At 67.1% G+C, this 56,973-nt stretch carries 52 protein-coding genes and 1 pseudogene (1 of these 53 only partly in view); 15 read left to right on the plus strand and 38 right to left on the minus strand.

The window, feature by feature from the left end; all coding sequences use genetic code 11:
• Both WAQ08_RS08415 and WAQ08_RS08420 read left to right on the plus strand, forming a co-directional pair.
• On the plus strand, window positions 1-194 hold a 194-nt coding region (locus WAQ08_RS08415), incomplete at its 5' end, for a hypothetical protein (RefSeq protein WP_422190876.1).
• A 68-nt stretch (window positions 195-262) separates the two neighbouring features.
• Window positions 263-1,744: an FAD-linked oxidase C-terminal domain-containing protein gene (locus WAQ08_RS08420; protein WP_422190878.1), complete on the plus strand. Its 1,482-nt coding sequence runs from the start codon at window positions 263-265 to the stop codon at window positions 1,742-1,744.
• A 9-nt stretch (window positions 1,745-1,753) separates the two neighbouring features.
• Here the strand turns inward: WAQ08_RS08420 and WAQ08_RS08425 are convergent, their stop codons facing one another.
• The 10 genes from WAQ08_RS08425 to WAQ08_RS08470 all read right to left on the minus strand — a co-directional run bounded on the left by WAQ08_RS08425 (window position 1,754) and on the right by WAQ08_RS08470 (window position 12,430).
• A complete protein-coding gene (locus WAQ08_RS08425; RefSeq protein ID WP_422190880.1) occupies window positions 1,754-2,461 on the minus strand; it encodes a GntR family transcriptional regulator in 708 nt (235 codons plus the stop codon).
• A gap of 33 nt (window positions 2,462-2,494) precedes the next feature.
• Entirely contained in the window at window positions 2,495-2,887 is a 393-nt protein-coding gene (hpxZ, locus tag WAQ08_RS08430; protein ID WP_422190882.1) for an oxalurate catabolism protein HpxZ, read from the minus strand.
• A 1-nt stretch (window position 2,888) separates the two neighbouring features.
• Window positions 2,889-4,793, minus strand: a complete 1,905-nt coding sequence (atzF, locus tag WAQ08_RS08435; RefSeq protein WP_422190884.1) for an allophanate hydrolase — start codon at window positions 4,791-4,793, stop codon at window positions 2,889-2,891.
• A 51-nt stretch (window positions 4,794-4,844) separates the two neighbouring features.
• Entirely contained in the window at window positions 4,845-5,558 is a 714-nt protein-coding gene (locus WAQ08_RS08440) for a cysteine hydrolase family protein (protein WP_422190886.1), read from the minus strand.
• On the minus strand, window positions 5,555-7,294 hold the full coding sequence (locus WAQ08_RS08445; RefSeq protein ID WP_422190889.1) for an ABC transporter ATP-binding protein: 1,740 nt from the start codon (window positions 7,292-7,294) through the stop codon (window positions 5,555-5,557). The genes WAQ08_RS08440 and WAQ08_RS08445 overlap by 4 nt, the downstream gene beginning before the upstream one ends.
• A gap of 24 nt (window positions 7,295-7,318) precedes the next feature.
• On the minus strand, window positions 7,319-8,014 hold the full coding sequence (locus WAQ08_RS08450; protein WP_422190891.1) for a cysteine hydrolase family protein: 696 nt from the start codon (window positions 8,012-8,014) through the stop codon (window positions 7,319-7,321).
• Window positions 8,011-9,087 (minus strand): formamidase, encoded by a 1,077-nt coding sequence (locus WAQ08_RS08455; RefSeq protein WP_422190893.1) that lies wholly within the window; start codon window positions 9,085-9,087, stop codon window positions 8,011-8,013. The genes WAQ08_RS08450 and WAQ08_RS08455 overlap by 4 nt, the downstream gene beginning before the upstream one ends.
• 63 nt (window positions 9,088-9,150) lie before the next feature.
• A complete protein-coding gene (locus WAQ08_RS08460; RefSeq protein WP_422190894.1) occupies window positions 9,151-10,071 on the minus strand; it encodes an ABC transporter permease in 921 nt (306 codons plus the stop codon).
• Window positions 10,072-11,259, minus strand: coding sequence for an ABC transporter permease (locus tag WAQ08_RS08465; protein ID WP_422190896.1), 1,188 nt, complete (start codon window positions 11,257-11,259; stop codon window positions 10,072-10,074).
• Window positions 11,260-11,311: 52 nt separating this feature from the next.
• On the minus strand, window positions 11,312-12,430 hold the full coding sequence (locus tag WAQ08_RS08470; RefSeq protein ID WP_422190898.1) for a BMP family ABC transporter substrate-binding protein: 1,119 nt from the start codon (window positions 12,428-12,430) through the stop codon (window positions 11,312-11,314).
• 385 nt (window positions 12,431-12,815) lie between these two features.
• On the opposite strand from WAQ08_RS08470, the gene WAQ08_RS08475 reads away from it, so the two are divergent.
• Window positions 12,816-14,636 carry an acyl-CoA dehydrogenase C-terminal domain-containing protein gene (locus tag WAQ08_RS08475; protein ID WP_422190900.1) on the plus strand — a complete coding sequence of 607 codons (1,821 nt, stop codon included), beginning with the start codon at window positions 12,816-12,818 and terminating at the stop codon, window positions 14,634-14,636.
• A 111-nt stretch (window positions 14,637-14,747) separates the two neighbouring features.
• Here WAQ08_RS08475 and WAQ08_RS08480 read toward each other — a convergent pair whose 3' ends face one another.
• Together WAQ08_RS08480 and WAQ08_RS08485 are read right to left on the minus strand one after the other, a co-directional pair.
• On the minus strand, window positions 14,748-15,740 hold the full coding sequence (locus tag WAQ08_RS08480; RefSeq protein WP_422190902.1) for an alpha/beta hydrolase: 993 nt from the start codon (window positions 15,738-15,740) through the stop codon (window positions 14,748-14,750).
• Window positions 15,741-15,744: 4 nt separating this feature from the next.
• Window positions 15,745-16,581, minus strand: a complete 837-nt coding sequence (locus WAQ08_RS08485; protein ID WP_422190905.1) for an SDR family NAD(P)-dependent oxidoreductase — start codon at window positions 16,579-16,581, stop codon at window positions 15,745-15,747.
• A gap of 404 nt (window positions 16,582-16,985) precedes the next feature.
• Here WAQ08_RS08485 and WAQ08_RS08490 point away from each other — a divergent pair, with 404 nt between their 5' ends.
• From WAQ08_RS08490 to WAQ08_RS08500, 3 genes are all read left to right on the plus strand, one after another.
• On the plus strand, window positions 16,986-17,717 hold the full coding sequence (locus tag WAQ08_RS08490) for a TetR/AcrR family transcriptional regulator (RefSeq protein WP_422190907.1): 732 nt from the start codon (window positions 16,986-16,988) through the stop codon (window positions 17,715-17,717).
• A 135-nt stretch (window positions 17,718-17,852) separates the two neighbouring features.
• The gene (locus WAQ08_RS08495) at window positions 17,853-18,920 is read left to right on the plus strand and encodes a helix-turn-helix domain-containing protein (RefSeq protein ID WP_422190909.1); all 1,068 of its coding nucleotides are present in this window, start codon (window positions 17,853-17,855) and stop codon (window positions 18,918-18,920) included.
• Window positions 18,921-19,075: 155 nt separating this feature from the next.
• The gene (locus WAQ08_RS08500; RefSeq protein ID WP_422190911.1) at window positions 19,076-19,954 is read left to right on the plus strand and encodes a metal-dependent hydrolase; all 879 of its coding nucleotides are present in this window, start codon (window positions 19,076-19,078) and stop codon (window positions 19,952-19,954) included.
• A 33-nt stretch (window positions 19,955-19,987) separates the two neighbouring features.
• On the opposite strand, the gene WAQ08_RS08505 is transcribed toward WAQ08_RS08500, so the two are convergent.
• Together WAQ08_RS08505 and WAQ08_RS08510 are read right to left on the minus strand one after the other, a co-directional pair.
• Entirely contained in the window at window positions 19,988-20,137 is a 150-nt protein-coding gene (locus tag WAQ08_RS08505) for a hypothetical protein (RefSeq protein WP_422190913.1), read from the minus strand.
• Between the two features lie 124 nt (window positions 20,138-20,261).
• Window positions 20,262-20,645, minus strand: coding sequence for a hypothetical protein (locus WAQ08_RS08510; protein ID WP_422190915.1), 384 nt, complete (start codon window positions 20,643-20,645; stop codon window positions 20,262-20,264).
• 152 nt (window positions 20,646-20,797) lie between these two features.
• On the opposite strand from WAQ08_RS08510, the gene WAQ08_RS08515 reads away from it, so the two are divergent.
• Complete coding sequence (locus WAQ08_RS08515) at window positions 20,798-20,995, plus strand: hypothetical protein (protein ID WP_422190917.1); 198 nt, start codon at window positions 20,798-20,800, stop codon at window positions 20,993-20,995.
• A 10-nt stretch (window positions 20,996-21,005) separates the two neighbouring features.
• On the opposite strand, the gene WAQ08_RS08520 is transcribed toward WAQ08_RS08515, so the two are convergent.
• The 3 genes from WAQ08_RS08520 to WAQ08_RS08530 form a co-directional block, all read right to left on the minus strand.
• Window positions 21,006-21,482: a hypothetical protein gene (locus tag WAQ08_RS08520; protein WP_422190919.1), complete on the minus strand. Its 477-nt coding sequence runs from the start codon at window positions 21,480-21,482 to the stop codon at window positions 21,006-21,008.
• Window positions 21,479-22,816: a hemolysin family protein gene (locus WAQ08_RS08525; RefSeq protein ID WP_422190921.1), complete on the minus strand. Its 1,338-nt coding sequence runs from the start codon at window positions 22,814-22,816 to the stop codon at window positions 21,479-21,481. The genes WAQ08_RS08520 and WAQ08_RS08525 overlap by 4 nt, the downstream gene beginning before the upstream one ends.
• A gap of 190 nt (window positions 22,817-23,006) precedes the next feature.
• Window positions 23,007-23,315 carry a hypothetical protein gene (locus WAQ08_RS08530; protein ID WP_422190923.1) on the minus strand — a complete coding sequence of 103 codons (309 nt, stop codon included), beginning with the start codon at window positions 23,313-23,315 and terminating at the stop codon, window positions 23,007-23,009.
• 136 nt (window positions 23,316-23,451) lie between these two features.
• Here WAQ08_RS08530 and WAQ08_RS08535 point away from each other — a divergent pair, with 136 nt between their 5' ends.
• Window positions 23,452-24,048 carry a DNA-3-methyladenine glycosylase I gene (locus tag WAQ08_RS08535; RefSeq protein ID WP_422190925.1) on the plus strand — a complete coding sequence of 199 codons (597 nt, stop codon included), beginning with the start codon at window positions 23,452-23,454 and terminating at the stop codon, window positions 24,046-24,048.
• Here WAQ08_RS08535 and WAQ08_RS08540 read toward each other — a convergent pair.
• From WAQ08_RS08540 to WAQ08_RS08580, 9 genes and pseudogenes are all read right to left on the minus strand, one after another.
• Window positions 23,984-24,409 carry a LysR substrate-binding domain-containing protein gene (locus WAQ08_RS08540; protein ID WP_422190927.1) on the minus strand — a complete coding sequence of 142 codons (426 nt, stop codon included), beginning with the start codon at window positions 24,407-24,409 and terminating at the stop codon, window positions 23,984-23,986. The genes WAQ08_RS08535 and WAQ08_RS08540 overlap by 65 nt on opposite strands.
• Window positions 24,327-24,620: pseudogene (locus tag WAQ08_RS08545) on the minus strand (LysR substrate-binding domain-containing protein); the annotation flags it as partial. The gene WAQ08_RS08540 and the pseudogene WAQ08_RS08545, both read right to left, overlap by 83 nt.
• A 282-nt stretch (window positions 24,621-24,902) precedes the next feature.
• On the minus strand, window positions 24,903-26,096 hold the full coding sequence (locus WAQ08_RS08550; RefSeq protein WP_422190929.1) for a phosphoglycerate kinase: 1,194 nt from the start codon (window positions 26,094-26,096) through the stop codon (window positions 24,903-24,905).
• A 362-nt stretch (window positions 26,097-26,458) separates the two neighbouring features.
• A complete protein-coding gene (locus WAQ08_RS08555; RefSeq protein ID WP_422190931.1) occupies window positions 26,459-27,307 on the minus strand; it encodes a hypothetical protein in 849 nt (282 codons plus the stop codon).
• A 20-nt stretch (window positions 27,308-27,327) separates the two neighbouring features.
• Window positions 27,328-28,875 carry a methyl-accepting chemotaxis protein gene (locus WAQ08_RS08560; protein WP_422190933.1) on the minus strand — a complete coding sequence of 516 codons (1,548 nt, stop codon included), beginning with the start codon at window positions 28,873-28,875 and terminating at the stop codon, window positions 27,328-27,330.
• 401 nt (window positions 28,876-29,276) lie between these two features.
• Window positions 29,277-30,281 carry a lipoyl synthase gene (gene lipA, locus WAQ08_RS08565; RefSeq protein ID WP_422190935.1) on the minus strand — a complete coding sequence of 335 codons (1,005 nt, stop codon included), beginning with the start codon at window positions 30,279-30,281 and terminating at the stop codon, window positions 29,277-29,279.
• Between the two features lie 185 nt (window positions 30,282-30,466).
• Complete coding sequence (lipB, locus tag WAQ08_RS08570) at window positions 30,467-31,159, minus strand: lipoyl(octanoyl) transferase LipB (RefSeq protein ID WP_422190937.1); 693 nt, start codon at window positions 31,157-31,159, stop codon at window positions 30,467-30,469.
• A gap of 43 nt (window positions 31,160-31,202) precedes the next feature.
• Window positions 31,203-32,396, minus strand: a complete 1,194-nt coding sequence (gene dprA / locus WAQ08_RS08575; protein ID WP_422191001.1) for a DNA-processing protein DprA — start codon at window positions 32,394-32,396, stop codon at window positions 31,203-31,205.
• Window positions 32,397-32,539: 143 nt separating this feature from the next.
• A complete protein-coding gene (locus WAQ08_RS08580; protein ID WP_422190939.1) occupies window positions 32,540-33,682 on the minus strand; it encodes a LysM peptidoglycan-binding domain-containing protein in 1,143 nt (380 codons plus the stop codon).
• Between the two features lie 305 nt (window positions 33,683-33,987).
• Here WAQ08_RS08580 and def point away from each other — a divergent pair, with 305 nt between their 5' ends.
• The 5 genes from def (at window position 33,988) to WAQ08_RS08605 (ending at window position 43,326) form a co-directional block, all read left to right on the plus strand.
• Entirely contained in the window at window positions 33,988-34,506 is a 519-nt protein-coding gene (def, locus tag WAQ08_RS08585) for a peptide deformylase (RefSeq protein WP_422190941.1), read from the plus strand.
• Between the two features lie 8 nt (window positions 34,507-34,514).
• Window positions 34,515-35,462, plus strand: a complete 948-nt coding sequence (fmt, locus tag WAQ08_RS08590) for a methionyl-tRNA formyltransferase (RefSeq protein WP_422190943.1) — start codon at window positions 34,515-34,517, stop codon at window positions 35,460-35,462.
• A 228-nt stretch (window positions 35,463-35,690) separates the two neighbouring features.
• The gene (gene htpX, locus WAQ08_RS08595) at window positions 35,691-36,551 is read left to right on the plus strand and encodes a zinc metalloprotease HtpX (protein ID WP_422190946.1); all 861 of its coding nucleotides are present in this window, start codon (window positions 35,691-35,693) and stop codon (window positions 36,549-36,551) included.
• A 126-nt stretch (window positions 36,552-36,677) separates the two neighbouring features.
• Window positions 36,678-39,950 (plus strand): bifunctional diguanylate cyclase/phosphodiesterase, encoded by a 3,273-nt coding sequence (locus WAQ08_RS08600; RefSeq protein WP_422190948.1) that lies wholly within the window; start codon window positions 36,678-36,680, stop codon window positions 39,948-39,950.
• A gap of 175 nt (window positions 39,951-40,125) precedes the next feature.
• Window positions 40,126-43,326, plus strand: a complete 3,201-nt coding sequence (locus WAQ08_RS08605) for a bifunctional diguanylate cyclase/phosphodiesterase (RefSeq protein ID WP_422190951.1) — start codon at window positions 40,126-40,128, stop codon at window positions 43,324-43,326.
• 66 nt (window positions 43,327-43,392) lie between these two features.
• On the opposite strand, the gene WAQ08_RS08610 is transcribed toward WAQ08_RS08605, so the two are convergent.
• The 11 genes from WAQ08_RS08610 to WAQ08_RS08660 form a co-directional block, all read right to left on the minus strand.
• Window positions 43,393-43,950, minus strand: coding sequence for a TMEM165/GDT1 family protein (locus tag WAQ08_RS08610; protein WP_422190953.1), 558 nt, complete (start codon window positions 43,948-43,950; stop codon window positions 43,393-43,395).
• 230 nt (window positions 43,951-44,180) lie between these two features.
• On the minus strand, window positions 44,181-46,634 hold the full coding sequence (locus WAQ08_RS08615; RefSeq protein WP_422190955.1) for a DUF1631 family protein: 2,454 nt from the start codon (window positions 46,632-46,634) through the stop codon (window positions 44,181-44,183).
• Between the two features lie 63 nt (window positions 46,635-46,697).
• Entirely contained in the window at window positions 46,698-47,714 is a 1,017-nt protein-coding gene (gene secF / locus WAQ08_RS08620) for a protein translocase subunit SecF (RefSeq protein ID WP_422190957.1), read from the minus strand.
• A 21-nt stretch (window positions 47,715-47,735) separates the two neighbouring features.
• Window positions 47,736-49,589 (minus strand): protein translocase subunit SecD, encoded by a 1,854-nt coding sequence (gene secD, locus WAQ08_RS08625; protein WP_422190959.1) that lies wholly within the window; start codon window positions 49,587-49,589, stop codon window positions 47,736-47,738.
• A 36-nt stretch (window positions 49,590-49,625) separates the two neighbouring features.
• The gene (gene yajC / locus WAQ08_RS08630; protein ID WP_422190961.1) at window positions 49,626-49,946 is read right to left on the minus strand and encodes a preprotein translocase subunit YajC; all 321 of its coding nucleotides are present in this window, start codon (window positions 49,944-49,946) and stop codon (window positions 49,626-49,628) included.
• A 136-nt stretch (window positions 49,947-50,082) separates the two neighbouring features.
• Window positions 50,083-50,376: a DUF493 family protein gene (locus WAQ08_RS08635; protein ID WP_422190963.1), complete on the minus strand. Its 294-nt coding sequence runs from the start codon at window positions 50,374-50,376 to the stop codon at window positions 50,083-50,085.
• Between the two features lie 23 nt (window positions 50,377-50,399).
• Window positions 50,400-51,494, minus strand: coding sequence for a D-alanyl-D-alanine carboxypeptidase family protein (locus tag WAQ08_RS08640; protein WP_422191003.1), 1,095 nt, complete (start codon window positions 51,492-51,494; stop codon window positions 50,400-50,402).
• A gap of 293 nt (window positions 51,495-51,787) precedes the next feature.
• On the minus strand, window positions 51,788-52,438 hold the full coding sequence (locus tag WAQ08_RS08645; protein WP_422190965.1) for an alpha/beta hydrolase: 651 nt from the start codon (window positions 52,436-52,438) through the stop codon (window positions 51,788-51,790).
• A gap of 1 nt (window position 52,439) precedes the next feature.
• Window positions 52,440-52,766 (minus strand): (2Fe-2S) ferredoxin domain-containing protein, encoded by a 327-nt coding sequence (locus tag WAQ08_RS08650; RefSeq protein ID WP_422190967.1) that lies wholly within the window; start codon window positions 52,764-52,766, stop codon window positions 52,440-52,442.
• Window positions 52,767-52,775: 9 nt separating this feature from the next.
• Window positions 52,776-53,915 (minus strand): VanZ family protein, encoded by a 1,140-nt coding sequence (locus WAQ08_RS08655; protein ID WP_422190969.1) that lies wholly within the window; start codon window positions 53,913-53,915, stop codon window positions 52,776-52,778.
• A gap of 11 nt (window positions 53,916-53,926) precedes the next feature.
• Complete coding sequence (locus tag WAQ08_RS08660; protein WP_422191005.1) at window positions 53,927-54,355, minus strand: CopD family protein; 429 nt, start codon at window positions 54,353-54,355, stop codon at window positions 53,927-53,929.
• A gap of 330 nt (window positions 54,356-54,685) precedes the next feature.
• Here WAQ08_RS08660 and hemB point away from each other — a divergent pair, with 330 nt between their 5' ends.
• Both hemB and WAQ08_RS08670 read left to right on the plus strand, forming a co-directional pair.
• Complete coding sequence (hemB, locus tag WAQ08_RS08665; RefSeq protein WP_422190971.1) at window positions 54,686-55,690, plus strand: porphobilinogen synthase; 1,005 nt, start codon at window positions 54,686-54,688, stop codon at window positions 55,688-55,690.
• Between the two features lie 106 nt (window positions 55,691-55,796).
• Window positions 55,797-56,906, plus strand: coding sequence for a magnesium transporter CorA family protein (locus WAQ08_RS08670; protein ID WP_422190973.1), 1,110 nt, complete (start codon window positions 55,797-55,799; stop codon window positions 56,904-56,906).
• A gap of 50 nt (window positions 56,907-56,956) precedes the next feature.
• Here the strand turns inward: WAQ08_RS08670 and WAQ08_RS08675 are convergent, their stop codons facing one another.
• A protein-coding gene (locus WAQ08_RS08675) for a uracil-DNA glycosylase (protein WP_422190975.1) crosses the window boundary here: on the minus strand, window positions 56,957-56,973 show its 3' end. 874 nt of this gene lie beyond the right edge of the window; only the last 17 of its 891 coding nucleotides appear in the window; its start codon lies off the right edge, out of view; its stop codon occupies window positions 56,957-56,959.

A 56,973-nucleotide genomic window follows, 5' to 3' on the forward strand; every position in this document is an offset into this window, starting at 1 on the left:
CATCCGCAGGGCGCACGCCGTCCACCCCGGTGCTGCGCCAGGCCCTGGCGCGCTACGACGGCCCGCATTCACTCAGCGTGCGCTCGTCGGCCACCGGCCGCCACTACCGCTTCCCCGAGCAGGGCGCCACCCAGGTGATCGACGCAGCCGACATCGCCCTGATGCGCCGCATCGAGGACATCACCCTGCTGTGAGCTTCCTGCGGTGATCCCCGTGTGACCCGGCCACCACACCGGTCGCCCCATGCCGCTACAGTGTCGTCATGGACATCAACGTGGTTCGAGTACAACGCCAGAAGGACGTGCTGGCGGCCTTGCGGCACGTGCTGCCCGACCGCAGCCTGCTGTGGCACGACGAGGCCGTCACCCCGTTCGAGTGCGATGGCCTGAGCGCCTACCGGCAGCGCCCCCTGGTGGTGGCCCTGCCCGAAACCCATGAACAGGTCGGTAGCGTGCTCAAGGCCTGCCATGCGCTGGGCGTGCCCGTGGTGGCGCGTGGTGCGGGCACGGGCCTCTCTGGCGGCGCCCTGCCCCATGCCGATGGCGTGACGCTGTCGCTGGCGCGACTGGACAAGGTCGTTCACATCGACCCGCTGGCGCGCACAGCCATCGTGCAGTGCGGCGTGCGCAACCTGGCCATCAGCGAAGCGGCCAGCCCTCATAAGCTCTACTACGCGCCGGATCCGAGCAGCCAGATCGCCTGCACCATCGGCGGCAACGTGGCCGAGAACGCTGGCGGCGTGCATTGCCTGAAATACGGCCTGACGGTGCACAACGTGCTGCGCGTGCGCGGCTTCACCGTCGAGGGCGAGCCCGTGGCCCTGGGCAGCGAGGCCATGGACGCGCCAGGCCTGGACCTGCTGGCCGCCTTCATTGGCAGCGAGGGGCTGCTGGGCGTGGTCACCGAGGTGACGGTGCGCCTGTTGCCCAAGCCGCAGATGGCGCGTTGCCTGCTGGCCAGCTTCGACGATGTGCGCAAGGCCGGTGATGCGGTGGCCGCCATCATCGGCGCCGGCCTGATCCCCGCCGGGCTGGAGATGATGGACGGCCCGATGACGCAGGCCGTAGAAGCCTTCGTCAAGGCGGGGTACGACCTGGAGGCCGCCGCCATCTTGCTGGTGGAAAGCGACGGCACACCGGAGGAAGTGGAAGAAGAGATCGCCCGCCTGCGCGAGGTGCTGATCCAGGCCGGCGCCACGCGCTGCGACCTGAGCCAGGACGAGGCCCAGCGCCTGCGCTTCTGGAGCGGCCGCAAGAACGCCTTTCCGGCCACGGGCCGCATCAGCGCGGATTACCTGTGCATGGATGCGTCGATCCCGCGCAAGGCGCTGGCCACCATGCTCGAAGCCATCGAAGCGATGCAGGCCTCGCACGGCTTGCGCTGCGTGAACGTGTTCCACGCGGGCGACGGCAATCTGCACCCGTTGATCCTGTTCGATGCGAACCAGACGGGGCAGCTGCAGCGCGCCGAAGCCTTCGGCAACGACATCCTACGCACGGCGGTGGACCTGGGCGGCACGATCACGGGCGAACACGGCGTGGGCATCGAAAAGCTCGACGCGATGTGTGTGCAGTTCAGCGACGACGAGCGCGAACAGATGCTGGCCTTCAAGGCTGCCTTCGACCCCAAGGGGCTGCTGAACCCGGGCAAGACGGTGCCGATGCTGGCGCGTTGCGGCGAGTTGCGTGGGGTGCGGCGCACGGCCACCCTGGACAAGGCGCTGGCGGATCTGCCGCGGTTCTGAGCCAGCGGTTCAAGCCTCGCGCCGTGCGCGGTAGAGCATGTCCAGCGTGATGTGCCGCACTTCCAGCTTGCTCTGCTCGATGTGGGCACGCAGCAGGCGCTGAGCCTCGTCGGTGCGGCGGCGGCTGATGGCGCGGATGATGCGCGCGTGCTCGTCATACGTCACCTGCACGCGCGCGAGCTTGGTGAAGTCCAGCCGGCGGATGATGCGGATGCGCTCGGTGATGTCATCGTGCACGCGGGCCATCTCTTCATTGCCGGTGGCGCGCACCAGGGCGCTGTGGAACTCTTCGTCCATGCGGTCGACCATGGCCCGCACCGGGTGGCGCTCGGCCTCGGCCACCAGCCAGGTGTCGGCCAGGGCCTTGAGCACGGGGCGCTCCTCGGCCTCGCACAGCTTGGCGATGGCATGGGTTTCGAGCAGCACGCGCAGGTCATACAGCTGATCGAAGACCTCGAAGTTGAGCGGCGCGACCTGCCAGCCGCTTTTCGGGAACACCAGCAGAAAGCCCTCGCGCTGCAGGCGCTGCAGGGCCTGACGCAGCGGTGTGCGGCTGACCTGCAGGCGATCGACCAGATCGCTCTCGCTGAAGCGGTCGCCCGGCAGCAGCACGAAATCGAAGATCATCTGCTTGATCTGGCCATAGGCCCGGTCGGCCAGCGAGGGCGCGCCGGTGGCCAGGCCGGAGAACGGTGCCGAGGGAGCGATGATCCTCATGCGGGCATCAAGATGGTGGCGGGTGAAGCGGGGTCATGAAGGCATGGGGATCATGCTCACATGGGCGGACACGATTTTCCACTGCGAACCCAGGCGAACCCAGGTCTGCGTCTGAAAGCCGTGCAAGGCGGTGTCGCTGCGCTTGAACTCGCACATCGCCACGGCCATGTCGGGGCCGAAGGCGGTGATGCGCACATCGTGCAGCGTGCGGGTGAAGTTGGGTGCGGGCACGCCCTTGCGGTAAGCCACCAGCGCTGCGTGGCCGAGCTGCTTGTCGGCGATGCCGTAGCGCGTGGTGGCGGCGCTGTCCCAGAAGAAATTGTTGAGCGCCTCGACGTCGTTGTCCATCAGGGCCGATTCGTAGTCCAGGAAGATGGCCGTGACTTCGCTGACGACCTCGGTGTGGTTGATGTCCTTGATGTCCATGTCAGGCCGCCTTGGGCTGGTTGTTCTTGAGGCGATCGGCCATGTAGGCGCGCCAGCCGCCGAAGTGGCTGATGTCGTCGGCGCCCTGCAGGGCGGCCGGCTCGCAGATGAAGCCCTTGACCCAACTGCCATCGGCCAGCTCGACCGAGCCCAGGCCCAGCGGAGGCGGGATCAGCGCGAGGAAGGAGCCGATGGTGGAGATGGGCAAGGCATAGACCTCCAGCGCGATGGCGTGGCCAGGATCGGCATCGGGCGCCACGCGGGCCAGGCCGGGCTTGGGCGGCACGGTGCCGGGCAGCGCGTGCAGCGTGTAGTGCGGCGAGGTGGTGGAGGCCTGCACCAAGCGCGCGCGGCGCTCGGTGAGCTGGGTGTGCAACGGCATGCCTTGCAGGTGCGCGCCGACCACGGCCAGCAGCAGCTCGGGCTCGGCGGCGGGCGTTTTCACGGGCGCCTGCAGATCAGCCTCGGTGGCAGTGGTGAGGTGATGGCCCAGCGGCAAGGCGGTGAGCAGGCGCTGCCAGCAGGCACCGACATCGGCCAGCGCAGCATCGCGGCCACCCGGGGCGATCAGGGTGATGCCGAAAGGCATGCCCGAGGGTAGCAGGCTGGCCGGCAGCGACAGCGCGGCCAGGCCCAGCAGGTTGACGAAGTTGGTGTAGATACCCAGTTGAGCGTTACGGCCGACCGGGTCGGCGGCCACGGCCTCGTGCGTGGGATGCGTGGGCGCGGTGGGCACCAGCAGCAGGTCGATGGTCTGCCAGACAGGCGCGGTCTGCGCGGCCAGCGTCTTCATGCGGTAGAGCGCATCGAAGGCATGGGCCGCATCGTGCTTGCGGGCCTGTTCTACGATGCCGCGGACCACGGGGTTCATGGCATCGGCCTGCTGTTCGATGAAGCCACGGATGGCGGCGTAGCGCTCGGCCACCCAGGGGCCTTCGTACAGCAGGCGGGCAATCGCCAGGAAGGGCGTCAGGTCCACCGGCACGAACTCGACGCGCCAGGGGCGACCTTCGGCATCCTTCAGGTCGGCCCACTCGGCCTTGGCCTGCTCGAAAGCGTGGGCATAAGCCTCGTCGCCGAAGAACTCGGGCGTGGTGGGCACGCCCACGCGCAGGGCCTGCTGGCTGGGCCAGCGCGGCGGCTGCAAGGTGAAGGTGTTGAACACGGGGGCGCCGGCCTCGGGGCCTTCCATCACGGCCAGCACGCGAGCCGCGTCCGTCGCGGTCAGCGCGAAGATGGACACGCAGTCGAGCGTGAGGCACGCCGGCAGCACGCCGGTAGTGGGCGCCAGGGCGGGCGTGGGCTTGAGGCCCACCAGGTTGTTGAAACCAGCGGGCACGCGGCCCGAACCAGCGGTGTCAGTGCCCAGCGCGAAGCAGACCTCGCCGCGCGCCACGGCCACGGCCGAGCCGGAGCTGGAGCCGCCGCTGACATGCTTGTCGCTGAAGGTGCTCGATGGCGCGCCGTAAGGCGAGCGGACGCCGACCAGGCCGGTGGCGAACTGGTCCAGGTTGGTCTTGCCGACGACGATGGCACCCGCGTCCACCAGGCGCTGCACCACGGTGGCCGAGCGCTCGGGCGCGAAGGCGAAGGCCGGGCAGGCGGCCGTGGTGGTCATGCCGGCCACATCGATGTTGTCCTTGACCGCGAAGGGGATGCCGAACAGCGGCAAGGTGTCGGGCGACTGGCCTTCGAGGCGCTTGAGTTGTTCGAGCAACTGCGCTTCGGTGGCGCGGCTGATGAAGGTGGGATCCGCCGGTGCGATGGCTTCGGGCTGGCCGGCCAGCGCGATGAAGGGGGCCAGCACTTCGGCCGGCGTGGTGCGGCCTTCACGGTAGGCGGCCAGCAGCGCCGCGATGGTGAACGGTGTGGCGGAGGACTTGGTGGCGTCGGCTTGGGAAGACATCGTCATCAGCGTCTGTGGTGTTGTGGGAAGCGTCGTCGGGGTCGCGCTGCGTCAATCGGCCAGGGATGCGATCAGCGCATCGGCCGGGGCCGTCCAGCCCACGATGGCGCCTTGCGCGCGGATCATGGCCAGCGTGGCTTCCTTGAAGGCGGGGAAGTAGCTCTCGGTGCCGTCCTCGACCAGCAGACAGTCGTAGCCGCGGTCGTTGGCCTCGCGCATGGTGGTCTGCACGCAGACCTCGGTGGTCACGCCCATCACGATCAGGTGCGTGATGCCGCGCGCGGTGATCTCATCCGTCAGGCCCGTGGCGTAGAAGGCGCCCTTGCCCGGCTTGTCGATGACGAGTTCGCCGTCGATGGGGGCCAGTTCGTCGATGATGGCGTTGCCGGGCTCGCCCGCGATCAGGATGCGGCCCATGGGGCCCTCATCGCCGATGCGCAAGGTGGGCGCGCCGCGCAGGCGCTTGGCGGGCGGGCAGTCGGACAGGTCGGCCGCGTGCGATTCACGCGTGTGCACGACGAAGCCGCCGACGGAACGCCAGGCTTCGAGCACACGGCGCACCGTGGGCACGATGGCCTGCAGCAGCGACACATCGTTGCCCAGCGTTTCGCCGAAGCCGCCGGGCTCGACGAAATCACGCTGCATGTCGATGATGACGAGTGCGGTCTTGCCGATGGCGAAGGGGTAGTCGAAGGGCTGCGCGACTACAGCGCGTGGCTTGAGCAGCGATTGGGTACTGACAATGTCGGCGAGTTCGGCGTTCATGCGGCGGCCTCGACAGGGGCACCGGGCATGGCCGGCGGGGTGGTGGCCGCAGGCACGCGGCGCGTGGGTTGATCGGGTGGCCCACCTTCGGACGCTTCATCGTGGTCATGGTGGTGACCACCGGCCATGTAGGCGCCCAGCACGCGGCGGTCGGCGCCCTTGGCCTGGCATTCGTGCACCAGGCGGCCTTCGCTCATCACCACGATGCGGTCGGCCAGCTTGAGCAGCTCGTCCAGGTCTTCGCTGACCAGCAGCACAGCGCCACCGGCATCGCGCACCTTGCGGATGCGGGCGTGGATCTCGGCCACGGCGGCGAAGTCCAGGCCGAACACGGGGTTGGACACCAGCAGCACATCGACTTGGCCTTCGAGTTCGCGGGCCAGCACGGCGCGCTGCACGTTGCCGCCGGAAAGCGACTTGATCGGCGCGTTCTCGCCCTGCGTCTTCACGCGGTACTCGGCGATCAGGCGGCGGGCACTTTCGCGCAGCACGCTGGGGCTCATCCAGCCCAGGCGCGACACGGGCGCCTGGTCGAAGCGGCGCAGGCCCATGTTGAGCGCCACGCTGAGCTCGCCCACGCAGGCATTGCGCAGCGGCTCTTCCGGCAAGCTGCGCACGTTCAGGCGCTGGTTCTGGGCGCGCTTGGCCAGGTAGCGTTCGGTGCCGATGTGCACCTCGCCGGCCTCGCGTTCGCGCTGGCCGACGAGCGATTCCATCAGCTCACGCTGACCGTTGCCGGAGACACCTGCGATGCCCAGGATCTCGCCACGGCGCACTTCCAGGCTCAGGTCATGCACAGCGCGTTCGCCGCGGTCACCGCCGACGCACAGTTTGTTCACGCGCAGCACGGCGGGGCCTGCGGGCACGTCATGTGCGGGCGTGGCTTCGGCATGCTCGGCACCGCTGTCGTCCAGCACCTCGGCCATCGCGGGGGATTCATGAGCCGCGGCTTGCGGCACCGTGTCGGCCTTGGCGGCACTGGCCTCGCCCACCATGGCGGCGGCCAGTTCGGCCGGCGTGGTGTCGGCCACGCGCACGCTGGTCATCAGCGCGCCACGGCGCAGCACGCTCACGTCGTCGGCCACGTCCATCACTTCACGGAACTTGTGCGTGATCATGATGATGGAGGTCTCGCCCGCATGCGCGCGATCACGCAGCAGGCCCAGCACCTCGTCGGCCTCCTGCGGGGTCAGCACCGAGGTGGGCTCGTCCAGGATCAGCAGGCGCGGCTTGAGGTAGAGCTGCTTGAGGATTTCGAGCTTCTGCTTCTCGCCAGCGGACAGGTCCATCGGGCGGGCATCCAGGTCGAGCTTGAAGGGCGTGGTCGCCATGAACTGCGTCAGCTCTTCACGCACCTGGTGCCAGGGCACGATGGCCGGCAGGGTGCCGCGCGCCAGCAGCAGGTTCTCCGCCACCGTCATGCCGGGCACCACGGTGAAGTGCTGGTAGACCATGCCGATGCCCAGGTTGCGCGCCACCACCGGCGAGGTGATGGCGTGCTCGCGGCCGTCGATCAGCACCGAGCCTTCCTCGGCCTGGTGGTAGCCCACCACGGCCTTGACCAGCGTGCTCTTGCCCGCGCCGTTCTCGCCCAGCAGCGCGTGCACGGTGCCAGGGCGCACGTCGATGGAGACGGCATCCAGCGCGGTGAAACTGCCGAAGCGCTTGGTGAGCTGGTAGGTGGACAGGGCCAGGGCGCCTGTTTTCGGGGGGACTGGATCGAGCGGGACGGTCATGCTGGGCTCCTTGTCAACGTGGTATCACAGACCGTCGAGCGCCTTGATCACGGCCTTGGAATCGGACACCGCGCCGAACACACCGCCCTGCATCTTGACCATCGAGAAGGCTTGCGCATGGTTGACCGGGTCGGTGGCGCCGGTGCAGTCGGTCAGCATCACGCACTCGAAGCCGCGGTCATTGGCCTCGCGCATGGTGGTGTGCACGCACACATCCGTGGTGATGCCGGTGAGGATCAGGTTGCGGATGCCCTTGGTGTTGAGGATCAGCTCCAGGTCCGTCGCGCAGAAAGAGCCCTTGCCCGGCTTGTCGATGATGGGTTCGCCATCGACGGGGTAGAGCTCGGGGATGATGTCCCAGCCCGGCTCGCCACGCACCAGGATGCGGCCGCACGGCCCCATGTCGCCGATGCCCACGCCATCGGTACCGATCTGGCGCGAGCGCCAGCGCTTGTTGGCCGGCAGGTCGCTCAGGTCGGGGCGGTGGCCTTCACGCGTGTGGATCACCAGCATGCCCACCTTACGGGCGGCGGCCAGCAGCGTCTTGATAGGCTCGATGGGCGCGCGGGTCAGCGACAGGTCGTAGCCCATCTTGTCGACGTAGCCGCCCACGCCGCAGAAGTCGGTCTGCATGTCGATGATGATCAGCGCCGTGTTCGAGGGCTGCAGATCGCCGTTGTAGGGCCAGGCGTAAGGCTGGGATTCGATGAAGGTGGTCATGCGGCCTCCTTGATGCCGTTGGCGTTGGTGCTGGCGTTGACCAGGGACGCCTGGGCAGGCGTGTCCATCAGGTTGGTCACGTTACCCTGGAAGGCACGCGTGGGCGATGCAAAGCCGCAGGACTGGCCGTCGGTGTGCTCGACCTTGGCTTCCCATGGCAGCTCGAAGCTGCCGTCCACCATGTCCTGCATGAAGGTGTAGGGGCAGTCCTGCGCGCCGCCCTTCACCGCCACGTAGCCGCGGTGGTAGAGCTGGTAGATGTTGTTCTCGACGCCCCAGTGCACTCGGGCCTCGCGGATCAGGTCGGCGCGGATCTCGGCGCACACGATCTCGTCGGGGCGGCCGCCGCCCTGCGCCATCACGGTGCCGTCGAAGCTGCACACCATGGCCTCTCCCATCGAATCGAAGGTGCCGTCGCTGCCGCACAGGCACACGCTGGCCGTGGCCATCAGGTTCTGGAAGGCGTTGGCCTGGTTGGTGATCTGCCAGGCGTGGCGGATGGGCGCTGTGTAGCCGGCCGTGCGGATCATCAGCTCGGCGCCCTTGTAGGCGCACTCGCGCGCCATCTCCGGGAACATGCCGTCGTGGCAGATGATCAGGCCGAGCTTGAGGCCCTTGGGGCCGTCAATCACGGGGATGCCCATGTTGCCGGGCTCCCAGGGCTCCACCGGCACCCAGGGGTGGAACTTGCGGTAGTACAGCTTGATCACGCCCTGGTCGTCGATGATCAGGCCCGTGTTGTACGGGTTGCCTTGCGGGTTCTTCTCCATGATGGAGAAGCAGCCCCAGATGCGGTGCTCGATGCAGGCCTCGCGGAAGGCCGCCACCTCGGGGCCGTCCAGGCTCACCATCAGTTCGTCGGCCGTGCTCATCGACAGGCCGTGCAGCGAGTATTCAGGGAACACTACCAGGTCCATGCCCGGGTAGCTGCGGCGGGCCTTGCCCACCATGGCCACGATGCGGTCCTTCTGGGATGCCAGTTGCGCGGGCGTGTCCACCACGGGCAACTGCAACTGCACCATGCCGACCACCACGCCGTTCGGGGTCTTGTTCAATCCACTCAAGCCGCTCATCGCGTGCTCCTTTTCGTCATGTGTCGCTCAAGCCAACAGGCCGCTGCACGCCCTGGCCATCGATCAGCGCGACACGTTCAGTTCCATCGGCGCGCCCTGCAGCGAGCGCTTGGGGCTGCAGGTCCAGATCAGGATCAGCAGCGTCAGCGCATAGGGCACCGCGTTGAAGAGGTGGTAGCCGGCGCTGATGCCCACCGACTGCAAAGCCGGGCCCAGGGCACCCGCGCCACCGAAGAGCAAGGCCGCGCCCAGGCAGGCCACCGGCCGCCACCGCGCGAAGATCACCAGCGCCACGGCGATCAGGCCCTGCCCGCTGGACAGGCCCTCGTTCCAGCTGCCTGGGTAGTACAGCGACAGCGACGCACCGCCCATGCCCGCGATGAAGCCGCCCACCGTGGTGGCCAGCACGCGCACCGTGTTGACCGAGTAGCCCAGCGCACGCGCCGCATCGCTGCTGTCGCCGGCCATGCGCACGATCAAACCCCAGCGCGTGTTGGCGAAGGCCCAGGCCATCAGCACGGCCAACAGCACACCGATCGGGAACAGCGCGTTGATGCGCAGCGCTGCCTGCACCTGCGCCGAATCGCTCCACATGCCCAGATCGATGGACGGGATCTGCGGCGCCTGCGGCTGGATCAGCGGCTTGCCCAGGTAGAAGGCCAGGCCCGTGCCCAGCAGCATCAGCGCGATGCCGGTGGCGATGTCGTTCACACGCGGCAACAAACACAGCAGCCCGTGCAGCATGGCCAGCATCGCACCGACCACGCCGGCCAGCAGCACGCCCAACCACACATTGCCCGTGAGGTAGCTGCCGCCGAAGCCCGCCATGGCCGACAGCACCAGCACACCCTCGAGCCCCAGGTTGATGCGACCGGATTTTTCGGTCAGGCACTCGCCCAGGCTCACGAACAGGAAGGGCGTGCCCACACGGATCGCGCCACCCAGCACCGCCAGGGCCACATCGCCCCACATGTCGAAGCTCATTTACGCGGCCTCCTGCTGGGCCACCACGGGGGCGGCGTTGTTGACGGTCGGGGAAGAAGGCGTGGGCGATGCACTCGGCGGCGTGGTGGCCGCAGGCGCTGGCGAACGGCCACGCCACAGCTCGCCAATACGACCACGCAAGGCCTCGCTGGCCAGGATCAGCACGAAGGCAAAGCCCTGCAGCACCAGCACGGAGGCATCAGGCAGATCAAGCCGGCGCTGCAGCAGACTGCCCGCCGCACCGAAGCCACCGAACAGGATCGCCACCGGGATCACCGCGAACGGGTTGTGCCGCGCCACGAAGGACACCAGGATGCCCGTGTAGCCCAGGCCCGCCATCAGCGAGGCGTTGGCGTTGGTGTGCACCGCCGCCACCTCGATGGCACCGGCCAGGCCGGCACTGCCGCCGCCCACGGCGCAGGCCGTGATCACCAGGGCCGGCACGGGCAGGCCCACCAACCGTGCAGCGCGGGCATTGCCGCCCACCACGCGGGTCGAGAATCCATGCGTGCTGCCATAGAGCCACACGCCCGCCAGCACACATGCCAGCACGCCCCACACCAGGCCCCAATGCACCTCGTAGCCGGGGATCAGGCCCAGCAGATTGCTCTCGGGCAGAGGCAGGGTGGAGGGTTTGTTCAGGCTGGCCGGATCCCGCATGGGCCCTTCCACGAAGTGCTTGAACAGGCCGATGGCCAGATAGCCCATCAGCAGCGAGCTGATGGTCTCGTTCACGCCGCGGTACTGCCGCAGCACGCCCACCAGGGCGATCCACGCCGCGCCGCACAGGGCGCCCGCGGCCAGCACCATCACGGTGCCGGCCACACCCTGCGGCGGCGCGAACAAATAAGGCAGCCCCGCGCAGCCCAGGCCGCCCAGCACCAACGCGCCCTCGCCGCCGATCACCATCAGGCCCGCGCGCTGAGGGATGGCCACGCACAGCGCGGTCAGCATCAGCGGCGCGGCGCGCTGCAGGGTGTTCTGCCACGAGAAGGCATCGCCGAACGCCCCCTTGAACAGCAGCACCCAGGTCTCCACCGGCGAGGTGCCGCCCAGCCACACGAAGAAGCCGAACAGCAGCACCGCGCCGGCCAGCGCCAGCAGGGGTAAGCCGATGGACTCCAAGGCCGGGCCCCAGGCCGACGGCCCTTTAGGCCCGGCAGCGGGCGGTGTGGTTGCGGTGCTCATGGCGAGGCAGCCTTTCGATCTGGGGTGCGATCAAGCGGGGGGCTTGCAAGGATCAGACCTTGCCGATGACGCCTTCGACCAGGTAGTTCATGCCTTCCAGCACCGGATCGATCTGCTTGACGGTGGTGCCCTTGGGGATCACGACCTTGCCGGTGTTGTCCTTGAGCTCGCCCGTGAAGATCTCGAACTCGTCCTTGAGCATCTTGGCCTTGATGGCATCAGCGGCCTTGCGCGCGCCTTCGGGCACCATCGGGCCGTAGGCCGAGGTCTTCACGAAGCCCTCCTTCAGGCCGCCACGCAGGAAGTTGGGATGCGGCTTGCCGGTGCGCGCGGCCTCGACGATCTGCTTGTAGGGCGTGATCCAGTTCCACTCGGCGCCGGTGAGGTAGGCGTTGGGCGCGAGCTTGGCCTGGCTGGCGTGGTAGCCGCAGACGAACTTGCCGCGCTTGGCGGCCGTCTCCACCACCACCTTGGGGCCGTCCACGTGCATGGTGAACACGTCCACGCCCTGGTCGGCCAGGCTGTTGGTGGCCTCGGCTTCTTTCACCGGCATGGACCAGTCACCCGTGAAGATCACCGAGCAGGTGATCTCGGGGTGCACCGACTTGGCGCCCAGCGTGAAGGCGTTGATGTTGCGCAGCACCTGCGGAATGGGCTTGGCCGCCACGAAGCCGATCTTCTTCGACTTGGTCATGTGGCCGGCGATCACGCCGTTGAGGTACTGGCACTCGTCGATGTAGCCGAAGAAGCTGGCCACGTTCTTCGGGTGCTTGGCCGCGTCCCAAAGGCCGCCGCAGTGGGCGAAGCGCACGTCGGGGTTCTTTTTGGCGACTTCAAGGATGTGCGGGCTGAAGTAGCCGAACGAGGTCGGGAACAGCAAGGTGGCGCCGTCCTGCGAGATCATGCCCTGCATGGTCTTCTGCACGGCCTGGGTCTCGGGCACGTTCTCTTCCGACACCATCTTGATGCCGGCCATCTTGCGGATCTCGGAGGCCGCCTCGAAGTGCGATTGGTTGTAGCCGAAATCGTCCTTGGGGCCGACATAGATCATGCCGATGGTGAGCGGCTTCTGCGCACGCGCCAGCAGCGGCAGGCCGCCCAGCGAGGCCATGGCACCCGCGGCACCCAAGTTCTTGATCCACGACCGACGATTCCAGTGATCCATTGACATGCTTGCTCCTTGCACCAAGGGGGTGCGACCAGTGATGTACACACTGGTATACAAGCATGACCCGTGCCAACGGACGACATCTCCACCCAAGGTCGAGGCGTCCGGAATCACCGGGCCGCCCCGGCGCGCCACCGTGAGCCGGCAGACGACACCAGCCCCTTCACTCGTGGGGGGAGCGCTGCAATCCCTGCCAAATCCCCCACACCCGCTCGGAAATCCTCCCCACAAGCGCTCAACGCTAAGGTATAAATGCGGCCAATTCGAACACCCGTTTGAAAACGAACGAGCGTTCGAAACCGAACCGATCCCTGCCGGCGGGCTGCCGGATGCGTTTTCACATGATGGTGGAGCCTGGCTGGCCCCACCCGCTGACCCGAGGTGACATATGCCGCAGTACAAGGCCCCTTTGCGTGACGTCAAGTTCCTGCTGAACGAGGTGTTCGACTACCCCGCGCACTACGCCAGCCTGTCCAACGGCGGCGAGGCCACGCCCGACATGGTGGACGCCATCCTGGAAGGCTGCGCCACGTTCTGCGAAGAGATCCTGTCGCCCATCAACCATTCCGGTGACCTGGAAGGCTGCCACTTCGAGAACGGCAACGTGACCACGCCCAAGGGCTTCAAGGAAGCCTATGCCGAGTACGTGGCCGGTGGCTGGCAAGGCCTGTCGCACCCCACCGAATACGGCGGCCAGGGCCTGCCCATGTCGCTCAACCTGATGAAGTCGGAAATGATGGGCACGGCCAACTGGTCGTTCACCATGTACCCCGGCCTGAGCCTGGGCTGCATGAACACCGTCATGCAGTACGGCAACGACACCCAGAAGAACACCTACCTGCCCAAGCTGGTCTCCGGCGAGTGGACAGGCACCATGTGCCTGACCGAGCCCCAGTGCGGCACCGACCTGGGCCAGGTCAAGACCAAGGCCGAGCCCGTGGGCGACGGCAGCTACAAGATCACCGGCACCAAGATCTTCATCTCCGCCGGCGAGCACGACCTGTCCGAGAACATCATCCACATCGTGCTGGCCCGCCTGCCCGATGCACCCAAAGGCACGCGCGGCATCTCGCTGTTCATCGTGCCGAAGTTCATGGTCAACGCCGACGGCTCGGCCGGTACGCGCAACCCCGTGGTCTGCGGCTCGATCGAGCACAAGATGGGCATCCGCGCCTCGGCCACCGCCGTGTTGAACTTCGACGAAGCCATCGGCTACCTGATTGCCGAGCCCAACAAGGGCCTGGAAGCGATGTTCACCTTCATGAACACGGCCCGCATCGGCACCGCCGTACAGGGCGTGGCCCATGCTGAGCTGTCCTACCAAGGCGCCCTGCCCTACGCCAAGGAGCGCCGCTCCATGCGCGCCCTGTCGGGCAAGAAGGACGCGGACCAAGTGGCCGACGCGCTGATCTGGCACGCCGACGTGCGCCGCATGCTGCTAACGCAAAAGGCCGTGGCCGAAGGCGGCCGCTCGATGATCTACCACGCTGCCAAGCTGGCCGACAACATGGTCAACGGCATCCTGGAAGGCAACCAGGCCAAGTACGAGGACTACGACAACCAGTTGGGCTTCTACACCCCGATCCTGAAGGGCTTCCTGACGGAAATGGGCCTGGAGTCGGCCAACCTGGGCATGCAGGTCTTCGGCGGCCACGGCTACATCAAAGAGCACGGCATGGAGCAGATCGCCCGTGACGCGCGCATCTCCACGCTGTACGAAGGCACGACCGGCATCCAGGCGCTGGACCTGCTGGGCCGCAAGGTGCTGCTGCAGACGCGCGGCAAGTGCATCAAGGAGTTCACCAACGAGATCATCGGCTTCGCCAAGGCGCATGCCTTCAGCGGCGGCCCGCTGGGCTCGATGGCCCGTGCACTGATCCGCCGCTCGCTGCGATGGAAGTGGTCGACACTGCGCATCATGCTGCGCGCCGCCAAGGACCGCGACACCGTCAGCAGTTCCAGCTACGACTTCCTGATGTTCTCGGGCTTCGTGATGCTGGGCTACTTCTGGCTGCAGCAGGCTGTGGTCGCTTCCGAGAAGTTGGCCAAGGGCGGCAAGGAAACGCCGGAGTTCTACAAGTCCAAGGTGCAGACGGCCGAGTTTTACTTCGAGCGCATGCTTCCCCGCGCCGATGGCCACCGCAAGGCGATGCTGGCCACCAGCGCCTCGACGATGGCGATGGACAACGAGCATTTCGTGATGGGGTGATCACGGCGCGCTGCCGGCGGGCTTGCACCGACCGGCAGCAGGAAGCAATAGGGCTTCCCACGGGAAGCCCTTCTTCATTGGCAACGCCAGTAGATGCCAGTCAATGGCGCATCAAGCCGCCCAGTGCTGCTTCATGAAATCAGCCTGGCGCTGCAAGGCCTGATCCGAGCTCGGCAACAGCCCCGCATGCGACTGGAACACGTGCCAGCGCTTGAGGTAGATCTCCAACTCGGCATGGCGCCCCGCGCGCGTGGCCGCCTCGACGATCCACTTCGAATCATCGAACAACACCTCGTCCTCGCCCACCTGGATCAGCGACGGAGGCATCTCCGACAGGTCCACCGCCTTGGGCGTGCCCAGCGGGTGATCATGAGGCGCGTTGTACCAGCCCGTCACCTGATGGCCCCAGGCCGGACGGATCATCGGATCACGGTGCACGCGCGTGCGGGCGCTCTCCAGCGACGCCAGATCCGTGCTCACCACCGGCGACATCATCACCAGCACACCCGGTTGCGGCAGCCCCTGCAGGCGCAACGCAGCCGACAGGATGTAGGTCAGGTTGCCACCGGCCGAATCACCGGCAATGGCGATGCGGCCAGGCTCGAAGCCATCGGCCAGCAACTGCTTGTAGGCCACCACGCCATCGTCGATCTGTGCCGGGAACTGGTGCTCGGGCGTGCGGCGGTAGTGCGGCACCAGCACCAGCGCGCCGGTCAATGCGGCCAGCCGGGTGGTGATGCTGCGGTGCGTGCGCGGGCTGCCCACGCAGAAGGCGCCACCGTGCATGTACAGGATGGCATGGCGCGGCTGCGGCACCAGCTTGGAAGTGACACGCTCGATCTCCATCGCGCCGATGCGGCCCTTGCTCACGCGGGCACGGCGGTCCTGCGGCATCGCCACAGAGCCCGCATGCAAGGCCACGCGCTGCGTGCCCACACGCCAGGGCGGGCCCAGGAAGGGCTTGAGGCCGGCCACCAGCGCACCGCGCAACAGCGGGCCCATGACACGCTCCTTAGCGCTCTTGGGCGGCAGGTACTGGCGGATGATCGGCGTCTTGGTCTCGGTCACAGGCGTGTTCTTCACGGCATACAGCGCGGCTGACATGGCATCACCCCATCATCTTCTTGAAGAAGTAGGTCACAAAGGGTTGGTAACCCGCACCCACCAGGCGCACGAACTTGTCCAGGAACACGGCGTCGGGCCCGATCAGCAGGCGGCGCTGGTTCTTCTCGACGGCGCGGATCATCTTGCGCGCGGCGCTGTTGGCCGTGGTGGTGTTGAGCAGCTTGTCAAACTTCTGGCGGGCGCGCTCGGCCGCAGCGGCATCGACGGCCACGGAGGCATCGAGCTTGGCCGCACGGGCGATGTTGGTGCGGATGCCACCCGGGTGCACGCAGGTGGCGCTCACGCCGCAGTTCTCGACATCGAGCTCCTGGCGCAGCGATTCGGTGAAGCCGCGCACCGCGAACTTGCTGGCGTTGTAGGTGCCCTGCGTGGGCTGCGACATCAGGCCGAACAGGCTGGAGGTGTTGACCACGTGGCCGTCACCCGACTTCTTGAGGTGCGGCAGGAAGGCCTGCGTGCCCCACACCACGCCCCAGAAGTTGATGCCCATGATCCATTCGAAATCCTCGGGCTTGACCTTGTCGAGCGTGGCGCCCAGGGCCACGCCGGCGTTGTTGAACACCAGGTTGACCTGGCCGAACTCGGTGGCGACCTGGTTGGCCCAGGCGTTCACGGCCTCGCGGTTGGACACGTCCAGCTTGAGGGTGGACACCTTCACGCCATGCTTGCGGGCCAGCGCGGCGGTTTCCGCCAGGCCGGCCTCGTTCACGTCGGACAACGCCACGTGGCAGCCACGCTGCGCCAGCTCGACGGCCAGCTCACGCCCCATGCCCGATGCGGCACCGGTGATGGCCGCGACCTTGTTCTTGAAGTTCTTCATGCTGCTTGTCTCCGGCAGGCATCACGGCCTGCATCCTCATCCATCAATCCGTTCTCAACTGTCCGATCCCCAAACATGTGCGGCCCAAGGGACCACCCAGGTGAAGGTACTTTCGCTCAAGCGGGCGTTCACCACATTGGCGTTGTTCACAATGTGGGGCAATATGGTGCTCCGACCGGGGCAGCGCGTGAGCCCCAGCCCTCATCAGTCCGGTCGCCTGTCTGCGCAGGGATGACAAAATCACCCACGCTCCACCAAGGCGCCCGACGGATGCCCAGGCCATCAGCCGCTGCATCCGCGATCAGGACATCGATTCGCTCACCCATGCACGCCACTCCAGACTCATTCCTCGCACCCGGCCACGGCCATTGTGACAACAGCGAGTTTCAAAACTGTATTTGACAATGGAGATTTCCAAAAACAGGGTTAACCCCAGCAATACACCTGAATCAGGGGCGGCGCCAACCCGAGGCCGTCGCTATGGCGGGGTCGACAAGGACGAGCGTCAGCGCCAGCGGCGTGACCGGCTGGTCGCGGCCGCGCTGGCGGTGTTCGGCGAGCAGGGCTACCACGAGTCCACCGTGCGGGATGTGTGCCGCCACGCGGAACTCACCTCGCGCTACTTCTATGAATCCTTCGAGAGCATGGAAGCGCTGTTCGAGGCGGTGTACGTGAGCGTGAGCAGCGAACTGCTGGCCCAGACCATGGCCGTGCTGCAACGCACGCCGCTGCAGCCCGATCAACTGGCCGAAGCCGCGCTGCGCACCTTCCTGGAGTTCATCCGCGAGGATCCCCGCCGTGCGCGGGTCATGCTGATCGACGCCTTCACCGTGGGGCCGGGCATCCAGCGCATCAGCGCCGCCTCCAGCAGCGATTTCGCCTCGGTGATCAGCAGCTTCATCGAGATGCTGTTTCCGGATCTGCACAAGGTGGGCCTGAACCCGGTGCTGATCGGCAACGGCCTGGTGGGCTCGAACGTGCGGCTGGCCACCATGTGGGTAGAAGAGAAGTGCGCCACCCCGCTGGAAGACATGCTGCGCAACATGCTGGCCATCTTCACGGCCTCGACCGAGCACGCCCGCCGGCTGATGGCGCAACTGCCGCCCGACACGGCATCTCCGTCGGCCGCCGCCTAGGCCGTACGTCCGGCCGGGTGGAATTTGTCGCGCGCGGTTCCCTTTCTGTCATCGAGAGCCCTGGTCAAGTCGCCTTCGGCCCCCTAGATTGGTGGCCATGCCGGCCCGCATCAGGGCCTGTTCAGGAAGCGACCCGTGCTGCAGACCTCTCCCGCCCTTCTCGCCAGAACGCCCGCGGCACTGCCGCGCGCCACGGTCGATACCCTGCCCTTCGTGGGCACGACCACCTGGGTGAAGGCCGCGATGCACTGCCGCTTCAACATCGCGCCGCTGTTCAAGGCCGCCGGGCTGGACACCGCCGGCCCCGCGCCCCAGATCCGCACCGAGGCCCTGGTGGGCCTGATGCGCGACTGCGTGGCCGCCGCGGCCCCCACGATGCACTTCCCGCTGGTGGTGGGCGAGCTGTTCGCCTTCGACCGCCTGCCCGAACTGGACACCTTCGTCGCCACCAGCCCCACCCTGCGCCATGCCCTGCCCGCGCTGGACTGGGTACGCCTGCTGGTGCCCACCCTGCACCTGCACATCGAGGAAGACGGCGCACAGACCGCGCTGATCGTCGAGGTGAGCCTGCCCACGGACGACGAGTTGCTCAAGGGCTACTTCGTGGAGTGCGTGTTCGCCACCATCAACCGCATCTCGCGCCTGGCGCTGGGTGATGCGGCCCAGGCCGACGGCGTCTACCTGCGCCACGACCCAGGCGCGGCGCTTGCGGCCTGCGAGCGGCAGTTCAGGGTGCCGGTGCTGGTCAGGCAGCCACGCAACGCGCTGATCTTCCCGACGCGCCTGCTGGACATGCCCCTGCCCGGCGCCATGCCCGGCCTGCACGAGCAGGCGCAAAGCGTCATCGCGCAGCAGTTGCCCGCCTCGAACAGCGAGAGCCTGGTCGGCGCCATCGAGCATGCGCTGATGACCACGCCCGCCCTGCTGGGCCAGGGCATCGAGCGCATGGCCGAGCGCTTCAAGCTGCACCCGCGCACCTTGCAGCGCCGCCTGCGCGACGAGGGCCAGGTCTTCGCCGACATCCAGTCACGCTGCCGCTTCCAGCTGGCCGTGAACGCGCTCAAGGCCGAAGCCACCGACATCGAGACCCTGAGCGAACGCCTGGGCTTTGCCGACCGGCACAGCTTCACGCGCGCATTCAAGCGCTGGACGGGGCTCACGCCCAGCGAGTTCCGCCAGCGCGAACACGGCACCGCGCGCTGAGGGCTGGCGTCCGCCGCTGACCTGTCGGCGATGGCCCCCTGTCTGTCACGCCAGGATCTGGACCCACCAGCAGGGCCTTGCCTACAGTGCCAGCATGTTGAACAACAGGCGGCCAACCCGACATGGGCCTATGCATGCCGCACGAGGAGAACACCATGAGCCAACACAGCGATCACGCCCCCATCGTGCCCCGTGAGAACCTGGACTTCGGCCTGGACGGCGACATCCCCAAGTACTGGATGGGCGGCGATCCGTTCAAGACGCGCTTCTTCGACGCGATGTCCACGCTGTTCCCGCAGGGCGAGAAGTTCTTCATCACCAGCGTGCGCGAGTACCGCGACCAGATCACCGCCCCCAAGCTGCTGCAGGAGGTCAAGGACTTCACGCGGCAGGAGGCGCAGCACAGCATGGTGCACCGCCACTACAACGACCGGCTCAAGCGCCAGGGCATCGACATCGACGCCATCGAGGCCGAGCTGCAGCAGCGCTTCTTCGTCGATGCGCCCAAGGTGACGACGTCGCGCCAGCGCGTGGGCATCACCGCCGCGCTGGAGCACCTGACGGCCATGATGTGCACCTGCTTCTTCGAACGGCGCGAACTGCTGGACGCCAGCGACCCGCGCGTGCGCGCCATGTACGCCTGGCACGCCATCGAAGAGGTGGAGCACAAGGCCGTGGCCTTCGACGTGCTGACCAAGGTGGCCAAGGCGGGCTACCTGGCCCGTGTGCTGCCGATGCTGACGGTGACCTTCGGCTTCCCGTTGACGGTGGCCGGCATCCTGAACCACATGCTCAAGGTCGACGGCTTCAGCTTCCGCCAGCGCATGGGCCTGTGGGCGCGCGGCCTGTGGTGGTTCTACAAGCCGGGCGGGCTGTTCATCCCCACGTTGGGCTACTACTTCGCGTACTACAAGCCGGGCTTCCATCCCTGGAAGCTCGAAGAGATGCCCAGCTACGGCACGTGGCTGGACACCTTCACGCGCACGGGCGATGCCGTGGCAGCGGGCAACGCGCTGCACGCTGCGGGACAGTGAGCGAGCACGCCAGCGCCCGTCCCTGCCGCGCCGTCAACGCTCAGTGCTGATGCGCGTGAGGCTGCGCCTGGGGCTTGGCCTGCGGATGGGCATGCTGGTGCTTGCCCGCAGGCGGGCGCGGTAGGCCGACACATCCCACTGCAGCTCGGCATGGCCGGCCACGTTGCGCAGGCGCCCTCGCAAGCCCAGCTCCAGCGTGACGGCGCGCTGCGTCGCATTGAGCGTGGGGGTGGCGCCGCCGGCCAGTTCGCTGAAGCTGGGCGGCTCGGACGCAACGGCCCACGCGCCGCAGGGACGACATGGGGCATCAGGCCCTCAGGTGTGTTCGTTTCAGGCGATCAGGAGAGGCCCGCGCGACAGGGGCCCATGCCATTCGGCGTCGAGCCAGCCCGGGCGGTGCGCATCCACGGGGGATGCGGTGGCGCTGGGCCATGGCCGGCAGCGGCTCAATGTGCGGCACCAGAGCGTCGATGGGCCCGCTTGTGCAGCAGTCATGCCCCACGTGGGACATCTGGCCCTGCTCGTCGACGAAGCGCGCGCCCTCGGCGGTACAGACCTCGATGCCGGTGACCATGCCCACGGCCCGCCAGGTCGACCACCACGACTGGCCCAGCATCACCATGGCCAGACACGCCACCACCAGGGTGTGGCGCGCAAGGCGGCGCGGTAACAAAAGGCCAGACAAGGTCATGCGGCGCTTTCTAAGCTGAACCTGAACAGAAGCAAGCATGAGAAAAATGGCGTCAACGCGCCCTTCACACCGGCCGTTGAATCCACAAGCCCGGCCAACGGGCCGGCTCCAGGGGCCCCAGCGTTCGGGCCTCATCCCTGAAGGAAACCGCCATGTCCACCAAGACGATCATCGCTGCCTCGGCCCTCTCCGTGTTCGCTGCCGCCTCGTTCGCCGCCGTGCCGACGCCTGCCGACACCAAGGCACCGCCCGCCAAGCATGTGACCAAGCAGCATGCCAAGAAGCACGCCAAGACCGCGCACAAGAACGCCCATCAGCACAGCGCTGCAGGCACCTCCGTCGCCAAGTAAGCCTGGCGCCTCAGGCGCAATCCTGCTGCAGGTGCCACAGCACGCTGTTGGCGAAGACGGCATCGGCCCAGTCGGCCGTCTTGAGCACCGGCCGTTCCGCAGGGGTTTGCGCCCCGGGCGGCACGGCCTGCACCTCGTAGGCCGACAAGGCCTTGTCGTAGCCCAGCTGGAAGCGCGTCCCTTTGAGCAGGACCACGGTCTCTCCGCGGTCCGCGCCTGATTCGACCACCACCACCAGCTCACATGCGCCCGTCAGCCGGTAGGTCCAGGTGCTGCGGTCGGCCGCGCGCCGGCCCATGGTGTTGAGCGATTTGAGCAACTGCCCCGTGCTCATCAGCTGGGGCTCGACCGGCTCGCGCTGCGGCGGCGGGTAGCCGTCCGTGCATCCGCCCAGCAGCAGCATCGCCAGCAAGGCTGTGGCGCCCACGGCACGGCGCAGCCCTTCCGCCACGCGCCCCGAGCCGCCAGAACATCCCGGAAGGCTCATGGCCGCGGCTCCTGCTCGTCGGCATCGGCATTGGCCTGCACATCAGACTCGGCCGCCACACAGCGCGCGGCCAGCACCTTGTCGATCTTCTTGCCGTCCATGTCCATCACCTCGAAGCGCCAGGCTTCCCAGGTGACGACATCGCCTTCGCTGGGCAGGCGGCCGGTGAGCAACATCATCATCCCGCTGAGGGTGTGGTAGCGGCCCTTCTCCTCTTCGGGCACCTCGTCCAGGCCCAGCCGCTCCTTCAGATCCTGCACGGGGATGTGGCCGTCCAGCAGCCACGAGCCGTCCTCGCGCTGGCGCGCCCAGGCCGAAGCCGGGTCACTCGGCTGGAACTCGCCTGTGATCACCTCCACCAGGTCATGCAGGGTGACGATGCCCAGCACCTCGCCGTACTCGTCGATGACGAAGGCGATGTGCACATCCGAGGCGCGGAAGTTCTCCAGCAGCTCCATGCCGGTCAGTGTCTCGGGCACGTACAGGGCGGGCTGCACATGGGGCAGCAGCTCATGGCCGCCACCGCGCACCACCGAGGCCAGCAACTGGCGCGCATCGACCAGGCCGACGATGTTGTCCAGGCTGCCCTGCACCAGCGGGAAGCGGGCATGCGCGCTCGATTCGATGCGGCGCAGGTTCTGCTCGAAGGGCAGTGACTGGTCCAGCACCACCACCTGGCTGCGCGGCACCATCAGCGAGGCAATCTGGCGGTCATCGAGCCGGAACACGTTGCGCAGCATGGTGTGTTCGGACGATTCGATCACGCCGGCACTCGTGCCTTCGGCCAGCACGGCGTGGATCTCTTCTTCCGTGACGTTGAAGCTGGCGCGCTCCTTGGCCCCCAGCAAGCGCAGCAAGGTGTTGGTGGACACGGTGAGCAGCCGCACGAAAGGCTTGGTGGCCACGGCCAGCATCGCGATGGGGCGCGCCACCAGGCGGGCCACGGCCTCGGGGTTGTTCTGCCCCAGGCGCTTGGGCACCAGCTCGCCCAGCACGATGGAGAAGTAGGTGATGAGCACCACCACCAACGCCGTGGCGGATACATGTGCGTACTCGGCGGGCACGCCAAGCTCCAGCAGCCACTGGCCCAGCGGGCCGGCCAGTGCCGCCTCGCCGACGATGCCGTTGAGCACGCCGATCGAGGTGATGCCGATCTGGATGGTGGACAGGAAGCGGGTGGGATCCTCACCGAGCTTGATGGCGGCCCCGGCGGCGCTGTCGCCTTCGTCGAGGTACTTCTGCAGGCGTGCCTTGCGGGCCGTGACCAGCCCGATCTCGGACATGGCGAACAGACCGTTGAGCACGATGAGGAACAGTAAAAGGGTGATTTCCATGAAAGAAGGAGGCGTCGGACAGAAACTGCCGCCCGGAAGGTGCGTGATCAGATCAGCGCGGATGAGCCGGCTGCGCCAGGGGCTGGCGCGCGAGCCTCGAGCGGCGGTAGCAGCGATCCGGCGTGGCCAAAGGTGCGGGCACAGGGGCTTGAAAGCCCCGCCGCCCCATGCGCGCGGATCGCGGAGAAGATCAGGCGGACGAAGGGGGCCGCATCAAGCCGCCCAGGTAGGGCCAAGCGGGCAGGCGCTCGGCCTGCGGGCGCGCCCAGGTGCGGGCCCTGTCCGCCAGATCCCAGGCCAGCCACACGGGCTGGGGCAGCTGGTCGGTGAACAGGGCGCTCGACGGCGCATCCTGCAGCGCACTGGGGCGCAGGTCGTCGATGACGCTTTCTTCCAGGGAGATGCCGTCGGCCGTGTCAATGACGGCCACCAGCGGGGCATCGGCCAGCAGGCCGCGAAGTGGTGCGGCGGCGCTGACCAAGGCAGCACACAACAGCATCAGACTCGCCAGGGCGGCGATGATTCTTCGACCCATGATGGGTGAAAGTATACCGAGGCCGGCCAGGACGGGCAGGCCCCACAATGCAAAACGGCCTGCGTGCCGATCTTCAATAATCCTTCCACACGGTCACCCCATGAACCATGCAGCCCCCGGCCCCGACGGCATCCTGCGTTGCCACTGGTGCCTGAGCACGCCAGAATACATCGCGTACCACGACCACGAATGGGGCTTCCCGGTGGTAAACGACACCCGCCTGTTCGAGAAGATCTGCCTGGAGGGTTTCCAGTCGGGCCTGAGCTGGCGCACGATCCTGGCCAAGCGGGAGAACTTCCGCAAGGCGTTCAAAGGCTTCGATGTCGACAAGGTGGCTCGCTTCACCGAACGCGATGTCGAGCGCCTGTTGCAGGACACCGGCATCGTGCGCCACCGGGGCAAGATCGAAGCCACCATCCACAACGCGCGCTGCGCCCAGGCCCTGGTGCGCGAGGCCGGGTCACTGTCCGCGTACTTCTGGCGCCATCAAGGGCTCGACCCGTCGGATACAGAACCGCAGACGCGCTCCACCTCCCCCACCGCCATCGCCTTGTCCAAGGACCTCAAAAAGCGCGGCTGGAAGTTCGTGGGGCCGACGACGGTCTATGCCTTCATGCAGGCCATGGGGCTGATCAACGACCACGCCACCGATTGCGCCGCACGGGTCGAGGCGGCACGCGCCCGCCCGGGCTCCTGACACCGCAACAGGCCAGCCAGGCCCGCACCGCGTGGCCCAGGTAGCGGTCGGTGGCCCACACATGCGCCACCACCCAGGACAGCTCGCGCGCCGGCAGGGCCCGCACCACCAGGTGCGGCGGCAGGGTCAAGCGCTGCAGCAGCGGCTGGGGCAGCACCGCCGTGCCCATGCCCGATTCCGCCATCGACAGCAGGAAATCCCACTGGCTGCTCTGCGCCACCACCTTGGGGTGGGGGCCACGCCCGCCTGCCGCCAGGCCTCGCGCAGGTGGCGCCCCAGCGCGAAGCCTTCGGCGGGCACCACCACGGGCAGGCCATCCAGGTGGGCCAGGCCCGGGCGCTTGAGCCTCGCCCAGGGGCATCGGCCGTGGCCACCAGGCAGATGGGAAAGCGCCCCAACTCGGCCGTGGCCAGCTTGCTGACCGCCACGGCTGATTCGGGCGCATGCAGGGGCAGCACACTCACGCCTACCTCCAGCTCACCGGCTGCCACACGCGCCTCGATCCCATCACCGCCGGCCTCTTCCACGTTCAGCGCCACGCCAGGGTGCCGCGCCCGAAAACGCTGGATCAGTGGCGCTTCAGCCCGGCATCAGCCTTGAACTCGTCGCTGTGCTTGCGGCGCCGCTGGCGAGCGCCCGCTTGTTGATCGGGAGTAATATTCACGTGTCCACCAGGAGTTGAGGTGGACACGAGGCTCCTATGCGCCTAGCCGATCTTCAAGATGGCCGGACTGGACGCTCACCCTGATCCTGCTTCGGTTGTTGATGGGTTGAGGGCGCCGCCTGACTGCGAACACGGATGGGGTGCTGCCACTCGGCCTGCATTAGCAGCCATCAAGGCCCCCCACGCCACCTCAACCCGCAGCGCGCTTGCTCAGGATCTCGAAGGCCGGCAGTGTCTTGCCTTCCAGCACTTCCAGGAAGGCACCGCCGCCCGTCGAGATGTAGCTCACATCCTTCTCGATGCCGTACTTGGCGATTGCAGCCAGCGTGTCACCACCACCCGCGATGCTGAAAGCGCTCGATTCGGCGATCGCGCGCGCGATCGTCTCCGTGCCATGGGCAAAGGCATCGAACTCGAACACGCCGACTGGACCATTCCACACCACCGTACCAGCCTGCTTGAGCTGCGCAGCCAGTTTGGCCGCCGTCTTCGGGCCGATGTCCAGGATCAGATCGTCATCGTCCACCTCGGTCGAGGCCTTCACCGTCGCCGGCGCATCGGCCGCGAAGGTCTTGGCCACCACCACGTCCTCAGGGATGGGCACCTCGGCGCCACGCGCCTTCATGGCGTCGATCACCGCCTTGGCCTCGCCCAGCAGGTCCGGCTCGGCCAGCGACTTGCCGATCTTCAGGCCCGCAGCCAGCAGGAAGGTGTTGGCAATGCCGCCACCCACGATCAGCCCGTCCACGTTCTTGGCCAGCGATTGCAGGATGGTCAGCTTGGTCGACACCTTGGAGCCAGCCACGATCGCCACCAGCGGGCGCTTGGGCGCTTCCAGGGCCTTGTTGATCGCATCGATCTCGGCGGCCAGCAGCGGGCCCGCACAAGCCACCTTGGCGAACTGGGCGATGCCGTAGGTCGTGCCCTCGGCGCGGTGAGCCGTGCCGAACGCATCGTGCACGAACACATCGCACAGCGCGGCCAGCTTGCGGGCCAGCTCTTCGTTGTTCTTCTTCTCGCCCTTGTTCAGGCGGCAGTTTTCCAGCAGCACCACCTGGCCGGGCTTCACGTCCACGCCGTCCACCCAATTGCTCACCAGCGGCACATCGCGGCCCAACAGTTCGCCCAGGCGCTTGGCCACCGGGGCCAGCGAATCTTCCGGTTTGAACTCACCCTCGGTCGGGCGCCCAAGATGGGACGTCACCATCACCGCGGCACCGCCCTTGAGTGCCAGCTCGATCGCCGGCACCGAGGCGCGCACACGCGTGTCTTCCGTGATGTTGCCCGCATCGTCCTGCGGCACGTTGAGGTCGGCGCGGATGAACACACGCTGATTGGCCACTTTGCCCTGGGCCACGAGATCTTCTAGTCGGAGAATGTTCATAGAGGCGGATGAGCAGAAACAGTTTGTCCCTGAATGGGAAACCCGCATTGTAGGCAGTCCGCCCTGAACAATTGCCTCACGGGCTAAAACGGTTCGGTTGCGGGAAGGTGGAGCAGAGTTGGTTGACTCGGCGGCCCAGTTCACCGATGGCCCAGGTCATCAGGGCGCGCTTTACGGCAGACGCCACCAACTCCATTTAGAACTATGGGACCCTGGACATACTCCAGGGCCCCATATTCCTTTACGACACGTAGCAAGAGGACGGCTTGCCAGATTGCTCGGATTCAATGAGCAAGCAAATGCTATCCCCGCCGTTCGACGGAGCGGTGACTGGCGGTGGTCCGTTTGGAGTTGGGGGGCTTCTATCCGACGGTAAACGCGGCTTTTAGAGGTAGTCCGTTCTTGCTGAGCCATCTACCAAGGAAGGTACCAAGGATGGTGCTGCCTGGCTCCTGCACTGGAACTTCTGCCGATCGGCGAAAGGTGATGACGCCGGACAGCGCATCAAAGGTTGCTGCGCCCGCATTCACCAAATCGCGCACGGCAGCAATACTCTCCCTGCTTTCGCGCACGAAGAGCTGGCTCCCCTCAAGAATCTCCACGGTCCGTTTGATCGTTGAAGCGATTCGCAAGCTAGCCACGTAGCCAGGCCGCCCAGCCAAGCTTTCCTGCTTGTGGGTGTAGACAGCCGCGGGGTTGGGCTGAAACACATCCACGCCTGCAAAGCGCAGAACCTCACGAACTGGTGCCAGATAGGCTTCCACAAAGTGCTCGTCGTGGCCACCAAGTGGTCCATACGCACCACCAACCGCAGGCTCCAAGTCATAGCGATTGGCCGCCAATGCCCACTCGCGGAATCTCTGTTCAATGCGGCGAGCATGTGCCAGGTTCATCCAATCACCCGCTGAGGTGAACACAAGTGCAAGCGCCCACCCATTCGCCCCAAATTCACGGGATGCATCATGCGTGGAAAGTGCTTCGATGTGCGCAATGCCAAGAGTTCGATGTTCCGGCTGCTGTCGCTCGAAGTCGTCAGCGTGTAGCAGGCACACACAGGAGGTCCGAATGCTCTCGGCACCTTCTTCACGCTGCACCGCCAGCCAATCGGTATAGGCTTCCCGGGACATCTTCAGGATACGGCCATCCCATCCCGCAGCCGTAATTTCCAGCTTGCCGGGATGGTCCGTTGCTCCGATGAGGACGTGCTTCATAACCATGGTCAGCACATCGCCTATGCGGCTAATCGGAATCGGCCCATCATCTCGTTGAGCGTCACGGCCTGCTGCTTGAGCGCATCTGCCGCCGCAGAAGACTGCTCTACCAGCGCAGCATTCTCCTGGGTCCACGCATCCAGCTCACCAATACCAGCGGCGACTTCCTGGACATCCTGCGCCTGTTCGGTTGACCGTGCGTTAAGCCCCTTCATCATCGCAGCCACCTGGTGAGCGCCTGTCAACACCTCATCCATCTCCGCTCGCGCTGCGCCAACCAGCTTGCTGCCATGCTCGACTTGTGCCACAGCGCCCTTGATGACGCTCGCTATGTCCTTTGCGGCCATCGCGGAGCGCTGAGACAGCTGCCGCACTTCGGCCGCAACCACGGCAAAACCTCTTCCCTGCTCTCCGGCACGCGCCGCTTCGACAGCAGCATTCAAGGCCAGCAGGTTCGTCTGGAAGGCGATGGCATCGACCACGCCAATCATTTCAGAGATCTGTTCAGAGCAAGCCTTGACCTTGGACATGTTGGTCACGACGTCTTGAACGATTGCTCCGCCCCGTTGAGTAGCCTGCAGCGACGCCAGGCCGAGATCAGCAACCTTTTCAGCCTCCGTACGAGACTGAGCCACGATGACGGAGAGTTCTTGCATGGTCGAGGCCGTCCGCTGAAGTTCAGCGGCTGCTCGCTCTGTTCGCTGTGACAGATGCAGGCTTCCCTGGGCGACTTCAGAGCTTGCACCCAAGATGGCATCACCAGCGCTTTTAACTCCGGCAACCACGTCTCTCAGGCTGGCTTGCATCTTGGCCAGGGAGCGCAGCAGCGCGCCCAGTTCTCCGTCGCCAGATGTGTCAATGCGGTGAGCAAGGTCTCCGGCCGCAACCTGGTCAGCTATAGCGACGGCATCCATGAGTGGCCTGCTGATGGAGCGGATCACAAACCAAATGGCCGGAATGAAGATGGCCAGACATGCCCCAGCAACGGCGAGCAGCAGTACAAGCCGACTGGAAGCCACTGCGGACACATCATGTGCACGCGCCGTGGCCTGCTGCTGCAACTGGCTGGCCAAGGCTTCAACCAGCGGGTCAGCCTTGTGCATAAGCGCCTTGGCTGGAGCCATCTGCTCATTGCCCTCAGAAGCCATCACGATTTGTCCATTGATGGTCTTCTGGAGCACTTCCCCTGCGTGCACCTCATATCTGCCCATAAGGTCCAGGATTTCGCTGGTCGCACCTGGGGCAGACAGCTCTTGGAGCCTTTGAAGGTCGCTCTTCGTCGCCTTCACCGACACCTTCCACTTATCCTGGTACCGCTTGGCTTCATCGACGTTGTCGATGTTGAGCAGCACATCCTTCTCATATCGCCGGATGTCCCCCATGCCCTGCCTGAGCTGCACAAGGTGAGCGAGTTGCTCGAACTCGCCTGTGCGGAAGGTATCGAACTGATTGCTTAGCTGCTTCACGCTGGTCGCGCCAGCCAAGCAGACAATAGCAAGCGCTATGACGACGAGCCCGGAAAGAGTGGCGAGACGGGCACGGATGGAACTACGCGAGAACAACAGCACAGGAGACAACCTACGAGGATACAACCCTAGGGTTATCGGCAATGCTGTTTTCGGACTTGATGTTCTCGCACAGTGAATTTCGCTTCTGCCGCGTCATTGCTGCCTTTTGCGTGGAAGACGACTCCGAAGCGGCAAATCGCCACCGAACTGCCACATTCTCGTCACGAAGCAAACACGGTCTTGTGAGCGCTGTGGAACACCTTCCAGACGGCAGAGTCGCCTCAGTCGGCAATGCGTGCGATAAGCCCACCCCTCTCCAGCTCACAGACAACACTATCCGGAGAAGATTGCTCGATGGACAGAAGGTTTACCAACCAGTCGGCGGTCGTTAACCATTAACCACCCGAAGCAGCTTGGTGTGCCTTAAGAGCGCAAGTCTTTCTCAAAACTCCTGACTTTTCTCACTCACTCTTGACGCTGACATCCACACCTGCATGCGCCGCCTGCTGGTCGGCGTGGTAGCTGGAGCGCACCATCGCGCCCACGGCCGCGTGCGTGAAGCCCATGGCTTCGGCCTCGCGCTCGAACATCTTGAAGGTGTCCGGGTGCACATAGCGGCGCACCGGCAGGTGGTGGCCGCTGGGGGCCAGGTACTGGCCGATGGTGATCATGTCGATGCCATGCTCGCGCATGTCGCGCATCACCTGCAGGATCTCTTCGTCCGTCTCGCCCAGGCCCAGCATCAGGCCGCTCTTGGTGGGCACGTGCGGCGCGAATTCCTTGAAGCGCTTGAGCAGGTTCAGGCTGTATTGGTAGTCAGAGCCTGGGCGGGCTTCCTTGTACAGGCGCGGCACCGTCTCCAGGTTGTGGTTCATCACATCGGGCGGCGCGGCCTTGAGGATCTCCAGCGCGCGGTCCATGCGGCCACGGAAATCGGGCGTCAGGATCTCGATGCGGGTGTTGGGCGATTGCTCTCGCACCTGGCGGATGCACTCCACGAAGTGGCCGGCACCGCCGTCGCGCAGATCGTCGCGGTCCACGCTGGTGATCACCACGTAGCTCAGCTTGAGCGCGCCAATGGTCTTGGCCAAGTTGGCGGGCTCGTCCACGTCGAGCGGATCGGGGCGACCATGGCCCACGTCGCAGAAGGGGCAGCGGCGGGTGCACTTGTCACCCATGATCATGAAGGTGGCCGTGCCCTTGCCGAAGCATTCGCCGATATTGGGGCACGAGGCCTCTTCGCAGACCGTGTGCAGTTTGTGCTCACGCAGGATCTGCTTGATCTCGTAATAGCGGGTGTTGGGCGAGCCAGCCTTGACGCGGATCCAGTCGGGCTTTTTCAGCACCTCGCCAGCGGGCACGATCTTGATGGGGATGCGTGCGGTCTTGGCCTGGGCCTTCTGCTTGGCGGCGGGGTCGTACGTGGCGGCGGGCGCCGGCACGGGATCGTTCAGGTTCGTGGACATGGGCTGCAGGCGGCCCTGACCGCGGGGACGACGCGGAAACCAAAGAGCCGAGCCGTCACTGTAGCCGATCAGGCTTTCGGACGGGGGAATGCCCGAGCCTGCCGGAGGTGTGGACTTCCACAATGCGCCCTGTCGCACGGGGCTCATTCAGCCGGTTGCCCGCGCCCCTGGCCGAAAAGATCAGTTCAAGGCGCCAGCCAGGCCTCCAGCTTGGCGGCCAGCAGGCGGGCCACCTCGTCCGGGTCGGCCTGGATGCCCAGGGTGGCCAGGTCCACCGTGCGCAGCCCGGCATAGCCGCAGGGGTTGATGCGCTGGTAGGGCGACAGGTCCATCGCCACGTTGAGCGACACGCCGTGATAGGTGCAGTGCCGGGTCACCTTGATGCCCAGGGCCGCGATCTTGCCCAGACCCTTGAAGGGATCGCGCGGATCGGGTGGATCGCTCAGGGCCGCGTGAGCACCGGGATCATCCAGCCTCACATAGATGCCGGGGGCGCCCGCCAGCCGGTGCCCGGTCACGCCCAACGGGGCCAGGGTGCGGATCACGGCCTCCTCGATGCGGTACACGTATTCCTTCACGAAGTAGCCGCGCCGGCGCAGGTCCAGCAGGGGGTAGCCCACCACTTGGCCGGGGCCGTGGTAGGTGACCTGGCCGCCGCGGTTGCTCTGCACCACGGGGATGTGGCCAGGCCCCTCGGGGTTGAGCAGCACATGGCCGGCCTGGCCCGCCAGGCCCTGGGTAAACACCGGCGGGTGCTGGCAGATCCACAAGCGATCAGGCATGTCCGGGCTGCGCGATTCGGTGAACTCGCGCATGGCGCCGTAGGTGGACTCGTAGGGAACCACCCCCAGGAATTCGGTGAGCAAGGACGTGGACATGCGCCGGTTGTACCACCGACCGCACGGGCTTGCCGGGGTGGGCTCAGGCGCCAGCGCGACGCTGGAAGAGTTGCCCCGGCAGCCGGGCCACCTGGCCCGCCAGTTCCAGTTCGAGCAAGCGCACGCCCAGATCGGCCGGGCCGAAGCCGGTGCGGGCGGCCAGCGAGTCCAGACCGACCGGGTCGTAGCCCATGGCGCTCAGCAGCGTGTCTTCGATGCTGGTGTCATCGTCGGCCTGGCCAGGCAACTCGCCTGCGCCTGCGCTGGCAACAGGCGCTACGGGATTGGCCGACTGGCCCCAGTGCAACTCGTCCATCACGTCCTGCGCCGTTTCCACCAGCTTGGCGCCCTGCTTGATCAGCGCATGGCAACCGCGTGACTGCGGTGCGTGGATCGAGCCGGGAATGGCGAACACCTCACGCCCCATCTCGGCCGCCAGGCGGGCGGTGATCAGCGAGCCAGACTGCACCGCGGCCTCCACCACCAGGGTGCCGCGCGTGAGCCCCGCCACGATGCGGTTGCGCCGAGGGAAGTTGGGGGCCAGCGGGGGCGTGCCCAGCAGGCATTCACCCAGCAGCAGCCCCTGGTTGGCGATGCGGTGCGCCAGTGCGTGGTGCTTGCGGGGGTAGACGCGGTCCAGGCCGGTGCCTACCACCGCAATGGTGCTGCCCGCCGATCCGGCGGCATCCGGTGCATCACTCGGTACATCACCCATCGCCGCCAAGGCGCCTTCGTGGGCGGCGCCGTCAATGCCATCGGCCAGGCCTGACACCACCGTCAGGCCCGCCGCACTGAAAGCCTGCGCGAACGCCTTGGCGTTGTCGCGCCCTTGCTCGGTCGGGTGGCGGCTGCCCACGATGGCGATGGCCGATGCGTGCAGCAACGCCAGCCGGCCTTGCGCGAACAGCACCAGCGGCGGATCAGCAGCCTCCAGCAAGGCGCTAGGGTAACGGGGATCGGCCAGGGTCAGCGCCGCGCGCTCGGCAGTGTCGCCAGCGTCCTCCGGCGCCGCGTGCAGCCAGTCCCAGGTGGCCTGGACATGCGCCTCCAGCCCCTCGGGCTCATCAGCCAGGCCCTTGCGCTCACGCGAGGGCAGCAATTCGGCCCAGGCTGCCGGCCCAGCCTCGAACACGGCCTGGGGCGAGCCCAGCGCAGCCAGCAAAGTCCGGGCAGACGCCGGGCCCAGTTTGGGCGTGAGGATCAGGCGCAGCCACGCCCGCAGTTCATCAAGGGTCAGGGTCAAGGGCAGCCGCCCCAGCGGGCGCCAGCGTCAAGAGGTACTGCGATGGATGAAAAAGGCCTTTGCCCCCGCCCCATCAGGCAGGCATAGCAAAGGCCCGTATACACCCCGGAAGGCCCCGGAAAGCTCAGGGCGGCAACTCAGGGCTGAGTGAAGCGGTCGCCAGGCTTGACCGGCTCCTGCACCTGCAGGATCAGGGCGTAGGACACACGCTCGAAAGTACGGAACACATAGAGCAGTCCGTGACGCTCATCAGGCAGCTTCAAGGTGGCCTTGTCCGCATCGGTCGAGTCCTTGATCACGCGGCCATCGCGCCACAGCGCCAGCACGTGGCCGCGTTCGATGCCATCGGCCTTGCCACGGTTGATCGACACGATCTGGTTCTGCCCCGCCGTGAGCGCCTCACCATACAAGGAGACGATCTGCCCGGCGATCTCGGTTTGCGGCGCATGTGGCACCGCAGTGTCGAAATCACGGGGGGGCACGGGTGCCAGGCGGTCACCCATCATGGCTTCCTGGCGGGTGCTGGTGATGGTGATGGTGGAGGGGATCACCAGCGGCTTGCCATCGGCGCCGGTACCTTCGGCGCCCAGGCGCACCAGATCGGCCGCCCCCACATAAACGGCCTCGTAGCCCAGCACCTGCTGGGTGGTCGGGTCACGCAGCGGCTTGGGCTCGCGGAACAGGCGGAACTCGCGGCGCCCTTGGGTGTCACCACGGATGTAGGCAGTTTCACCACGGGAGACAATCACGCGGCCTTCCTGGGTGGCCACCACACGTGGAGCGGTCAGCAACTCGTTGCCGTCATTGAAGATAACGGCTTCGTTGAAGAAGGGCTCCAGCAAATGCAGCGGCACCGTGGTGATCGCATCGTTGGGATCGGTCTCACGCACACGGGGCGACAGACGCACATCCCCGTTGGGGCTCAGCGGCTGGCCCAGGCGCAGACGCGCCCGACCGTTGGACTTGTCCAGGTAGAGCACCTGCCCCGGGAAGATCAGGTGGGGGTTGCGGATCTGCTGCAGGTTCATGCCCCACAGTTCCGGCCAGCGCCAGGGGCGCTTGAGGAACAGGCCCGAGATGGCCCACAGTGTGTCGCCGCGCTTGACGGTGTAGGAATCCGGCGCGTTGGGCGCCAGTTCGGACAGCGGCACCCCGGCCTCGGCCACCTGGCTGGCGGTGGCTTTCTGCTGCGCGGTGATCGGAAAGTTGGGCGCCGTCTGGGCCTGCACGGCTTGCGCCACGCCCCCCATCAGCATCAGCACTCCGATCGCCTTGGCCATGGACAGGGCATTGCGTGTCTTCAAAACAGTCTCCAAGTCGTCCTCCCGACCCCTTGTTTCGCACCCGGCTTGACGGCCAGACCGCCCAGACAGGACGACCACGCGGGGAAGCACTGTTTTCAGCGCGGATCCGGGAGATTCGGCACAATCCGGTCAATGATCGTTGGATTCTGCCCGGAAATTGCAAGCTGCGGCAACGCGGGTTGCCCTGTGTTACCGTGGCGCCCCTCCGCTGTGGCAGCTTCGCCCATGCCCGGCGTTGCATCGATTCCACACCGAACCCGTCCGTTTTCAGTCTGCGCACCATGGCCCTGCTGACCATCCTCCGCTACCCCGACCCGCGCCTGCACAAGGTGGCCAAGCCCGTGGCGCAGGTGGACGACCGCATCCGCCAGTTGGTCGACGACATGCTCGAGACCATGTACGACGCCAAGGGCGTGGGCCTGGCCGCCACCCAGGTGGATGTGCACGAGCGCGTGGTCGTGATCGACACCAGCGAGGAGCGCAACGACCCGCGCGTGCTGATCAACCCCGAGATCATCGGGCGCAGCGACGAGATGATCGTCTGGGAAGAAGGCTGCCTGTCGGTGCCCACCATCTATGACAAGGTGGAGCGCCACGCCCGCGTGCGCGTGCGGGCCCTGGGCCGCGACGGCCAGCCCTACGAATTCGACGCCGACGACGACCTGCTCTCGGTGTGCGTGCAGCACGAGCTGGACCACCTGATGGGCAAAGTGTTCGTGGAATACCTCTCCGCGCTCAAGCGCAACCGCATCAAGACCAAGCTGCAAAAGCGCTCCAAAGAAGACGACGAAGCCGCATGAAAGCAGGCATGAAGCTCGTCTTTGCCGGCACGCCGGAGTTCGCCCGCGAAGCCCTGGCCGCCCTGCACGCCGCCGGTTTCCAGATCGCCCTGATGCTGACCCAGCCCGACCGGCCCGCCGGCCGCGGCATGAAGCTGCAGGCCTCACCCGTGAAACAGTTCGCGCTGGAGCACGGAATCCAGGTGGCCCAGCCGCACAGCCTCAAGCTCGACGGCAAGTACCCGGATGAGGCCGCCGCCGCCAAGGCCCTGCTCGAATCCGTGGGCGCCGACGTGATGGTCGTGGCTGCCTACGGCCTGATCCTGCCCAAGTGGACGCTGCAACTGCCCCGCCTAGGCTGCCTGAACATCCACGCCTCGCTGCTGCCGCGCTGGCGCGGCGCCGCGCCCATCCACCGCGCCATCGAGGCGGGCGATGAGGCCACCGGCATCACCATCATGCAGATGGACGAAGGCCTGGACACGGGCGACATGCTGCTGATCGAGCGCGAGCCCATCCGCCCCGACGACACCACCGCCGTGCTGCACGACCGCCTGGCCACGCTGGGCGGCCGCCTGATCGTCGAGGCACTGGAACTGGCCGCCTGCGGCGGCTTCACGCCCCAGCCCCAGCCCGCCGAAGGCGTCACCTACGCGCACAAGATCGAGAAGGCCGAGGCCGCCATCGACTGGCACCAACCCGCCGCCGAGATCGAACGCCGCGTGCGCGCCTTCGACCCCTTCCCCGGCAGCACCTTCGCCCTGGGCAGCGACACCATCAAGCTGTGGCGCACCAGCGTGGTGCAGGCCAGCGGCACCCCGGGCGAGGTGCTGCACGCCCAGGGCGACACCCTGGTGGTGGCCTGCGGCGAACAGGCCCTGGCCCTGCACACCTTGCAGCGCCCCGGCGGCAAGCGCATGCCCGCCAAGGATTTCCTGCAGAACGCTCCGGCCGGCCCGCCCCCGCACCTGGCCTGAAAGCCCCTGCCTACCTGGCGTGCCTCCTGCATGCCGTTCAAGGAAACGCCGGGCCGCCCCAAGTTTCCTTGTCCCCCGCGGGGGGCGGGTCGGGCTCAGCCCGGCCCTGGGGGCACTTAGAAGAACTGAACAAAACCTGAACCGGGCTTGAACTTCCGGAATTCGCCCGTATCTACCCCGGTGCCGCCATGTGGCGGTTCACCGGCTTCGCCAGAAGGAGCCCGCCTTATGTTCAACATGATGAAAACCGCCATCCTGATGGCGGCGATCACGGCCCTGTTCATGGCCATCGGCGCCATGATTGGCGGCCGTACCGGCATGGTGCTCGCGCTCGTCGTGGCGCTGGGCATGAACTTCTTCAGTTACTGGTTTTCGGACAAGATGGTGCTGAAGATGTACAACGCCCGCGAGGTGGACGCCACCACCGCGCCGCGTTTCTACGCCATGGTGCAGGAGTTGGCCGCCAAGGCCGAGCTGCCCATGCCCAAGGTCTACCTGATCAACGAGAACGCCCCCAACGCCTTCGCCACCGGCCGCAACCCCGAGAACGCGGCCGTGGCCGCCACCACCGGCATCATGCAGGTGCTCAGCGAGCGTGAACTGCGCGGCGTGATGGCACACGAGCTGGCCCACGTCAAGCACCGCGACATCCTGATCAGCACCATCAGCGCCACCATGGCCGGTGCCATCTCGATGCTGGCCAACTTCGCCATGTTCTTCGGCGGGCGTGATTCGGAAGGCCGCCCGGCCAACCCCATCGCCGGCATCGCCGTGGCCATCCTGGCCCCGCTGGCCGCCAGCCTGATCCAGATGGCCATCAGCCGTGCCCGCGAGTTCGAGGCCGACCGAGGCGGCGCCGAGATCAGCGGCGATCCGCAGGCCCTGGCCAGTGCGCTCGAGAAGATCCACCGCTACGCCCAGGGCATCCCGTTGGAAGCCGCCGAGCGTCACCCCGAAACGGCCCAGATGATGATCATGAACCCGCTGTCCGGCGGCGGGCTGCGCGGCCTGTTCTCCACCCACCCGGCCACCGAGGAGCGCGTGGCGCGCCTGATGGCCATGGCCCAGGGTGGTGCGCGCGGGGGCTGACGCTGCCCGGAAAAGCGTGATGTATTGACGGTTTATTCCCGTCAGAATTTGGTCAAAGCATCCGATAACTCGTAAGGCCCCGGCCGTCGGCATCACCGACGCCGCCGGGACTTACAAGGGCGCTGGATGCTGTCAAAGATCAACAAGGCCAAAACCGAATCCGCGTGGCTGAAACGAGGTGCGTGGGGCGTGCTGCTGCTGGGCATGGCCGGCAGCGTGCTGCTGTGGCAACGCACAGCGGCAGAACTGCGCACGCAATCGGACGCGGCCTTCGCCAGCAGCACCCGGCAACAGGCCGATGCCCTCCAGCGCCAGCTTGACCGCTACACCGATCTGCTCAGCAGCTTCCAGGCGATGTACCTGGTGGACGGCGACGTCAGCCGCGCCGTCTTTCACAACCGCTACCTCACCCTGCGCAAGAGCACCGACTACAAGGCCCTGATGGCCGTGCAGTTCGCGGAACTGGTGCCCCACGAGCGCAAGCAGGCCTTCGAAGACAGCGTGCGGGCCGACCGCAGCGTCGACCCCAAGGGCTACCCGGGCTACACCATCTACCCGGCCGGCCAGCGCCCCACCTATGTGGCCGTGAAGTACAGCGAGCCCATGGCCGGCAATGAAAAGGCCATGGGTTTCGACATCGCCGGCGAGGCCCCGCGCCGCGCCAACCTCGAGGCCGCGCGCGACAGCGGCAAGGTGATGGTGTCCCCCCCGATGGCACTGGTGCAACTGGCACAGGACCGCACGGGCTTCGTGATCCGCCTGCCGGTGTACCGCGCCGGCATCACGCTGGACACCCAGGCCGCCCGGCGCAAGGCCTACATCGGGCAGATCACCGGGGTGTTCCGCGCCTCCGACCTGATGCGCCAGGTGCTGCCCGCCGCCCAGTGGCAGCAGATGCAATGGCGTGTGAGCGACCTGGGGCCCGTCGACGCCGTGGCCCAGCCCGGCCCAGGCGCGCCCCTGTTCGACAGCGCCAGCCAAGGACAGACCAACTTCGACGCCAAGGCCAGCACCGCCGCGCTCGAAGCCAACCACTACCGGATCGATGTGGGCGGGCGCCACTGGCAAGTCAGCTTCGTGCGCCCCACCGTCAACCAGTCGCAGCAGCCTTACCCGCTGGCCCTGCTGATGGCCGGCGTGCTGGCCTCGCTGGGCCTGTGGTGGGCCGTGCGCAGCGCCGCCAGCCGGCACGAGCTGGCCGCGCAGATGGCGCAGGAGATCAGCCGCAAGGCCCGCGAGAGCGAGCAACAACTGCGCTCCGTGGTGGACCACACCGTCGACGGCATCATCGCCATCGGCGAAGACGGCCGCATCCACAGCGTCAACCAGGCGCTGTGCCGCATGTTCGGGCGGGGCGAGATCGCCATGGTGGGCCAGCACCTGAGCCTGCTGCTGCCCGCCGCTGCGGACGGCGCCCTGCAGCAAGGCGGCGTGGAGGCTTTCCTCAAGGCGCAGCACGTGGGCTTGATCGGCCTGGGCCGCCGCGCCGAGGGCCTGCGCGCCAATGGCCAACACTTCCCCGTGGACCTGGCCATCAGCACGATGGAACAGGACGGCGAGACCCAGTACATCGGCATCGTGCGTGACCTGAGCGACCAGGCCGCCGCCGAGCTGGCCGTGCTGGAAGCCCAGCGCCAGCTCAACGAGGTCGACGAGATGCGCCGCGTGATCGTGCACCACGCGCCCTACGCCATCCTGATGCTCAACCGCCATGGCGTGATCCAGACGGTAAACCCTGCGGGCGAGGCACTGCTGGGCTACCGCCTGAACGAGCTGATCGGGCAAAGCACCGCGCAACGCTTCTTCGATGCGGACGAGGTGGCCGACCGCGCGCGCATGCTCGCGCTGCGCCTGAACCAGCCCGTGCCCGAACTGAACGTGCTGACCCACCTGGCCGAGGAATCACCCGGCCTGCCCAGCGAATGGACCCTGGTGCGCGCCGACGGCCGCCACCTGGTGGCCGAGATCACGGTGACCGAGCTCAACGACGAGATGGGCAACCTGACGGGCTACCTGGCCATGGCGCAGGACGTGACCCTGCGCCGCGAGGCCGAGCGCCAGCTGCAGCACATGGCCATGCACGACGCGCTGACGGCCCTGCCCAACCGCAACATGCTGCAGGACCACCTCAAGGCCGCCATGGCCGCGGCCGACCGCGAAAACCATGCGATGGCCCTGATGTTCCTGGACCTGGACCGTTTCAAGAAGATCAACGACAGCCTGGGCCACCACATCGGCGACAGCGTGCTGATCGAGGTGGCGCGCCGCCTGCGCACCGCCATGCGCACCAGCGACATCGTGGCCCGCTTGGGCGGTGATGAATTTGTGGTGCTGCTGCCGCAGATCGCCGAGGAAGCCGATGGCGAGCGCGTGGCGCAGAAGGTGCTGGACCTGTTCACCGAGCCGCTGCGCGTGGGCCCGCACGAACTGCGCGTCACGCCCAGCGTGGGCCTGGTGATCTACCCGCAGCACGGCGTCGATGCCATCACGCTGATGCGCCATGCCGACCTGGCCATGTACCGCGCCAAGAACAACGGCCGCAACCGCATCCAGGTCTACAGCGACAAGATGGAGTCGCCCACCGCCGACACCCTGGTGCTGGAAAACGACCTCTACAAGGCACTGGAGCGCAACGAGCTGCGCCTGCACTACCAGCCGCAGTTCGACTGCGCCAGCGGCCAGATCACCGGCGCCGAGGCGCTGCTGCGCTGGGAGCACAAGGGCAAGCTGGTCTCGCCCGCCGAGTTCATCCCGCTGGCCGAAGAATCCGGCCTCATCGTCGAGATGGGCGCCTGGGTGCTGCGCGAGGCCTGCGCCAAGGCCCAGGCCTGGCGCAGCAAGACCGGCTGGCCGCTGCGCATCGCCGTGAACCTGTCGGCCGTGCAGCTCGACCAGCACGGCATCGCCGCCACCGTGGCCCAGGCCCTGGCGGAGACCAGCCTGCCGGCCACCGCGCTGGAGCTGGAGATCACCGAAAGCGTGGTGGTGCGTGAATCACTGCGCGCCGCCGACATCCTGGCCGAACTGCGCGCCCTGGGCGTGAGCATCGCCATCGACGACTTCGGCGTGGGCTACTCCAGCTTCGCCTACCTGCGCGAGCTGCCGGTGGACCGCTTCAAGCTGGACCGCAGCTTCCTGAGCTCGGTGCCGCAATCCGAGGGCGACAGCCGCCTGGCCGCTGCCCTGATTGCCATGGCGCACCGCCTGGAAGTGGGCATCGTGGCCGAAGGCGTCGAAACCGAAGCACAGAAGGATTTCCTGCGCGACCACGGCTGCGACGAAGCCCAGGGTTACCACCTGGGCCGCCCGATGAAAGAAGACGACTTCGAAGCCTTGCTGGTGCGCCATGCACGCGAATGCAGCACCTTCGATGCGGACAATCTTCACGCTCGCGCCTGAAATCATGCCCACATAAGGGCATTGCCTCCCCAGGCTGCTCAAGACCGTTCTACGCTGCACCGATATGGCTTCAGTGGATTCAAGACCCTGAATCCGAGCCATTTCGCCGTGTGGAAAACTGGGCATGCATCAAACACCCGGGCGTTTAGCCCGATGGTCTCGCCGCTGGATCGCCTTGTCCTGGATCACCATGATCGGGGGACTGGTGTTGAGCGTACTCGCCTGGGCCTACGCCGCACACCAGGTCCAGCACGGCGCCGACGAGCTGTTTGAAAGCACCGCCCGCGACAAGGTCGAGCGCCTGCAGGCCTCGGTCAAGAAACACCTGGACCTGCTGCACAGTTTCCAATCGGCCTTCATCGCCTCGGACCAGGTCGACCGCGCCGCCTTCCAGCGCCTGCACCAGCTCTCTTACACCAAGGAAGGCTACCCAGCCCTCGTGGCCGTGCAGTTCGCCCGGCTGATCAGCGAGGCCGACAAGCCACGCTTCGAGCAGGAGCACGCCATCCACCCGCCCGGCCAGCGCGCCGTGTACCTGCCCGTGGTGTACGTGGAGCCCCGCGCGGGCAACGAGCAGTTGCTGGGCTACGACCAGATCTTCGAAGCCACCCGGCGCACCGTGATGGAACGCGCCCGCGACACGGCACACCCGCAGGGCTCCGGCCCGGTGCGGCTGGTCTCGGGTGGCCAGCAGGCCTCGGGCTTCGTGGTGCGCCTGCCCGTCTACCGCGCCAACATGCCCATCGACACGGTCGAGCATCGCCGCCAGGCCCACCTGGGCCAGGTCGGCGGCGCCTTCCAGACCGACAAGCTGGTGGCCACCGTGCTGCCGCCGGCCGCCTGGCCCGACTGGCACCTGCGCATCCAGGATCTGGGCCCGGCCGAGGCCCCCGTCGGCACCGCCGCCGTGCCCGCCCTGCTGTTCGACAGCGCGCGCCAATCCAGCGCGGCCTTCCAGCCCGGCACCAGCCCCGCCCCAGAAGACCGCCGTCACATGGTCAGCGACATCGCCGGACGCCACTGGGAGATCACCCTGACGCGCCCCGCCGTGACACCCTGGCGCCAGGCCTACCCGCTGTCCGTGCTGGCCGCGGGCGTGCTGGGCACCATCGGACTGTGGTGGGCCGTGCGCGGCATCGGCACGCAACAGCGCCAGGCCGCCGAGATGACGGAAGATCTCAGCCGCCGCGCCCGTGCCAACGAACGGCGCCTGAGCAAGGTGATGGACAGCACCATCGACGCCATCCTCACCGTGGACCCGCGCGGTACGGTGCTGTCGGCCAACCATGCGGCACAAGCCATCTTCAATGGCGAGGCCTCGCTGGACACCGAGCTGTGCCCCTGCCCCATCGCCGAGCTGATTCCCGCGCCCAAGAGCTGCCCGCCCGGCGCCGACATGCCGCGCTACCTGCAGGCCCAGGGCCTGGGCGTGATGGACGTGAGCCGCCGCCTGCAGGGCCAGCGCCGCGATGGCGAGAGCTTCCCGCTGGAGCTGAGCGTGAGCCCCATGGTGCTCGACGGCCAGACACAGTACGTGATGGTGCTGCGCGACCTGACCGAGCAGCACGCCGCGGAGCAGGCCGCGCTGGCCGCCCAGCGCCAGCTCGACGAGGTCGACGAGATGCGCCGCGTGATCGTGCACCACGCGCCCTATGCCATCCTGGTGCTCAACCGCCAGGGCATCGTGCAGGCCATCAACCCGGCCGGCGAGACTCTGCTGGGCGTGAGCGCGCAGGAGCTGATCGGCCGCAGTTCCACCGAGCGCTTCTTCGACCACGATCAGGTGCGCGACCGCGCCCACCTGCTGGGCATGCGCCTGAACCGCGAGATCAAGGACCTGGAGGTGCTGGCCCACCTGGCCCGCGATTCGGCCGGCGTGCCCAAGGAATGGGCCCTTCAGCGCCCCGATGGCCAGCAGATCATGGCCGAGCTGTCCGTCACCGCGCTGCGCGACGAGCGTGGCCGCATGACGGGCTTCCTGGCCATGGCCCAGGACATCACCGCCCGCACCGAGGCCGAGCAGCAACTGCAGCACCAGGCCCAGCACGACGCGCTGACCGGCCTGCCCAACCGCAACATGCTGCAGGAACAGCTCAAGAACGCCGTGCTGCACGCGGAACGCCAGCAGCAGCCCCTAGCGCTGATGCTCCTGGACCTGGACCGCTTCAAGAAAATCAACGACACGCTGGGCCACCACATCGGCGACAACGTGATCCTGGAAGTGGGCCGGCGCCTGCGCACCGCCATGCGCACCAGTGACATCGTGGCCCGCCTGGGCGGCGACGAGTTCGTCGTGCTGCTGCCGCAGATCTCGCAGATGGACGATGGCGTGGTCGTGGCGCACAAGGTGCTCGAACTCTTCTCCGAGCCGCTGCGCGTGGGACCGCACGAGCTGCGCCTGACACCCAGCATCGGGCTGGTCGTCTACCCCACGCACGGCACGGACGCCGCCACCTTGATGCGCCACGCCGACCTGGCCATGTACCAGGCCAAGAACCATGGCCGCAACCGCGTGCAGGTCTACACGGAGCAGCTCAACGCGCTCACGGCCGACACCCTGGTGCTGGAAAACGACCTCTACAAGGCGCAGGAGCGCAATGAACTGCGCCTGCACTTCCAGCCGCAGTTCGATTGCGCCAGCGGCCAGATCATCGGCGCCGAAGCGCTGCTGCGCTGGGAGCACGATGGCAAGCTGGTGCCGCCGATGGACTTCATCCCCTTCGCGGAAGAGACCGGCCTGATCGTGCCCATGGGCGAATGGGTGCTGCGCGAAGCCTGCACCAAGGCCCAGGCCTGGCACCAGCGCACCGGCTGGCCGCTGCGCATCGCGGTGAACCTCTCGGCCGTGCAGCTCGAACACACCGACATCGCCAACACCGTGGCGCGCGTGCTGACCGAAACCGGCCTGCCACCCACGCTGCTGGAGCTGGAGATCACCGAAACCGTGGTGGTGCGCGAATCCCTGCGCGCCGCCGACATCCTCACGCAGCTGCGCGCACTGGGCGTGAGCATCGCCATCGACGATTTCGGCGTGGGCTACTCCAGCTTCGGCTACCTGCGCGAACTGCCGGTGGACCGCTTCAAGCTGGACCGCAGTTTCCTGATGGCCGTGCCGCAATCCGAAGGCGATTGCCGCCTGGCCGCCGCGTTGATCGCGATGGCTCACCGACTGAACGTGGGCATCGTCGCCGAGGGCGTGGAGAACGAAGAGCAGCTCGCCTTCCTGAAGGACCACGGCTGCGACGAGGCCCAGGGCTACTACCTGGGCCGCCCGATGAGGGAATGCGCCTTCGAGACCCTGCTGGTGGCGCACAGCCGCCAGCACGCCGAAGCGCTCAGGCCCATCACGCGCACGGTGAACCCCGCATCGGCCTGAGGCCCACGGCGCTGACGGCGGCGGCAGCGTGCGACGCACCCATGCACCGCATGCGCGCCGCCCGTGTCACCACAGCAGCGTGACCACACCCAGCACTGCGAACAGCACGGCTGCCCCACGGTTGATCCACACCAGCGGCAGCTTGCGCGTGAGCTTGTCGCCCATGAACACCACCGGCGCGTTGGCCAGCAGCATGCCGGCCGTGGTGCCGACCACCACCTGCCACAGCGCATCAAAACGCGCGGCCAGCACCACCGTGGCCACCTGGGTCTTGTCACCCATCTCGGCCACGAAGAAGGCCACCACGGTGGCGATGAACACACCGCCCGGCGGCAGCTTGATCTCACCATCGTCCAGCTTGTCGGGGATCAGCATCCACGCGGCCACAGCCAGGAAGGAGCCGCCCACGATCCAGCGCAAGGCATCTTGCCCCAGCCATTGCGTGAGCCAGGCGCCAAGGGCGCCGGCCAGGGCGTGGTTCACCACGGTGGCGGCGGCAATGCCGGCCACGATGGGCCAGGGCTTGCGCCAGCGAGCGGCCAGCATCAGGGCCAAAAGTTGAGTCTTGTCTCCCATTTCCGCCAGGGCAACGGCGGTGGTGGACACCCACAGAGCATCGAACATATAGCTACAAGGTGGGCTGGGCGGAGCGGCGGGCAAAGGCCGAGTCACACAAGGGCAAAGCCGCGCCGCCCAACCCATGAGCCGCGAGCCATGCCCAAGGTCTCGCCAAGCTGTTGCCCCATGCACCATGGCCGCGTGGGGACGCGATCCAAGTCTGTTGATGCACGGGCGCCTGACCACGAAGGCCGGCGCAGGCTACTCCCCAAGGGATGAGGCGATTATACAGCTGCTCAATTGAGCAGGCGCTGCGGATCGGCGTCCAGTTTGGCCAATGCGTCACGCGTGGCCCGCACCGTGAGGGATTCGTCCTCCATCGGCACCAGCAGGCCCGCCTGCAGGAAGGCGCCCAGGCGGTGCAGCTGGAACAGCACGCCCCGGCCCTGCGGTGTCACGAACAGCGCCAACTGCTTCTGCAGGCCTCGCCAGGCCAGTTGCACCGGCTCCTGACGGGCGCGGTAATCCAGCTGGAACCAGGCGCCCAGCTTGAGTTCGAACGCCCAGGACATCATCGCAGGCGTGGGCATGGTGCCGCCTTCGGCCACCACTTCCAGATCGGCGCTTTCGTAGCCGGACAGATCCCGCAGGGTGTCGGCGTCGAGGTCGACATCGCCCAGCTCGGGCAGGATCTCGTCGAGCGCCTCGAGCTTCTCGGTGATCTCGCCCAGGCGCTCGCTGGAGATCGCCGCCGACTTGGCCGCGAAGGCCGCCGCCAGCGCGGCGTTGAGGTCGCGCACGTGCTCGTCCTGGCGCTCGGTGGTGACACCCGCCTTGGCCATGCCCTCGCGCAGCAGCTTGAGCAGCGGCGGCAGGCGCTGCAGCACCTCGGTGCGCTCCTCGCGCGTGGTCTTGGCGCTGGCCGACCAGATCAGGTCACCCGCCAGGCGCTTGAGCATGCGCGTGTCCTCAGAGGCGGGGCCGGACAGCACCGCGCTTTGCGCCAGCACATCGGCCCAGACCTTGAACAGGAACTCGCGCACACCCTCGTGCACAGGCACGGCCTCGAGCATCTTGCGCAGCTCGATGGTGTACTGGATGGCGTAGGCCTCGCGCTGCTCGAGCTGCTGGGCCAGCGAAACGCCTTTGCGGCTGGCCTCATTGCCCTCGCGGAAGTAGTTGACCAGGAAGCGCTCGAACTCCACCAGCACCGTCTGGAAGACGCGCCGGCCGGTGTCCGGGTAGGCCTCGATGGTCTGCACGATGCGCTTGATCTCCTTGTGCAACTGGTCGCTGGCGCCATCCTGCGCAGCACCGGCAAAGCCCATCACGCAACCGCCCATGCGGTCGATCAGCAGGCGCGCCGGGTGGTCCAGCGTGGCGAAGAAATCGGGCTCGGCCACGGCCACGCGCAGTACCGGCATCTGCAGCCGCGCGAACCACACGCGCACGGTGGCGGGCAGACGCTCTTCGGTCAGGATGCTCTGGAACAGCAGGGCCACGATCTCGATGATGGCGCGCTCGCTGTCGCTGCTGGCGGCCTTCTTGAGCGATTGCTTGCGGGTCTGGAAATCACGCGCCAGCGCGCCTGGATCCGGCGCCATGCCGCCGGCGGTATCGGCCTGCTGCTGCACGGCGTGCTGGGCCGAGGCCATGGCCTGGCTGAGCGCGCCGCCCACGGGCACGCGCTGCGAATCGCCCAGCGGCGCGGTGGGGTCGAAGCCCGGTACCTGGCGCGCCACCAGCTGGTTGAGCTTGCCCAGGGCGGCCTGGCCTTGGCCGGAAGTGCGCAGGCCCGGCGTCTGGGTCATCAGGCGGGTTTCGTCGTACGAGCCGCCAGCGCCACGCGCCAGATGGCCCGGGCCGGTGACACGGTTGCTCTGGCCGGTGAGGGCCGAGGCTGCGCTGTTGCCGGTGGACAAGCCACCTGCCCCAGAAGCACCTGCGGCATTGCCACTCGCACCGGCGCCACCGCCGCCTGGGCTACCTACACCTGATCCGCCCCCCGCGCCCCGCCCTGCGGCAGCGCCCATGGGCACCACGCCGGGCGACGGCGCCAGTTGCCGCACCACGCCCGTGTCCTGGGCGCGGCGGATGAAGGGCCGCAGATCGATCTCCGGGCGCACACCGTGCTCCAGCAGCACGCGGTTGGCATCGTGGTAGGCGCTTTCGGTCAGGCCGGCCACCTCGTCGTGCAGCACGTTCTGCAGCGTGCGCCAGTGGTCCACGCTCAGGGTGGCGTGCATCCAGGCGTCCAGCACCCAGCGGGCCAGGGCGGCGGGCTTGAGCACCTCGCCGCTGCGGTCCAGCGCGACCTGCTCACGGTCTTCGAGCACGCTCAGGCGCGAGCACAGGTCGGTGTATTCCCAACCGGCCTTGTCGGCCACGGCCTGCCCGAGGCGCGAGACCATCATGTCCAGCTCGATCACGGCATCGTCGACCAGGCTGAAGGAGCCGGTGGGATCACCCAGGCCCGCAGGCCGCGTGACCACGGCGCGCCCCTGGTTGAGCGAGGCCAGGGCCTCGTCCAGGTGGTCGAGCAGGGACTCGTTCCACAGGCCCGACAGGCGGGGCAGGTCCAGGACCAGGTCGCGGCGGCGGGCATACAGGGCGGGTTCGGCCGATTGGCCGGCCAGCAGGCGGGCCCCTGCCACGCACGATGCCACCAAGTCTCCGACGCCCAGGCGCAGAGACTCCAGGTAGGTACGACGGGCCAGGACAGCGAGGTCCTTGGGCGAACCAACGGGCATAGACCGGGCGGGAGGCGACTCAGCCCTCGGCAAACGCCCCCAGATGTTCAATGAAGAACCACTCTACACCACGGCGCCGGCATTGGGATCGTTGGGATCGTTCTCTTTTTTGGTGTTTTTCACCAGGTCCTCGCGTTTGACGCCGAACCACATGGCCAGGGCCGCAGCCACGAACACCGAGGAGTAAATGCCGAACAGAATGCCGATGGTCAGCGCCAGCGCGAAGTAGTGCAGCGTGGGGCCGCCCCAGATCAGCATCGCACACACCATCATCTGCGTGGACAAGTGGGTGATGATCGTGCGGCTCATCGTGCTGGTGATGGCGTGGTCGATCACCTCAGGCGTGTTGAGCTTGCGGTAGCGGCGGAAGGCCTCGCGGATCCGGTCGAAGATCACGACGGATTCGTTCACCGAGTAGCCCAGCACGGCCAGCACGGCAGCCAGCACCGACAGCGAGAACTCCCACTGGAAGAAGGCGAAGAAGCCCAGGATGATGACCACGTCGTGCAGGTTGGCGATCACGCCGGCCACGGCGAACTTCCACTCGAAGCGGAAGGCCAAGTAGGCCATGATGCCCAGCACCGTGACCAGCAGGGCCAGGGCGCCGTCACGCGCCAGTTCGGAGCCCACTTGAGGACCGACGAACTCGCTGCGCTGCAGCGACACGGGCTCGGCCTCACCGGCCTTGCACACGGGTTTGTCGCCATGGTCGGTCTTGGCCACCGACACCTGGCCGGACTCGGCCTTGCAGACAGCGTCGAACACCTTGCTGACCACTTCGGTCTGCTTCATGCCTTCGCGCAGGGGCACACGCACCAGCACATCGCGCGAGGTGCCGAAGTTCTGCACCTGCACTTCGCCGAGCCCCAGCCCTTCGATGGCATGGCGGGTCTTGGCCAGATCAGCGCTCTGGGCGTACTGCATCTCGAGCACCGAACCGCCGGTGAACTCGATGGAGAAGTGCAGCCCCCGGGTGACCAGGAAGAAGATGGCGGCGGCGAAAGTCAGGAACGAGATGACGTTCAGGATCAGCGCATGCCGCATGAACGGGATGTCGCGCTTGATGCGGAAGAATTCCATGGTGCCAGGCTCCTCTTGTTGTTATGCCTGCGGCTTCCAGACCTGTCCGATGGACACGCCCTTGAGCTTTTTCTGACGGCCATACCAGAGGTTGACCAGGCCACGCGAGAAGAACACGGCCGAGAACATCGAGGTCAGGATGCCCAGGCAGTGCACCACGGCGAAGCCGCGCACCGGGCCCGAGCCGAAGGCCAGCAGGGCCAGACCGGCGATCAGGGTGGTGACGTTCGAGTCAAGAATCGTGGCCCAGGCGTGCTCGTAGCCGGCGTGGATGGCCGACTGGGGCGCCGCGCCCGTGCGCAGCTCTTCACGCACACGCTCGTTGATCAGCACGTTGGAGTCGATGGCCATGCCCAGCGTCAGCGCGATGGCCGCGATGCCGGGCAGTGTCAGGGTGGCCTGCAGCATGGACAGCACGGCCACCAGCAGGAACAGGTTCACCGTGAGCGCGATGGTCGAGAACACGCCGAACAGCATGTAGTACAGGATCATGAACACCGAGATGGCGATGAAGCCGTACATCAGGCTGTCGAAGCCCATCTTGATGTTGTCGGCGCCCAGGCTGGGGCCGACGGTGCGCTCTTCGATGATCTCCATCGGCGCGGCCAGGGAGCCGGCGCGCAGCAGCAGGGCCGTGTCGGCGGCTTCCTCGCTGGTCATGCGGCCGGAGATCTGCACGCGGCCGCCGCCGATCTCGCTGCGGATCACGGGGGCGGTCACGACCTCGCCCTTGCCCTTTTCGAACAGCAGGATGGCCATGCGCTTGTTGATGTTCTCGCGCGTGACGTCCTTGAAGATGCGGGCGCCGCGCGAATCGAGCGACAGGTGCACGGCGGCTTCGTGGTTCTCGTCGAAGCCGGGCTGGGCGTCGTTCAGGTTCTCACCCGTCAGCACCACCTGGCGCTTGACGATGATGGGCACGCCGCCGCGCTCCATGTAGCGCTCGGTGCCGAAGGGCACGGGGCCGCCACCGGCCAGCGCGGCCTGGGCCTCGGCGCTGTCGTCGACCATGCGCACTTCCAGGGTGGCGGTGCGGCCGATGATGTCCTTGGCGCGGGCGGTGTCCTGCACGCCGGGCAGCTGCACGACGACGCGGTCCAGGCCCTGCTGCTGGATCACGGGCTCGGCCACGCCGAGTTCGTTGATCCGGTTGTGCAGGGTGGTGATGTTCTGCTTGAGCGCCTGCTCCTGGATGCTGCGCATCGACGCCGGCTTGAGGGCGCCGACCAGGATCAGGTCACCGCTGTCGGTGCCCGGGGTCCAGGTCAGGTCGGGCTGGTTGCCCACCACGCGCAGAGCCTGCTCGCGCGTGGCCTCGTCGCGGAAACGGATCTGGATGGTGTCGCCCTCGCGGCGCAGGCCGCCGTGGCGGATGTCCTTGTCGCGCAGTTGGGTGCGCAGGTCGGACGACAGGCTCTCGACCTTCTGCGTGAGCGCCGCCTTCATGTCCACCTGCATCAGGAAGTGGACGCCGCCGCGCAGGTCCAGGCCCAGGTACATGGGGTGGGCGTACAGCGCGCGCAGCCACTGGGGCGAGCGCGACAGCAGGTTCAGCGCGACGATGTAGTGCGGATCCTGGGGGTCGGGGTTGAAGGCGCGGGTGATGGCATCGCGCGCCTTGAGCTGGGTGTCGGTGTCCGCGAAGCGCGCCTTGACCGAGCCGCTGTCGAACTCGACGAAGTCAGCCGTGACGCCGGCCTGCTTGAGGGCCGACTCCACGGTGGCGACGGCGCTCGCATCCAGCTTGATCGTGGCCTTGCCGCTCGACAACTGCACCGCCGGTGCCTCGCCAAAGAAGTTGGGCAGCGTGTAGACGAAGCCCACGAAGAGGGCCACGGCGATGATGAGGTATTTCCACCAGGCGTAACGGTTCATGGCGAGCAGCTTTGCGGCAAGGTTGGGAGGGGCGGCTTACTTCAGCGAGCCCTTGGGCAGCACCTGGATCACGGCCGCGCGCTGCAGCTGCACTTCGGTGCCTTCGGCGATCTCCAGCGAGACGAAGGTGTCGCCCAGCTTGGTGATCTTGCCGACCAGGCCACCTTGCGTGACCACTTCGTCGCCCTTGCCCAGTGCGTCGAGCATGGCCTTGGTTTCCTTCTGGCGCTTCATCTGCGGGCGGATCATGACGAAGTACAGCACCACGAACATGAGCACCAGGGGCAGCATGCCCATCAGGCCGCTGGTGGAAGAGGCCGCACCGGCGGCTTGGGCGTAAGCGTTGGAAATGAACACGACGAAATCCTTCTAGCCCTGAACACGGGCCATTTGATGCCTGCCCCCGCGCCGGGGGCAACTGGCGATTGTATGCGGGAGGCCGGTGGTGCTTTTTCTGCCTTGTGGACAGCGCCCCGGCCAGGGGGTGGCGCCCTTACAGCACGTACTTGACCTGCGGGTGCCCGGTCAGCGCACGGTAGAGGTTGTCCAGCTGCTCGCGGCTGGTGGCCGTGACGGTGACCGTCAGGCCGATGTAGTTGCCGCCGCTGCTGGGGCGGCGCTCCAGGTGCTGGGCCGGATCGAACTGGGGATCATGCGCGCGCGCGATCTCGATGATCGCGTCGATGAAGACATCGGAATGCGCGCCCATCACCTTGATCGGAAAGGCGCTGGGGTACTCGATCAGCGACTCTTCGGGCGGGATGGGCGGGTTGACGGGCTGGTTCATGGGGTGGGGGCCTTTCAGGGCATTCACTGGATGGCCAGGCGCAGCGCGTCCCAGGCGCGGCCGAACCAGCCTGCGCTGGGCACGGCGTCCAGGGCCTGCAGCGGCACGTCCTGCCAGGGCTGGCCGGCCACGGTGATCTTGAGGGTGCCCACCTGCTGGCCCTTCGTCAAGGGGGCCAGCAGCGGGTCGGTGCGGTTGACCACCGTCTTGACGCTGCCAGCCTGGCCACGCGGCACCACCACCACCAGCGGCTGCGAACGGCCCAGCTTGACGGTGTTGGACTCGCCCTTCCACACCGGTGCCGTGGTCACGGCTTGGCCGGCATCGAACAGCTTGACCACGTCGAAGGCACCGTAGCCCCAGTTCAGCAGCTTCTGGCTTTCGTTGGCGCGAGCCTCGGGCGAGGCGGTGCCCACCACCACGCTCAGCAGACGGCGCGAGCCGCCACCCACGCCGGGCACCGGGCGTTTGGCCGTGGCGATCAGGCAGTAGCCGGCGGCATCGGTGTAGCCGGTCTTGAGGCCATCGACCGTCGGGTCGCGCCACAGCAGCAGGTTGCGGTTGTTCTGCTTGATGCCGTTGTAGGTGAACTCCTTCATGGAGTAGTACGGCAGCGAGTTCGGGAAATCGGTGATCAGGCGCGCGGCGATGATCGACAGCTCGCGCGCGGTGCTGGTGTGCCCAGGCGCGGTCAGGCCCTCGGGGTTCTTGAAGCTGGTGCTCTTGAGGCCGAAGGCCTGGGCCTGGCGGTTCATCATGTCGACGAAGCCCTCGACCGTGCCGCCCACGCCTTCGGCCAGGGCCACGGTGGCGTCGTTGCCGCTCTGGGCGATCATGCCCTTGATCAGGTCATCGACGTTGACGCGGGTGTTGACCTTGATGAAGGTGCGCGAGGCGCCGGTCATGCCGGTGCGCCAGGCGCGCTCGGACACGGGCAGATCCTGCGTGAGCTGCAGCTTGCCGCTCTGCAGGGCCTGGAACACCAGATAGGCCGTCATCAGCTTGGTGAGCGAGGCGGGTTCGACCGGCGTGTCGGCTTGACGGGCGGCCAGGGTCTGGCCGGAGCTCAGATCCTGCAGGATGAAGGCGCGCGCCGCGATCTCGGGCGGCTGCGGCATGGCCGGGTTGACGGCCGTGGCGGTGGCCGAGGGCAGCAGGATGGTGCCGCCGGCGGCGGCATTGGCGGCGGTATTCGGGGCGGCGGACTGTGCCTGCGCGGGCAGGCTGCCCATCATCAGCGTGGCGGCGGCCAGGGCCACCAGGCACTGGCGACGGTCGATGCGGGGAATGTTCATGGTCGAAGCGTGGGGATCAGACAGGATCGGGAAAGAACAACAGAGCCCGCCGGGCCGCGCAAGTTCAACGAATGTGAAGCAGGCCGGCCCGCGGGGCGTGAATCGTCAAGCAGCGGTCAAGAGGCCAGGGCCTTGAGGTGGCGCAGCACGAGCTGCTTGAGCGTGCCGAGCTGGCCATGGAAGAAGTGCCCGGCGCCCGGCAGCACCGTGACGGGCAGGCCGATGGGGCGCGTCCAGTCCAGGATGTTGGGCAGGGGCACGACATCGTCGAGCTCGCCTTCGACCACCAGGGTGTGGTCGGGCACCGGCGGCATGATGAACTTGGTGGCGGCCGGACTGATCAGCACCAGCGGGCTCACGGCCTGGCCTTCCGCAGACAAACGGTGCGCCGCTTCGGCCGCAATGTAGCCGCCGAAGGAGAAGCCCGCCAGCGCCAGCGGGGCCTGGCGCAAGGCCGGGTCCATGCGGTGCTGGGCGATCACTGCGAGCATGTCTTCGACCTCGCCGCGGCCTTCGTCCCAGGCGCCTTCGGAGGCGCCCACGCCGCGGTAGTTGAAGCGCACGGTCTGCCAGCCCTGGGCCACGAAGGCGCGCACCAGCGTGTGGACCACCTTGTTGTCCATGGTGCCGCCCTGCTGCGGGTTGGGATGGGCCACCACGGCCAGGCCGAGGGGGGCGGCGCCTTCGGGCAAGTCGGGCGATTCGACCACCACCTCCAGCGCACCGGTGGGGCCGTCGATCAGATGGGCATCGGGGCGTCCGAGCATGTCAGCGCCCCACCGTCGGCGGCAGCACGAGGCGCTCGACCACCTCGCCCTTGCCCAGATGGCTGTCGACGATCTCGTCGATGTCGGCGTTGTCCAGGAAGGTGTACCAGGTGCCTTCCGGGTAGACCACGGCCACGGGGCCGCCGGCACAGCGGTCCAGGCAGCCAGACTTGTTGACGCGCACCTGGCCGGGGCCAGCCAGGCCAGCGGCCTTCACACGGGCCTTGCAGTGGTCGAAGGCTTCCTTGGCGCCGAAGTCGCCACAGCTGGATTCGCCGTTGACCCGCTGGTTCAGGCAGAAGAAGATGTGCCGCTGGTAATAGCTCATGCCGGGATTTTAGGCCGGCCGCGACAGGGCACGCCCCATCAGCCAGACAAAGGCCGCATAGGGCCACAGGAGACCGAACCAGCGCGCCAGCCCATGGAAACGGATGAAGCGCCCGCTCTCCCAGGCGATCAGGGTCTGGGCGTAGTAGGGGTCGGGCGGCACCTGGTGGATCATCCACACCAGCCCGCCCAGCACGCCCAACCCCACCACGGCCGCCGTGGTGCGCGAGCGGTCCAGCAGCAGCCCGCCGGCCAGCGAGCCCAGCAGCAGGCCCACGATGGTGGGCATGCTGATCCAGGTGAAGGCGTGCTCCGGGCCGTAGTTCAGCGCGGTCGAGAAGGTGGTGCCCAGCACCGCCACCGCCACCGCGCCGGCCAGCAACAGCAGGCGCAGGGCCCGTGGGCGCGCCAGCGCGCAGGCCAGCACCATGGGGGCCAGCAGGCCCAGCGCCACGATGGCGGCATCGCGCCACCCCGTCACGGAGGTGGGCAGGCCCGGCGCCTCGTGCCAGGCCTGGGGCACGAACAGGCTGAGCGGGTCATCGGCTGGCAGGAACCAGCCCTCCCAGGGGGTGCCGGTCGTCCACTCCACCATCATCAGGCGCAGCGGCGGCCACAGTTGGCCCTGGCCCAGCGGCAGCGGCGGCGGAAACAACAGCCCCAGCGGCCACAGCCACAGCAGGGCCAGGCCCCAGCCCGCCTGCGGGATGAACAAGCGCTCACGCCAGCGGTGCCACCAATCGACCAGGCCCAGCGCATGGGCCGTGACGGCGGCCAGTACGCCCCAGGCCGCGCCCAGCGAGTTGAGCGCCCAGTCGGTGATGGAGGGCACCCGCCCCGGCAAGGTGAACTGGATGATCTCCAGCGTGTAGGACAGGGCCGAGCAACTCAGCACCGTGAGCAGCGCCGCAGCCAGCGGGCGCCGGTCGGTGCGCAGTTGCGCCACGCACATCACGCAGCCCAGGGGCAGGTAGCCCAGCAGGTTGCCCATCAGGTCCGACGGGAGTTCGTAGGACTGCTTGGGCAGCACCCAGTCGAAAGCGCCCGGCGGCGGCAGGTGCCAGCCCGTCAGGGGGTGCAAGGTGGCATAGACGATCAGCGCCATGCTCACCCAGGTGAGCGGCCAGGCCGTGCTGCGGTGCAGGGACATCGGCAGGCTGCTCAGAAGGGCTTGACCACCACCAGGATCACGATGGCGGTGAACAGCAGCACCGACGCCTCGTTGAAGAAGCGGTACCAGCGGTGGCTGCGACGGTTGGCCAGTTGCTCGAAATCACGCAGCAGGCGGCGGCACACGTGCTGGTAGCCCACGGCGCCCAACACCAGCAGCAGCTTGGCGTGCATCCAGCCGTTGCCCGGCCCCTTGCCGACGCCGTAGTACAGCCACAGCACCAGGCCCAGCGCCAGCGCCGGCAGCATCAGAAGGGCGCTGAAGCGGTAGAGCTTGCGGGCCATCACCAGCAGGCGTTCGCGCTCGGCATGGCTGTCGGGAGCCACCATGGCCAGGTTGACGAACAGCCGAGGCAGGTAGAACAGGCCGGCGAACCAACTGGCCACGAAGACAATGTGCAAGGCTTTGATCCAGAGCATGGCAGCCATTATGAGCGGGGCCATGATGGTGCTTGTGTCAGGTGTCTTTCACCTTGCCGCCCATCATTTGTGATCGATGCTGCAAAGTGTTCAGACAAAAAAAGAGCCCCGGCCACAAGCCGGGGCTTTGAAGCCTTAACGCTGTCATCACGGTAAGGCACCTGCTCAGGGAGGAAAAGCAGGGAATGACAGCCTTGCGGCGTATCATCCGGGATCAATTATAGACAGGTTCTCCAACCATGCACAGAGCCCATGTCCGTCCGGGCGGACTTTCGGCCAGTTTTGTGCAATTCTTTGCAATCGTTCACATCCAGAACACATTCTCGCGATATGCAATTCCCGCCCAGTTTTCCGGCTCACCGCCCCCGCCGTTTGCGGCGCGATGAGTTCACCCGCTCACTTGTTCGCGAGCACGCGCTCACTTCTTCTGACCTGATCTACCCCGTTTTCGTGTTGGACCAGGACGACGGCACGCAGGATGTCGGCTCCATGCCCGGCGTATCGCGCCTGGGCCGAGGCCCCCTGTGGGCCGCTGCCGAGCGCTGCGTGGCCCTGGGCATCCCGGTGCTGGCGCTGTTCCCGGTGATCGATGTCAGCCTCAAGACCCCTGACGGTCAGGAGGCCGCCAACCCCGACGGTCTGATCCCCCGCACCGTGCGCGAGCTCAAGCAGCGCTTTCCGGAACTGGGCGTGATGACCGACGTGGCGCTGGATCCGTACACCAGCCACGGCCAGGACGGCCTGCTGGACGAGACCGGTTACATCCTCAACGACGAGACCGTGGCCGTGCTCACGCGCCAGGCGCTCACGCAGGCCGAAGCCGGCGTGGACATCGTCGCCCCCTCAGACATGATGGACGGCCGCATCGGCGCCGTGCGCCAGGCGCTTGAGGCCAAGGGCCTGATCCACACGCGGATCATGGCCTACAGCGCCAAGTACGCCAGCGCCTTCTACGGCCCCTTCCGCGACGCGGTGGGCTCCAGCGCCAACCTGGGCAAGGCCAATAAGAAGGTCTACCAGATGGACCCGGGCAACAGCGACGAGGCCCTGCGCGAGGTGGGCATGGACATCGCCGAGGGCGCCGACATGGTCATGGTCAAGCCCGGCATGCCTTACCTGGACATCGTGCGCCGCGTGAAGGACACCTTCCGCGTGCCCACCTTCGCCTACCAGGTGAGCGGTGAGTACGCCATGATCAAGGCCGCCGCCCAGAACGGCTGGCTGGACCACGACGCCACCATGCTCGAATCGCTGCTGGCCTTCAAGCGCGCCGGCGCCGATGGCGTGCTGACCTACTTCGCACCCCACGCCGCCGAGCTGCTAAGCCGCCGCTGAACGGCCTCCGGAGCCGCCCACCCTGCTGAGGGCCAGGGCGCGCTCCGGGCGCCGGATTGCGTCACACTGTCGCCCTGTCGTTCACTGACCGTCCGGGACACCTGCTGTGCGCTTCTTCCTGATCAACGACCGCTTCCAGGAACTGTCTGGCTGGCCCGAGAAGGCGCCGGCCGACGGCTTCGTGTGGGTGACGATGGGTCGCCGCGAGTTCGAGGTGAACCTGGGCGATGTGCAGGCTCACCTGCAGCGCCTGGCCGGCGGCGCCCTGGTCGACCTGCACGTGGCCGACCTGCTCAACCCGCAACTGCCCTCGCAGTTCGACTACACCTCGTGGTACGACCTGATGGTGTTTCGGCGCCTGGCCGCCGGCGCGCGCACCGAGCGCATGTTCCTGGACGAATCCACCGGCACGGCATCGAGCGCCCGCCAGGCCCTGGCCTCCATCGACACCAGCCCCATGGGCCTGGCCGTGTTCGACCGCCTGCTGCTGACGGTGCACCCGGCCGACTGCGCCGTGCACGAGTTCTTCGTCAACCGCATGCACCAGATGGCGCAGGGCCGCGAGAACGCCACCGACCTGCGCGGCAGCGCCAGCCGCCTGCCGCCCAGCGCGGCCGACCTGATGCTGCGCATCGTCAACCACATGGTCGACAGCTACCTCGATCTGCGCCGCCTTCTCACGCGCCAGTTCGGCTACCTGCAGCAGGAACTGCTGGGCAGCCGCAGCAGCCGCTTCACCAACTGGCAGGCGCTGCTCGAATCCCGCAACGCCCTGCACCTGCTGGAAGACACCTGCGAGGACCAGCGCAGCGCCATCCAGGAGTGGATCGACGCGCTGGACGAATGGCCCACACCGCCCGACCCGTCCGCCGCGCGCGAGCGCGAGGTGCTGCGCGTGCGCTCGCGTGATGTGCACGAGCACATCGAGCGCGTGCTGAGCCATGTACGCCGGCTGGAAAGCTCGGCCGAGAGCGCGGTGCAGATGCACTTCTCGGCGCAGGGCAGCCGCACCAACGAGATCATGCGCACGCTGACGGTGTTGACCGCGATCTTTTTGCCGCTGAACCTGATCACCGGCATCTTCGGGATGAACTTCGACAGCCTGCCGCTGATCCACGAAGGCGCCGGCTTCTGGATCGCGGTGATGCTGATGCTGGGCGTGGGCCTGGGCCTGGTGTGGCTGTTCTGGCGCAAGCGTTATTTGAGCGACGACTGAGGATGGAGTCCCGAGGGGGCAAGGAAACTTGGGGCGGCCCGGCGTTTCCTTCAGCGCCTGGATTGGG

The organism is Aquabacterium sp., from assembly GCF_049274795.1.
Lineage (GTDB): Bacteria > Pseudomonadota > Gammaproteobacteria > Burkholderiales > Burkholderiaceae_C > Aquabacterium.

Coding starts and splice junctions, on each gene's coding strand:
- secF (WP_422190957.1), bottom strand. CDS start 47,714: ATGGAATTCTTCCGCATCAAGCGCGACATCCCGTTCATGCGGCATGCG.
- WAQ08_RS08455 (WP_422190893.1), bottom strand. CDS start 9,087: ATGAGCGGCTTGAGTGGATTGAACAAGACCCCGAACGGCGTGGTGGTC.
- WAQ08_RS08470 (WP_422190898.1), bottom strand. CDS start 12,430: ATGTCAATGGATCACTGGAATCGTCGGTCGTGGATCAAGAACTTGGGT.
- WAQ08_RS08500 (WP_422190911.1), top strand. CDS start 19,076: ATGAGCCAACACAGCGATCACGCCCCCATCGTGCCCCGTGAGAACCTG.
- WAQ08_RS08520 (WP_422190919.1), bottom strand. CDS start 21,482: ATGAGCCTTCCGGGATGTTCTGGCGGCTCGGGGCGCGTGGCGGAAGGG.
- secD (WP_422190959.1), bottom strand. CDS start 49,589: ATGAACCGTTACGCCTGGTGGAAATACCTCATCATCGCCGTGGCCCTC.
- WAQ08_RS08655 (WP_422190969.1), bottom strand. CDS start 53,915: ATGTCCCTGCACCGCAGCACGGCCTGGCCGCTCACCTGGGTGAGCATG.
- WAQ08_RS08515 (WP_422190917.1), top strand. CDS start 20,798: ATGTCCACCAAGACGATCATCGCTGCCTCGGCCCTCTCCGTGTTCGCT.
- WAQ08_RS08450 (WP_422190891.1), bottom strand. CDS start 8,014: ATGACCACCTTCATCGAATCCCAGCCTTACGCCTGGCCCTACAACGGC.
- WAQ08_RS08635 (WP_422190963.1), bottom strand. CDS start 50,376: ATGAACCAGCCCGTCAACCCGCCCATCCCGCCCGAAGAGTCGCTGATC.
- WAQ08_RS08445 (WP_422190889.1), bottom strand. CDS start 7,294: ATGACCGTCCCGCTCGATCCAGTCCCCCCGAAAACAGGCGCCCTGGCC.
- fmt (WP_422190943.1), top strand. CDS start 34,515: ATGAAGCTCGTCTTTGCCGGCACGCCGGAGTTCGCCCGCGAAGCCCTG.
- WAQ08_RS08660 (WP_422191005.1), bottom strand. CDS start 54,355: ATGCTCTGGATCAAAGCCTTGCACATTGTCTTCGTGGCCAGTTGGTTC.
- atzF (WP_422190884.1), bottom strand. CDS start 4,793: ATGTCTTCCCAAGCCGACGCCACCAAGTCCTCCGCCACACCGTTCACC.
- WAQ08_RS08650 (WP_422190967.1), bottom strand. CDS start 52,766: ATGAGCTATTACCAGCGGCACATCTTCTTCTGCCTGAACCAGCGGGTC.
- WAQ08_RS08425 (WP_422190880.1), bottom strand. CDS start 2,461: ATGAGGATCATCGCTCCCTCGGCACCGTTCTCCGGCCTGGCCACCGGC.
- WAQ08_RS08550 (WP_422190929.1), bottom strand. CDS start 26,096: ATGAACATTCTCCGACTAGAAGATCTCGTGGCCCAGGGCAAAGTGGCC.
- WAQ08_RS08510 (WP_422190915.1), bottom strand. CDS start 20,645: ATGACCTTGTCTGGCCTTTTGTTACCGCGCCGCCTTGCGCGCCACACC.
- WAQ08_RS08490 (WP_422190907.1), top strand. CDS start 16,986: ATGGAGATTTCCAAAAACAGGGTTAACCCCAGCAATACACCTGAATCA.
- WAQ08_RS08555 (WP_422190931.1), bottom strand. CDS start 27,307: ATGAAGCACGTCCTCATCGGAGCAACGGACCATCCCGGCAAGCTGGAA.
- WAQ08_RS08540 (WP_422190927.1), bottom strand. CDS start 24,409: ATGCCCCTGGGCGAGGCTCAAGCGCCCGGGCCTGGCCCACCTGGATGG.
- WAQ08_RS08480 (WP_422190902.1), bottom strand. CDS start 15,740: ATGTCAGCCGCGCTGTATGCCGTGAAGAACACGCCTGTGACCGAGACC.
- WAQ08_RS08440 (WP_422190886.1), bottom strand. CDS start 5,558: ATGAACGCCGAACTCGCCGACATTGTCAGTACCCAATCGCTGCTCAAG.
- WAQ08_RS08600 (WP_422190948.1), top strand. CDS start 36,678: ATGCTGTCAAAGATCAACAAGGCCAAAACCGAATCCGCGTGGCTGAAA.
- WAQ08_RS08610 (WP_422190953.1), bottom strand. CDS start 43,950: ATGTTCGATGCTCTGTGGGTGTCCACCACCGCCGTTGCCCTGGCGGAA.
- WAQ08_RS08420 (WP_422190878.1), top strand. CDS start 263: ATGGACATCAACGTGGTTCGAGTACAACGCCAGAAGGACGTGCTGGCG.
- WAQ08_RS08475 (WP_422190900.1), top strand. CDS start 12,816: ATGCCGCAGTACAAGGCCCCTTTGCGTGACGTCAAGTTCCTGCTGAAC.
- WAQ08_RS08460 (WP_422190894.1), bottom strand. CDS start 10,071: ATGAGCTTCGACATGTGGGGCGATGTGGCCCTGGCGGTGCTGGGTGGC.
- WAQ08_RS08465 (WP_422190896.1), bottom strand. CDS start 11,259: ATGAGCACCGCAACCACACCGCCCGCTGCCGGGCCTAAAGGGCCGTCG.
- WAQ08_RS08640 (WP_422191003.1), bottom strand. CDS start 51,494: ATGCCGCAGCCGCCCGAGATCGCGGCGCGCGCCTTCATCCTGCAGGAT.
- WAQ08_RS08485 (WP_422190905.1), bottom strand. CDS start 16,581: ATGAAGAACTTCAAGAACAAGGTCGCGGCCATCACCGGTGCCGCATCG.
- WAQ08_RS08530 (WP_422190923.1), bottom strand. CDS start 23,315: ATGCTGTTGTGTGCTGCCTTGGTCAGCGCCGCCGCACCACTTCGCGGC.
- WAQ08_RS08525 (WP_422190921.1), bottom strand. CDS start 22,816: ATGGAAATCACCCTTTTACTGTTCCTCATCGTGCTCAACGGTCTGTTC.
- lipB (WP_422190937.1), bottom strand. CDS start 31,159: ATGTCCACGTCCTTGCTCACCGAATTCCTGGGGGTGGTTCCCTACGAG.
- def (WP_422190941.1), top strand. CDS start 33,988: ATGGCCCTGCTGACCATCCTCCGCTACCCCGACCCGCGCCTGCACAAG.
- hpxZ (WP_422190882.1), bottom strand. CDS start 2,887: ATGGACATCAAGGACATCAACCACACCGAGGTCGTCAGCGAAGTCACG.
- WAQ08_RS08535 (WP_422190925.1), top strand. CDS start 23,452: ATGAACCATGCAGCCCCCGGCCCCGACGGCATCCTGCGTTGCCACTGG.
- lipA (WP_422190935.1), bottom strand. CDS start 30,281: ATGTCCACGAACCTGAACGATCCCGTGCCGGCGCCCGCCGCCACGTAC.
- WAQ08_RS08615 (WP_422190955.1), bottom strand. CDS start 46,634: ATGCCCGTTGGTTCGCCCAAGGACCTCGCTGTCCTGGCCCGTCGTACC.
- WAQ08_RS08645 (WP_422190965.1), bottom strand. CDS start 52,438: ATGCTCGGACGCCCCGATGCCCATCTGATCGACGGCCCCACCGGTGCG.
- htpX (WP_422190946.1), top strand. CDS start 35,691: ATGTTCAACATGATGAAAACCGCCATCCTGATGGCGGCGATCACGGCC.
- hemB (WP_422190971.1), top strand. CDS start 54,686: ATGCAATTCCCGCCCAGTTTTCCGGCTCACCGCCCCCGCCGTTTGCGG.
- WAQ08_RS08580 (WP_422190939.1), bottom strand. CDS start 33,682: ATGGCCAAGGCGATCGGAGTGCTGATGCTGATGGGGGGCGTGGCGCAA.